At 43.5% G+C, this 57,671-nt stretch carries 53 protein-coding genes, 5 tRNA genes and 1 other annotated feature (1 of these 59 cut by a window edge); of the genes, 12 read left to right on the forward strand and 46 right to left on the reverse strand.

Annotated features, from left to right (window positions below; translation table 11 throughout):
* The 3 genes from PGY05_RS05945 to PGY05_RS05955 form a co-directional block, all read right to left on the reverse strand.
* Positions 1-305, reverse strand: the start of a protein-coding gene (locus PGY05_RS05945; protein ID WP_008373153.1) for a DUF5058 family protein. Its footprint begins 391 nt before the window's first position; 305 of the gene's 696 nt are visible here — the first part of the coding sequence; its start codon is at positions 303-305; its stop codon lies beyond the left edge, outside the window.
* 204 nt (positions 306-509) lie between these two features.
* Positions 510-2,363 (reverse strand): ATP-dependent helicase, encoded by a 1,854-nt coding sequence (locus PGY05_RS05950; protein WP_270475511.1) that lies wholly within the window; start codon positions 2,361-2,363, stop codon positions 510-512.
* On the reverse strand, positions 2,284-4,992 hold the full coding sequence (locus PGY05_RS05955; RefSeq protein ID WP_270475512.1) for a DEAD/DEAH box helicase: 2,709 nt from the start codon (positions 4,990-4,992) through the stop codon (positions 2,284-2,286). Before PGY05_RS05955 ends, PGY05_RS05950 begins: the two co-directional genes overlap by 80 nt.
* A gap of 276 nt (positions 4,993-5,268) precedes the next feature.
* On the opposite strand from PGY05_RS05955, the gene PGY05_RS05960 reads away from it, so the two are divergent.
* The 4 genes from PGY05_RS05960 to PGY05_RS05975 all read left to right on the forward strand — a co-directional run bounded on the left by PGY05_RS05960 (position 5,269) and on the right by PGY05_RS05975 (position 8,775).
* Positions 5,269-6,207, forward strand: a complete 939-nt coding sequence (locus PGY05_RS05960; protein ID WP_270475514.1) for a phosphate ABC transporter substrate-binding protein — start codon at positions 5,269-5,271, stop codon at positions 6,205-6,207.
* A gap of 136 nt (positions 6,208-6,343) precedes the next feature.
* A complete protein-coding gene (gene pstC, locus PGY05_RS05965) occupies positions 6,344-7,219 on the forward strand; it encodes a phosphate ABC transporter permease subunit PstC (RefSeq protein ID WP_008373142.1) in 876 nt (291 codons plus the stop codon).
* Complete coding sequence (locus tag PGY05_RS05970) at positions 7,209-8,042, forward strand: PstA family ABC transporter permease (RefSeq protein ID WP_008373141.1); 834 nt, start codon at positions 7,209-7,211, stop codon at positions 8,040-8,042. The genes pstC and PGY05_RS05970 overlap by 11 nt, the downstream gene beginning before the upstream one ends.
* Position 8,043: 1 nt before the next feature.
* Positions 8,044-8,775 carry a phosphate ABC transporter ATP-binding protein gene (locus tag PGY05_RS05975; protein WP_270475515.1) on the forward strand — a complete coding sequence of 244 codons (732 nt, stop codon included), beginning with the start codon at positions 8,044-8,046 and terminating at the stop codon, positions 8,773-8,775.
* Between the two features lie 83 nt (positions 8,776-8,858).
* On the opposite strand, the gene gatB is transcribed toward PGY05_RS05975, so the two are convergent.
* From gatB to PGY05_RS06005, 6 genes are all read right to left on the reverse strand, one after another.
* Complete coding sequence (gene gatB / locus PGY05_RS05980; RefSeq protein ID WP_117557128.1) at positions 8,859-10,292, reverse strand: Asp-tRNA(Asn)/Glu-tRNA(Gln) amidotransferase subunit GatB; 1,434 nt, start codon at positions 10,290-10,292, stop codon at positions 8,859-8,861.
* Positions 10,293-11,783 (reverse strand): Asp-tRNA(Asn)/Glu-tRNA(Gln) amidotransferase subunit GatA, encoded by a 1,491-nt coding sequence (gene gatA / locus PGY05_RS05985; RefSeq protein WP_117834676.1) that lies wholly within the window; start codon positions 11,781-11,783, stop codon positions 10,293-10,295.
* 14 nt (positions 11,784-11,797) lie between these two features.
* A complete protein-coding gene (gene gatC, locus PGY05_RS05990; RefSeq protein ID WP_008373126.1) occupies positions 11,798-12,091 on the reverse strand; it encodes an Asp-tRNA(Asn)/Glu-tRNA(Gln) amidotransferase subunit GatC in 294 nt (97 codons plus the stop codon).
* A gap of 14 nt (positions 12,092-12,105) precedes the next feature.
* Positions 12,106-13,290 (reverse strand): hypothetical protein, encoded by a 1,185-nt coding sequence (locus PGY05_RS05995; RefSeq protein WP_270475516.1) that lies wholly within the window; start codon positions 13,288-13,290, stop codon positions 12,106-12,108.
* Positions 13,291-13,354: 64 nt separating this feature from the next.
* A complete protein-coding gene (aspS, locus tag PGY05_RS06000) occupies positions 13,355-14,686 on the reverse strand; it encodes an aspartate--tRNA(Asn) ligase (RefSeq protein ID WP_022220804.1) in 1,332 nt (443 codons plus the stop codon).
* 478 nt (positions 14,687-15,164) lie between these two features.
* Positions 15,165-16,433, reverse strand: coding sequence for a chloride channel protein (locus tag PGY05_RS06005; protein ID WP_270475517.1), 1,269 nt, complete (start codon positions 16,431-16,433; stop codon positions 15,165-15,167).
* Between the two features lie 499 nt (positions 16,434-16,932).
* Here PGY05_RS06005 and PGY05_RS06010 point away from each other — a divergent pair, with 499 nt between their 5' ends.
* A complete protein-coding gene (locus tag PGY05_RS06010; protein WP_270475518.1) occupies positions 16,933-17,496 on the forward strand; it encodes a hypothetical protein in 564 nt (187 codons plus the stop codon).
* Positions 17,497-17,581: 85 nt separating this feature from the next.
* Here PGY05_RS06010 and PGY05_RS06015 read toward each other — a convergent pair whose 3' ends face one another.
* From PGY05_RS06015 to eno, 8 genes are all read right to left on the reverse strand, one after another.
* A complete protein-coding gene (locus PGY05_RS06015; RefSeq protein ID WP_055247651.1) occupies positions 17,582-18,547 on the reverse strand; it encodes a carbohydrate kinase family protein in 966 nt (321 codons plus the stop codon).
* 334 nt (positions 18,548-18,881) lie between these two features.
* On the reverse strand, positions 18,882-20,555 hold the full coding sequence (locus PGY05_RS06020; RefSeq protein WP_270475519.1) for a M3 family oligoendopeptidase: 1,674 nt from the start codon (positions 20,553-20,555) through the stop codon (positions 18,882-18,884).
* 215 nt (positions 20,556-20,770) lie between these two features.
* A tRNA-Pro gene (locus tag PGY05_RS06025) sits at positions 20,771-20,844 on the reverse strand.
* Positions 20,845-20,906: 62 nt separating this feature from the next.
* Positions 20,907-20,977, reverse strand: a tRNA-Gln gene (locus PGY05_RS06030).
* Between the two features lie 65 nt (positions 20,978-21,042).
* A tRNA-Pro gene (locus PGY05_RS06035) sits at positions 21,043-21,116 on the reverse strand.
* Positions 21,117-21,169: 53 nt separating this feature from the next.
* Positions 21,170-21,240, reverse strand: a tRNA-Gln gene (locus PGY05_RS06040).
* A 137-nt stretch (positions 21,241-21,377) separates the two neighbouring features.
* On the reverse strand, positions 21,378-21,821 hold the full coding sequence (locus tag PGY05_RS06045; RefSeq protein WP_055156049.1) for a GNAT family N-acetyltransferase: 444 nt from the start codon (positions 21,819-21,821) through the stop codon (positions 21,378-21,380).
* Positions 21,822-21,974: 153 nt separating this feature from the next.
* On the reverse strand, positions 21,975-23,282 hold the full coding sequence (gene eno, locus PGY05_RS06050) for a phosphopyruvate hydratase (RefSeq protein ID WP_175306202.1): 1,308 nt from the start codon (positions 23,280-23,282) through the stop codon (positions 21,975-21,977).
* 217 nt (positions 23,283-23,499) lie between these two features.
* Here eno and PGY05_RS06055 point away from each other — a divergent pair, with 217 nt between their 5' ends.
* Complete coding sequence (locus PGY05_RS06055; RefSeq protein ID WP_055247647.1) at positions 23,500-24,342, forward strand: YitT family protein; 843 nt, start codon at positions 23,500-23,502, stop codon at positions 24,340-24,342.
* A 103-nt stretch (positions 24,343-24,445) separates the two neighbouring features.
* The gene (locus PGY05_RS06060) at positions 24,446-25,159 is read left to right on the forward strand and encodes a GTP pyrophosphokinase (RefSeq protein WP_242854826.1); all 714 of its coding nucleotides are present in this window, start codon (positions 24,446-24,448) and stop codon (positions 25,157-25,159) included.
* A 77-nt stretch (positions 25,160-25,236) separates the two neighbouring features.
* Here PGY05_RS06060 and PGY05_RS06065 read toward each other — a convergent pair whose 3' ends face one another.
* On the reverse strand, positions 25,237-26,238 hold the full coding sequence (locus PGY05_RS06065) for an asparaginase (protein ID WP_270475520.1): 1,002 nt from the start codon (positions 26,236-26,238) through the stop codon (positions 25,237-25,239).
* A gap of 29 nt (positions 26,239-26,267) precedes the next feature.
* A complete protein-coding gene (locus PGY05_RS06070; RefSeq protein WP_008371469.1) occupies positions 26,268-26,804 on the reverse strand; it encodes an HD domain-containing protein in 537 nt (178 codons plus the stop codon).
* A 157-nt stretch (positions 26,805-26,961) separates the two neighbouring features.
* On the opposite strand from PGY05_RS06070, the gene ymfI reads away from it, so the two are divergent.
* Positions 26,962-27,696, forward strand: a complete 735-nt coding sequence (ymfI, locus tag PGY05_RS06075) for an elongation factor P 5-aminopentanone reductase (protein WP_008371467.1) — start codon at positions 26,962-26,964, stop codon at positions 27,694-27,696.
* Between the two features lie 3 nt (positions 27,697-27,699).
* Here the strand turns inward: ymfI and PGY05_RS06080 are convergent, their stop codons facing one another.
* The 9 genes from PGY05_RS06080 to PGY05_RS06120 form a co-directional block, all read right to left on the reverse strand.
* Positions 27,700-28,455: a hypothetical protein gene (locus tag PGY05_RS06080; RefSeq protein ID WP_022220815.1), complete on the reverse strand. Its 756-nt coding sequence runs from the start codon at positions 28,453-28,455 to the stop codon at positions 27,700-27,702.
* Between the two features lie 205 nt (positions 28,456-28,660).
* Positions 28,661-29,413 (reverse strand): exodeoxyribonuclease III, encoded by a 753-nt coding sequence (locus PGY05_RS06085; protein ID WP_022220816.1) that lies wholly within the window; start codon positions 29,411-29,413, stop codon positions 28,661-28,663.
* A gap of 29 nt (positions 29,414-29,442) precedes the next feature.
* Positions 29,443-30,222, reverse strand: a complete 780-nt coding sequence (gene truA, locus PGY05_RS06090; RefSeq protein WP_270475521.1) for a tRNA pseudouridine(38-40) synthase TruA — start codon at positions 30,220-30,222, stop codon at positions 29,443-29,445.
* A 54-nt stretch (positions 30,223-30,276) separates the two neighbouring features.
* Complete coding sequence (locus PGY05_RS06095; RefSeq protein WP_008371460.1) at positions 30,277-31,041, reverse strand: type III pantothenate kinase; 765 nt, start codon at positions 31,039-31,041, stop codon at positions 30,277-30,279.
* A 3-nt stretch (positions 31,042-31,044) separates the two neighbouring features.
* The gene (locus tag PGY05_RS06100; RefSeq protein ID WP_055247641.1) at positions 31,045-31,710 is read right to left on the reverse strand and encodes an ECF transporter S component; all 666 of its coding nucleotides are present in this window, start codon (positions 31,708-31,710) and stop codon (positions 31,045-31,047) included.
* A gap of 56 nt (positions 31,711-31,766) precedes the next feature.
* Positions 31,767-32,966 carry a bifunctional phosphopantothenoylcysteine decarboxylase/phosphopantothenate--cysteine ligase CoaBC gene (coaBC, locus tag PGY05_RS06105; protein ID WP_008371456.1) on the reverse strand — a complete coding sequence of 400 codons (1,200 nt, stop codon included), beginning with the start codon at positions 32,964-32,966 and terminating at the stop codon, positions 31,767-31,769.
* Positions 32,967-32,980: 14 nt separating this feature from the next.
* On the reverse strand, positions 32,981-33,430 hold the full coding sequence (nrdR, locus tag PGY05_RS06110; protein WP_022220817.1) for a transcriptional regulator NrdR: 450 nt from the start codon (positions 33,428-33,430) through the stop codon (positions 32,981-32,983).
* Positions 33,431-33,548: 118 nt separating this feature from the next.
* The gene (locus PGY05_RS06115; RefSeq protein ID WP_055156108.1) at positions 33,549-34,244 is read right to left on the reverse strand and encodes an NUDIX domain-containing protein; all 696 of its coding nucleotides are present in this window, start codon (positions 34,242-34,244) and stop codon (positions 33,549-33,551) included.
* Positions 34,245-34,536: 292 nt separating this feature from the next.
* On the reverse strand, positions 34,537-34,794 hold the full coding sequence (locus PGY05_RS06120; protein WP_055156107.1) for a PRC-barrel domain-containing protein: 258 nt from the start codon (positions 34,792-34,794) through the stop codon (positions 34,537-34,539).
* Between the two features lie 278 nt (positions 34,795-35,072).
* Here PGY05_RS06120 and arcC point away from each other — a divergent pair, with 278 nt between their 5' ends.
* On the forward strand, positions 35,073-36,002 hold the full coding sequence (gene arcC / locus PGY05_RS06125; RefSeq protein WP_022220819.1) for a carbamate kinase: 930 nt from the start codon (positions 35,073-35,075) through the stop codon (positions 36,000-36,002).
* A 648-nt stretch (positions 36,003-36,650) separates the two neighbouring features.
* On the opposite strand, the gene PGY05_RS06130 is transcribed toward arcC, so the two are convergent.
* The 14 genes from PGY05_RS06130 to PGY05_RS06195 all read right to left on the reverse strand — a co-directional run bounded on the left by PGY05_RS06130 (position 36,651) and on the right by PGY05_RS06195 (position 52,066).
* Entirely contained in the window at positions 36,651-37,784 is a 1,134-nt protein-coding gene (locus PGY05_RS06130; protein WP_055262143.1) for a toxic anion resistance protein, read from the reverse strand.
* A gap of 21 nt (positions 37,785-37,805) precedes the next feature.
* On the reverse strand, positions 37,806-39,182 hold the full coding sequence (locus tag PGY05_RS06135; protein ID WP_270475522.1) for a 5-bromo-4-chloroindolyl phosphate hydrolysis family protein: 1,377 nt from the start codon (positions 39,180-39,182) through the stop codon (positions 37,806-37,808).
* Between the two features lie 14 nt (positions 39,183-39,196).
* Positions 39,197-39,748 carry a hypothetical protein gene (locus tag PGY05_RS06140; protein WP_055156041.1) on the reverse strand — a complete coding sequence of 184 codons (552 nt, stop codon included), beginning with the start codon at positions 39,746-39,748 and terminating at the stop codon, positions 39,197-39,199.
* A 217-nt stretch (positions 39,749-39,965) separates the two neighbouring features.
* Complete coding sequence (locus PGY05_RS06145) at positions 39,966-41,930, reverse strand: ABC transporter permease (RefSeq protein ID WP_117557152.1); 1,965 nt, start codon at positions 41,928-41,930, stop codon at positions 39,966-39,968.
* The gene (locus PGY05_RS06150) at positions 41,923-42,690 is read right to left on the reverse strand and encodes an ABC transporter ATP-binding protein (RefSeq protein ID WP_117557250.1); all 768 of its coding nucleotides are present in this window, start codon (positions 42,688-42,690) and stop codon (positions 41,923-41,925) included. Before PGY05_RS06150 ends, PGY05_RS06145 begins: the two co-directional genes overlap by 8 nt.
* Positions 42,691-43,110: 420 nt before the next feature.
* On the reverse strand, positions 43,111-44,133 hold the full coding sequence (locus PGY05_RS06155; RefSeq protein ID WP_270475523.1) for a sensor histidine kinase: 1,023 nt from the start codon (positions 44,131-44,133) through the stop codon (positions 43,111-43,113).
* Positions 44,130-44,801, reverse strand: coding sequence for a response regulator transcription factor (locus PGY05_RS06160; protein WP_008371417.1), 672 nt, complete (start codon positions 44,799-44,801; stop codon positions 44,130-44,132). Before PGY05_RS06160 ends, PGY05_RS06155 begins: the two co-directional genes overlap by 4 nt.
* A 13-nt stretch (positions 44,802-44,814) precedes the next feature.
* Positions 44,815-45,690, reverse strand: coding sequence for a YitT family protein (locus PGY05_RS06165; protein ID WP_117557155.1), 876 nt, complete (start codon positions 45,688-45,690; stop codon positions 44,815-44,817).
* Between the two features lie 253 nt (positions 45,691-45,943).
* Positions 45,944-46,216: a LacI family transcriptional regulator gene (locus PGY05_RS06170; RefSeq protein WP_117557156.1), complete on the reverse strand. Its 273-nt coding sequence runs from the start codon at positions 46,214-46,216 to the stop codon at positions 45,944-45,946.
* Positions 46,217-46,240: 24 nt separating this feature from the next.
* The gene (gene rsmH, locus PGY05_RS06175; RefSeq protein WP_117824261.1) at positions 46,241-47,311 is read right to left on the reverse strand and encodes a 16S rRNA (cytosine(1402)-N(4))-methyltransferase RsmH; all 1,071 of its coding nucleotides are present in this window, start codon (positions 47,309-47,311) and stop codon (positions 46,241-46,243) included.
* A gap of 50 nt (positions 47,312-47,361) precedes the next feature.
* Positions 47,362-47,532 (reverse strand): hypothetical protein, encoded by a 171-nt coding sequence (locus tag PGY05_RS06180; protein ID WP_175305945.1) that lies wholly within the window; start codon positions 47,530-47,532, stop codon positions 47,362-47,364.
* A gap of 178 nt (positions 47,533-47,710) precedes the next feature.
* Positions 47,711-49,465, reverse strand: a complete 1,755-nt coding sequence (locus PGY05_RS06185; protein WP_270475524.1) for a S8 family peptidase — start codon at positions 49,463-49,465, stop codon at positions 47,711-47,713.
* Between the two features lie 67 nt (positions 49,466-49,532).
* On the reverse strand, positions 49,533-50,567 hold the full coding sequence (locus tag PGY05_RS06190) for a bile acid:sodium symporter family protein (protein WP_270475525.1): 1,035 nt from the start codon (positions 50,565-50,567) through the stop codon (positions 49,533-49,535).
* Positions 50,568-50,741: 174 nt separating this feature from the next.
* Positions 50,742-50,987 (reverse strand) — a binding site (T-box leader).
* A gap of 62 nt (positions 50,988-51,049) precedes the next feature.
* Positions 51,050-52,066 carry a glycosyltransferase family 2 protein gene (locus PGY05_RS06195; protein WP_270247565.1) on the reverse strand — a complete coding sequence of 339 codons (1,017 nt, stop codon included), beginning with the start codon at positions 52,064-52,066 and terminating at the stop codon, positions 51,050-51,052.
* 143 nt (positions 52,067-52,209) lie between these two features.
* Here PGY05_RS06195 and PGY05_RS06200 point away from each other — a divergent pair, with 143 nt between their 5' ends.
* Complete coding sequence (locus PGY05_RS06200; RefSeq protein WP_117557208.1) at positions 52,210-53,430, forward strand: 6-phosphofructokinase; 1,221 nt, start codon at positions 52,210-52,212, stop codon at positions 53,428-53,430.
* 250 nt (positions 53,431-53,680) lie between these two features.
* Here PGY05_RS06200 and PGY05_RS06205 read toward each other — a convergent pair whose 3' ends face one another.
* Both PGY05_RS06205 and PGY05_RS06210 read right to left on the reverse strand, forming a co-directional pair.
* Positions 53,681-55,231 carry a hypothetical protein gene (locus PGY05_RS06205; protein WP_117834694.1) on the reverse strand — a complete coding sequence of 517 codons (1,551 nt, stop codon included), beginning with the start codon at positions 55,229-55,231 and terminating at the stop codon, positions 53,681-53,683.
* 268 nt (positions 55,232-55,499) lie between these two features.
* Entirely contained in the window at positions 55,500-55,703 is a 204-nt protein-coding gene (locus PGY05_RS06210; RefSeq protein WP_270475526.1) for a hypothetical protein, read from the reverse strand.
* Between the two features lie 100 nt (positions 55,704-55,803).
* Between PGY05_RS06210 and PGY05_RS06215 the strand changes: the two genes are divergently transcribed.
* Positions 55,804-56,304: a DNA-deoxyinosine glycosylase gene (locus tag PGY05_RS06215; protein ID WP_008369823.1), complete on the forward strand. Its 501-nt coding sequence runs from the start codon at positions 55,804-55,806 to the stop codon at positions 56,302-56,304.
* A 147-nt stretch (positions 56,305-56,451) separates the two neighbouring features.
* A tRNA-Arg gene (locus PGY05_RS06220) sits at positions 56,452-56,525 on the forward strand.
* A gap of 200 nt (positions 56,526-56,725) precedes the next feature.
* Here the strand turns inward: PGY05_RS06220 and PGY05_RS06225 are convergent.
* Together PGY05_RS06225 and PGY05_RS06230 are read right to left on the reverse strand one after the other, a co-directional pair.
* On the reverse strand, positions 56,726-57,016 hold the full coding sequence (locus PGY05_RS06225; RefSeq protein WP_008369822.1) for a DUF2325 domain-containing protein: 291 nt from the start codon (positions 57,014-57,016) through the stop codon (positions 56,726-56,728).
* Between the two features lie 198 nt (positions 57,017-57,214).
* Positions 57,215-57,646: a flavodoxin gene (locus tag PGY05_RS06230; RefSeq protein WP_008369820.1), complete on the reverse strand. Its 432-nt coding sequence runs from the start codon at positions 57,644-57,646 to the stop codon at positions 57,215-57,217.
* Between the last annotated feature and the right edge of the window lie 25 nt (positions 57,647-57,671).

Genomic DNA, 57,671 nt, shown 5'->3' on the forward strand with positions numbered 1-57,671 from the left:
CCAAAACCTGCTGCGATAGATTCAAACATAACGGAACCGATCAGGGAAAGTCTCATCCACGCCATCGGTCCTCCAACAGTGATCAGAAGGGAAAGCATTCCACTTAAGATTACAATAGATGGTCCAATGGAAGTGATCGCGCTGCTCTTGATTGCGTTCTTCATCTGCTTTTCTGTAAGTCCGATCTTCTTTCCTGCCGAATAAGATTTTTTTGCAAAGATCAGGGCCTGTGCGATAACGAGTATTACCGGGATTCCACAGGCGATCCACATCGGTATACTGTTGGCGATTTTCATAGCATCCATATTGCTACCTCCTTAGAAATAAATAAAATATTCATAAAATTTATTGAAATTATAATAAAATTATCGCGATAATTCTATGAATAAATGTTCACTTTTCTTTTAAAAGGCATATAGAGGTGAAAAAAAATTCACTTCCATATGCCCTTTCATGAAAAAATATTTTATTGATAAATTCTTTCAGCAAACAATTTGTATTGCCATTTTCTATAAGCCTTTCAAAACTTCCACTTCGCCAAATGCTTTCAGAAATTGTTTTTTTCCATATCCCGGAAATTCCAGTTCGATCATCATCTCGTCCTCAGAAATAATCTCCCCTTCCCCGTACTTCGGATGTCTGCCTTTTCGCTCTGGCTTCCGTGTTTCTTTCTGTTCTTCTTCCTCCTGCTTTTTCTCCCTGATCAGCTCCCGCGTATCTTTCCGCAGTTTCTGCAGATTCGCTTTCCGCGACTCACTTCCCGGCTTTTCTTCCCAGTCGAGCAGCTCCTCCGGTAGCATCCGCAGATAATTGCTTGGTGTTTCATATGTCCCCGGGATCGTCGGATTTGTATAATAGGAAAGTTCCAGATTCTTCCTTGCACGGGTCAGTCCTACGAAGAACAGACGGCGCTCCTCTTCTTCCTGTTCTATGCTTTTGCAGCGAAGCGGAATCAGTCCCTGATTCATTCCGATGATGAATACATAGTCAAATTCCAGACCTTTTGAGGCGTGCAGTGTCATAAGATGAACTGCGTCTTCTTCCTCCGTCTGTCGTTCTGTATCTGCCGCTTTTTCCATCGTATGTTCGCCTGAAACCGCATTCAGCTTCCCTTCTGCAACATACTCCCGGATCATATGAGGTCTTTCCGGAACCGGATCCTCATCCTCTTTCTGTTTTGCCGGAAGAACATAAGAAAGTTCTGCTCTTTCAAATACTTTTTCCAGAATCTCTGCCTGCTTCTGCACTCGGTAGAAAACCGCAATCTCCCGGTAAGGAAGTCCCTGCTCATGAAGCTCACGGATCCGCTCTGTCAGATACTCTGCCTCGATAAATGGATCATAATGATTCCTTACCAGAATCTTCTCCCCTCTTTCGCCACTTCCCTCAATCTTTCCTCCAAACTGAAGAAAACGGTTCGCCGCTTCCAGGATCACTTCATCGGACCGGTAGTTAACCGGCAGAGTCAGTTCTTTTGCGCCAAATCTGTGCTTAATCAGGAAGAACATATTCGGTCCGGTTCCTCTCCAGCTGTAGATCACCTGATTCGGATCCCCCACCGCAAAAAAGTGGGTCTGTGTGCCTTTTAACGCCTCCAGAAATTTCAGCTGTTTTTCGTCACTGTCCTGTACCTCATCGACAATGATCCACTTAAGATCCAGCACCTCTTCCTGCTCTTTTGCCACCTGCGTTCCTTCTTCCAGAAGATCTGCAAAGGACATTTTATTCTGCTGTCTTTTTGCCTTCTCAAGAAGCGGAAAGATCTGAAACAGATCATCTTTGTATTTTCCCTGTGTTCTTCCTTTCCGATATGCCGCGTAATCCTCTTCCATCCGCTTTTTCAGACGGTTCTGGTATTTGATCTTATAACCGCCTTCTTTTGCGATGGCAAGCACCATTTCCATTTCATCTTCCGGTGTGATAACGGTAAATTCCCGGTTCCATTCTTCCAATTTTGTTCCGTCTTCTGCCTTTTCCGGAAGAAATCTTCGCAGAATCCTTAAGGCAACACTGTGAAAGGTTCCAAATCCCCACAGTTCTTCTTCCGTAAGCTCTGCTTCTTTTCTGGATAGACGTTCTGCGATCTCATCTGCCGCCTTGTTGGTAAAGGTAAGCACTGCCATTTTCTCATACGAAACCTGCTTTTTCTCATGCAGATGCCGCACTTTCTCGATCAGCACTGTTGTCTTTCCGCTCCCTACATTTGCATTTACCAGACATGCCGGGCTTTCATCCAGCACCGCCTCCTGCTGGTAAGGATTTAAAGTTTTTATTTCTTCTATATTATTCATTTCCAAGCTGTTCATCATATCGCCTTTGCAAACGGTCTCTCTTCTTCTGTCGTTCTTTTTTCTCCTGCTCATCCATTTTCGCTTCATACCGTACCCGGATCTGCATATCCGCCGGACAGATCACATGATACCGCAAGGTATTGGTCAGACTTTGGAGGTTATCCGGCTCCATCAGCCATTTTGCATAAAATTCATTTTCCATCGTCAGGATCAGCTTGTGTCCTTCTGTACTGACTTTTTTAATGGTCTTCAGGAACTGCCCGCCTGCCTCGCCATTTTTGACCACGGCATAACAGACCTTCTCCCACTCATCCGGCAGATTGAAAAAAGAAAATTCTTTCCGGATCACAGGCTGTGGCTCTTTGATATTTTTCTTCAGATAAACCGGTGGTTCGCTCTCTTCCAGAAGATTATCAAGTCCCCACAGAACCGTCTTCTTATCCAGATTGTAGTCACCTACGCATGCCGGACAGCCATCCTCACACGGACAGCCGCTGACCATTTTAATCGCACTTTCCAGAATTTCCGGAATCAGATCATAGATCTTCTCCGAATAACCAAGTCCTCCCTCATATTTGTCATAAATGAAGAGGGACACCTTTTCCTCCCGGAACTCATCCGGAATAGTCGCATTGTTGGACATGGTCACATCAATATCATCCCGCTCCGTCATCGTCACCATCATTACCGCATTCTTGATCGCATACTGCATTCCGTCAAAATGATTGTTCAGCACCAGCTCTCCCATCCGATTTGGCAAAAGAAGACTCCGGTAGACTCTGACAACATTCTCCGGCATCGTAAGCCAGGTGCTTTCCGTGCCATAATCCTTCTGAAGCGGCTGTGTCAGCGTCACATAGCCCAGATTCTGATGGTTATGGAACTGCAGTTTCTTGTACATGGCAATGATTTCGTTTACATTGATATCTCCAAAACGGATTTCCGTCCTCTGATACGCGTCCTCCTGAAATACATGCAGGATACGCGTCTCTTCCTGTCCTGCCGGTACCGTATAATAATCCCCTGTAAACGGAATGGCGTAAGCTGTCCGGCTGACCAGATCCATCTTCGTGATCTCATAGGATGCACCATCATGCATATATACAGCACCCGGATGGATCTCATGGTATGCCTGGGATTCGTCCATCTCCGTGATCTCATGTCCGTCCTCCTGCGCGAGCAGCTTGAACCTGGTCTTGTCCATATTACGCAGGCTGTAATCCCCTGCCGGAAATGCAGGTCCCGCCCAGGCAAATCTTCCGGCAAGACTTTTTACTTCTCCGGCGCTTAAAAGCACCGGGATCATTTCTCCAAGATCCGGAAAAAGCGCAATATCATCCAGTGAAAGGGGCATCTCAGCAGCCGCTGCGCGCAGATGTGCAAGCTCGATCAGAAGATTGTCCGGATCCACGATCGCATTTTCACTTTCTCTTGAGAACAGCCATTCCGGATCGATGGCAATGTACTGGTCAAACGGTTCATTTTCCAGGATCAGATAATTGACACAGGCACTGCCGCTTCGTCCGGCACGTCCACTCTGTTGCCAGAAGGACGCCCTTGTCCCCGGATAACCGACGATCACAGTTGCATCCAGCTTTCCGATGTCGATCCCAAGCTCCAGTGCATTCGTCGATACCAGCCCGGTCAGTTCTCCCTCCGTCATCTTCCGCTCAATCTCTTTTCGCTCCAGCGGGGTATAACCGCCACGGTATCCTGCGATCAGATCTGCCGGATTCTTGCCGCCCACCCGCGCCATTCCAAGAAATCCGGCAGCATCTAATTTATCCTTTGCTTCTTTTAGAATAACTTCTACATTTCTTCTGGATCGTCCAAAGGTGATAAAATGATGATCCTCTTCCACCAGCTCCGGTATCAGTCCTGCTGCCACGGTTGACGCCGCAATCCTTCCGTATACTTTGTCATTATTCCCCTTGATCTCCGGCGGCTGGATAATACAGTATTCCTTCTCCGGTGCCGGCGATCCATCCCGGTCAATCAGCGTAAATCCGCTTCCACAGATCTTTTCGGCAAGCTCTACCGGATTGGCGATCGTCGCGGAGCTGCACAGAAAATGCGGATTCGAATGGTAATACCGGCAAATCCGGTGCATTCTCCGGAAAATATTTGCCAGATGTGCTCCGAAAGCACCGCGGTAAAAATGAAGCTCATCGATCACTACATATCGTAAATTTGCAAAAATCGCGTCAAACCCGTAATTGCTGTGATTCGGAAGGAATGCCGAGTTCAGCATCTCCGGATTGGTCAGGATAATATTTGCACTCTTGCGAATCCTTGTCCGCTCGGCAGGTTTGGTATCTCCATCGTACACGCCTGCTGAAACTCTTCCCTCTCCGAAAAATTTCAAAATCGACTGCATCGCGCGGTACTGGTCACTTGCCAGTGCCTTGGTCGGGTAAATAAAAATCGCACGTGTCAGCGGGTCTTCCAGAATTTCCTGCAATACCGGGAGCAGAAAGGCAAGCGTCTTTCCACTTGCCGTCGAAGTCGTAATAACCACATTTTCTCCGGCTCTGACCTTTTCAAACATCTCAACCTGATGTGCATAGAGTCTGGAAATATGGTTGCTTTCCAGATATCCCCGGATTTCTTCCCGGAACTCCTCCGGGTAGTCCCGGTACAACGGCTCCCTTTTCTTCATTTTTCTTGTATAAATGATCAGCTTTTTAATTTCTTCCGTCATGAATTCCTCCATAATTTAAAAAATGTGCACCTATGGCACGCAATACCTTTTATTTCACAGGAAGTTCCCGTAGAATAAAAACCAAACACATATTCGTATGTACAGTATAGCATGGCTTTTCCATTCCTTCCATATATATTTAGTGTATAGATATATTCTATATCATTCATGTAAATTATCTATAAAAAATGTTGTCCATGCAACATACATTTTATTAAAAGAATGTTAAATTCTTATTTTGGATATGTAAATTTTATTCAGGGAGGAATACATACAATGAAAAAGAGATTTTTATCAATCGCTCTTACACTTGCTATGGTATCATCTATGGCAGTAGGATGCGGAAGCAGTAAGTCAGATTCTGCTGACAGCAAAAAAGAAGAGGATGCAAAGACAGAAGCTTCTGCCGATACAGAAAGTAACCAGATCTTATTTAACGGATCTTCTACTTTAGCACCGGTTATCACTTCTATGGCTACTACTTTCTTTGATACTTATGGAACATGGGATGCATATGATTCATCTCTTCCAAAAGAAGATATCGCAATCTACGTTTCAGCAGGCGGATCCGGACAGGGAACCAAAGCCGTTATCGATGGAACTGCAACATTTGGTATGGTTGCAAGAAGCGTAAAGGATGAAGAAAAAGAAGCAATCAAAGATGAAAAAGAATACCAGGTTGGTATCGATGCTCTGACGATCGCAGTAAACCCGGCTAATCCGGTAAATGATGTTCTTGATAACCTTACAACGGAACAGATCGTAGGACTTTTCTCCGGCGAATATGCTACATGGAAAGATCTTGACTCATCTCTTCCTGACGAAGAAGTTGTTGTTATTACACGTGATATCAACGGTGGAGCTCACGAAGTATTCCAGAAGAATATCATGGGTGACACAGAAGTAAAAGCGGATGCGATCCAGGCTTCTTCTATGGGTGAACTTGTTCAGGATATCATTGATAACCAGTACGCAATCGGATATGCTTCATTTGGTGTTGCTAACCAGAATGAAGGAAAAGTAACTCCACTGAAAGTAAACGGTGTTGCTGCAACAAAAGAAAACATTCTTGATGGATCTTACATCATCCAGAGACCACTTCTTCTTGTAGGTTCTGGTGATCCGACAGATGTACAGCAGGCTTTCCTTGATTACGTTCTTGGTGATGAAGGACAGAAAACTGTAGAAGATATGGGATTCATTCCTATGAAATAATCTTCCGATATTGAAGGGGTGTGCAAAGACACACCCCTTTTTCTTGCTATATGTCGCTGGTTAATCCCAGGGGTCAATTTTGATTTGTATCCGGACAGCGCTGTCTGTCCTGCATCATACCTAGAAAGGATTTACTATGTTTAAGAAACTTTCAGATAAATTCAGCAAAGGAATCATTTATCTGGCTGCCTTTCTCGTAACGGCACTGATGGCAGTCATGATGATCCATATTGTGAAGGAAAGTATTCCTGCCATTTCACAGCTTGGAATCAAAATGTTCCTGCCTACCACTGAATGGCGCCCTGTCAGTCAGAAACCGCAGTACGGACTTTTACCTGCGATTGCCGGTACCCTTTATGTCTCAGCGATCGCAGTTGTCCTCGCACTCATCTTCGGCGTTGCCTGTGCCTGCTTTCTGGACTATTACCTTCCGAAAAAGGTGGCATCCTTATTCCTTGCGTTCATCGATCTGGTTGCAGGAATCCCGTCCGTCATCTTCGGATTTATCGGACTTACGGTTCTTGTAAAAGCCTTTGCCACCCACCTCCATATGGCAGCCGGTCAATGTATCCTGGCAGCCGGGATCGTGCTGGGGATCATGCTTTTACCATTCGTTATTTCCACCTGTCATGAATCTTTACAGACTGCACGAAAGACTTACGAGTTCAGTGCGATCACACTTGGATTCTCCAGAGAATTTACCCTGCTGCATTTTATTCTTCCGGCAATCCGGCCGGGAATCATTGCAGGTGCAATGATGGCATTCGGCCGCGCACTTGGCGAGACAATGGCCGTCATGATGGTAATCGGTAATTCCCCGATTTATCCCAAACTCCTTGGACGTGGTCAGACACTTCCTGCCCTCACCGCACTGGAAATGGGAAGTATTGAATACGGAAGCCTTCACCTCTCCGTACTTTACGTTGCAAATGCTGTGCTGCTTGTGATTCTTTTCATCGTACTCGGTATCAGCTATCTTCTGAAAAGGAGGCTTGCCACCCATGAGAACTAAACTGCAGAAATTTTTCACACGCCTGATTCTCAGTATACTCGGACTTTGCGTGATCGTTGTTACACTCTTCCTTTTCCTTTATGTCTTCTGGAAAGGGAAAAAAGTATTTAGTCTGTCCTTCCTTCTGGACAAGCCTGCCGGTGTTCCACTTGGAACTGCAGGCGGTATCTATCCTGCACTGATGGGTTCCATTTACCTTGGCGCACTTTCTGCACTGATCGGCGGTATCCTTGGTATCGGCGCTGCCATTTATCTTGTATTTTACAGCACCGGAAAACGATTTTCCGTCCTTGTAAATATGGCGATCACCGGACTTTCCGGAATCCCTTCGATCCTGTTCGGGCTGGTTGGATATACGCTTCTGATCTACCGTTTTGGACTTAACCGCAGCCTTCTGTGTTCAGCACTGTGTGTTGCAGCAATGATCATTCCTTTTGTTGCAATCCGAGCAGAAAAGATTCTGGAAGAGAAGGGGCGTGAATATATGAAGAACTCCCTAAGTCTCGGACTTTCCCGTGAGTATGCCCTCCGGAAACTGATCCTTCCGGTCTGCTCTGTAGAGCTTCTCGGAACCGTTGCGCTTGGAATGGCATACGGCATGGGTGCCGTTGCACCAATTTTATACACCGGAGCTGTCATGCAGGCAGATGTTCCGCATTCTCTCTCCGATCCGTTCATGTCACTTCCATATCACCTGTATATCCTTGTGAACAACGGATTTTCTCTGGATTATGCTTATGGAACCGCATTTGTACTGATGCTCTTCCTACTCATCATCCAGTTAATATGTAAATTTATCACCTATCTACGAAAGGACAACTGATATGCTGAATATAGAAAATCTAAAATGTGGATTTGGAAAACACGAAATTCTTCACGGAATCAGCCTGACGATCCCGAAAGGACAGATTACAGCCATCGTTGGTCAGTCCGGCTGCGGAAAAACAACTTTTCTGAAAACCCTGAACCGGATGGTAGAAGAAGAAGGCGGCTATCTCTCAGGAACAATTACTTTAGAAGGAACCGACATCAAATCTCTTCCGAAAGAAAAACTCAGAAGGCGTGTTGGCATGGTTTTCCAACAGCCGATCGCTTTCCCGCACAGTATCGAAAAGAATCTGTCTTATGTACTGAAATACCACGGTGTCCGTAATAAGAAAGAGATTGCTGAGAAAATTACAGAGTCTCTGCAGAAAGCAAAACTCTACGATGAGATCAAAGATCAACTGAAAAAATCCGCCCTCAAATTATCCGGCGGTCAAAAGCAGCGTCTTGCTATCGCACGAAGCCTCTGTGCCGGTCCGGAGATCCTGCTCCTTGACGAGCCGTGCTCCGCACTGGATATGAAGAATACAATTGCAATCGAAGAAACACTTTTGGAGTTGAAAGACCAGTATACTTTCGTCATCGTCACACATAATCTGGCTCAGGCAAAGCGAATTGCCGATCAGGTGATCTTCATGGATCATGGAGAAGTACTGGAAGTGACGGAAAAAGAGAAATTCTTTGAAAATCCGGCATCGGAACCGGCGAAAGAGCAGATACAGTATATGTAATAAAAAACGAGCAAATGTCTTTTCACATGACATTTACTCGTTTTTTTTATTTATTCCGCAAAGGATTTCTGTCAGTCTGATTTTTATTTCAGCATTTCTCTGAGCAGTTCATTAACCATACCCGGATTTGCTTTTCCTTTCATTGCCTTCATGATCTGTCCAACCAGTGCGCCAAGTGCTTTTTCTTTTCCACCCTTGAAATCTTCCACTGCCTTTGGATTCTTTGCAATCACTTCTTCCGCAAGTGTGCGGAGTGCACCTTCATCGTTGACGGTCTTCAGTCCGTGATCCTCTACATATTTTTCCGGATCCACATCCTCTGCAAATACCTTTTCAAATACCTCTTTTGCTACAGAACTGTTGATGGTTCCCGCGTCTGCAAGTTCGATCAGTTTTGCAAGGTTCTCCGGTGAAAATTTAATATCTGCCGGCTCCTGTCCGTTTTCATTTAACAGACGCATGGTTTCTACCATCAGCCAGTTGGACACCTTTTTCGGCTTGTTGCAGATTGCACAGGTTGCCTCAAAGAGATCTGCCATCTTCTTCGTTCCGGTAATGAGCTCCGCATCATAACGTGGAATATCATAATCTTTCTCATAACGTGCAAGTTTTTCATTTCTCAGCTCCGGCTGTTGGTCTTTGATCTTCTGGATCCATTCATCACTGATCACGATCGGCACCAGATCCGGTTCCGGGAAATAGCGATAGTCCTGCGCATCCTCTTTGGAACGCATTGCATAAGAATATTCTTTATTATCATCCCATCTTCTGGTTTCCTGAATGACTTTCTTTCCTTCTTCGATGAGTTCGATCTGTCTCTGTCTCTCTCCCTCGATTGCATGTGTAATCGCTTTAAAGGAGTTCAGGTTCTTCATCTCAGTACGTGTTCCAAACTCAGAAGCACCTACTTCACGAACCGAAAGATTGACGTCTGCTCGCATGGATCCTTCCTGAAGCTTACAGTCCGATGCTCCCAGATACTGGCAGATCATACGCAATTTTTCCAGATAAGCAATGACTTCATCTGCCGAACGCATATCCGGCTCCGATACAATCTCGATCAGCGGAACCCCACTTCGGTTATAATCTACTAAAGAGCAGTCCTCCCACTCATCATGGATCAGCTTTCCGGCATCCTCTTCCATATGCATCTCATGGATCCGGACTTTTTTCTTCTGCTCTCCGACTTCAATCTCTACATAGCCGTCTCTCGCAATTGGCAGATAGAGCTGTGAAATCTGATAGTTCTGCGGGTTATCCGGATAGAAATAATTCTTACGGTCGAATTTGCACACCTGTGTGATCTTACAGTTTGTCGCAAGTCCTACTGCCATCGCATATTCTACTACTTTTTTATTTAATACCGGAAGGGAGCCCGGCATACCGGTACATACCGGGCAGGTATGTGTATTCGGTGCGCCCCCGAATGCGGTACTGCATCCACAGAAAATTTTTGTCTTTGTTGCAAGTTCTACGTGAACCTCCAGACCGATTACGGTTTCATACTGCTTTGACATCTATGCTTCCCCCTTTCCGGCTGCTTCTGTTTTGTCGTACATAGATACCCATTTTTTCTCTGTCAGGCACTCATAGGTATAAGCTGCCTGAAAAAGCTTTTTCTCCTGGAAGCAGTCTCCGATGAGCTGCATTCCAACCGGAAGTCCTTTCGCATCCCGTCCAACCGGAATACTGATCCCCGGAAGTCCTGCCAGGTTGACGGAAATCGTATAAATGTCGCCCAGATACATTTTGATCGGATCACTTAAGGAAGCTCCAAGCTTCGGTGCTGTCGTCGGTGCTGCCGGCGCCAGGATCATATCATATTTTGCAAATGCACTGTCAAATGCCTTTTTAATCAGTGCTTTTGTACGGAGTGCTTTCAGATAATAAGCATCATAATATCCGGAACTGAGTACGAAAGACCCAAGCATGATACGGCGCTTTACTTCCGGTCCGAAGCCCTCGGAGCGGGTCTTTTTGTACATCTGGTGAAGCTCTTCATAATCCTTTGTGCGGTATCCGTATTTCACACCGTCAAATCGGGACAGGTTGGAGCTTGCCTCTGCTGATGCGATGACATAATAAGCCGGAATCGCATATTTTACAAGTCCAAGATCAAATTCTTCAATCTCAGCTCCTGCATTTTTCAGAACCTCTGCGGCTTCCAGAATCGGTTTTTTCACTTCTTCGTCCAGACCTTCTCCAAAATAATCTTTTGGAATACCGATCTTCATCCCTTTTACATCGTTTACCAACGCACTCGTAAAATCCGTGTCCTGGCGTTCTACCGAAGTGCTGTCTTTTACATCATGGGATGCGATGGTCTCAAGAACCGTCGCACAGTCGGTTACGTCCCTTGCAACCGGTCCGATCTGGTCAAGAGATGATCCGTAAGCGATCAGTCCATAACGGGATACCGTTCCGTAGGTTGGCTTGATTCCAACGATTCCGCAGTAAGAACTTGGCTGACGGATCGATCCGCCGGTGTCAGATCCAAGAGCATATGGTACTTCCAGAGCCGCAACTGCCGCACAGGAGCCACCGGAAGATCCACCCGGTACATGCTCCAGATTCCACGGATTCTTTGTCTCTCCATAATAAGAAGTCTCAGTCGTGCTTCCCATCGCAAATTCATCCATATTAGTCTTTCCGATCACAACTGCACCTGCTTTTTCCAGGTTCAGAACTGCTTCTGCTGAAAATGTCGGTACAAAATTACTCAGAATTTTTGAACTGCAGGTGGTCGTCACACCTTCCGTACACATGTTATCCTTGATCGCAACCGGTACTCCTGCAAGCGGTCCGCTCAGTGTTCCGTCATCGATCAGCTTCTGCACTTCTTCCGCTCTTTTTAAGGCAGCTTCTTTTTGAAGTGATACAAAACTGTTGACTTCTTTTTCTACTTTATCAATCTGTGCGAAGCAGGCTTCCACTGCTTCTTTTACTGTAACTTCTTTTGCCTGAATCTTTTTTCCAAGTTCAACGGCAGTAAGACCTTTCAAATCCATCTTTCGATTTCCTCCTATGCGAATGTTCTAGGTACTTTGTAGCTCTGTTCTTTCTGCTGCGGCGCATTTGCCAGCATTGCTTCGTGATTGTCTCCATTTGTCACTACATCCTCACGGAATACATTATTTACCGGAAATACATGTGACATCGGTTCAATTCCTTCTGTATCCAGTTCATTCAGGGTATCAATATAATCAAGCATGGTTTCCATATCTTTCTTTGCCTGCTCTTTTTCTTCGTCAGAAAGCTCCAGCTTTGCCAGGATTCCAACGTATTCGATTGTTTCATCCGAAATCTTGTTTGCCATTGTACTCGTCCTTTCTAATAATAATTATCGTAAAAGCTTTCGTACTCCTCCGATTCAATCCACTCACTCGGTGTAAGTTCTACTGTAAGTCCTTCCAGATCAACTTCTGTTCCATCGATCAGGACAATATTTTTCAGCTCCTGTGGAAATCCCGACTCTTCATTACCGATCAGCATTCCCATATAATTTTCGTATCCGGCGCTTACTGTCACGTCATAATCAAAAATTCCAAAACCTTCCACACATTTCACATCATAGACACCTGCAGGTACGTCTTTTCCTACTGTAAATTTATCCGATACGGTTTTCGATTCTGTAAGCGGATTTGCAATTGCTGTCAGATTCATCTGTGCATTCTCTGCTGTCATGTGAAGCTCCAGTGTATCCTCTACTATCACATAACATCCCGGAAATACTTCAAAGTCACTGACTTCTTCTTCCGTATTATCGTAGTCATCACCAAAATTGTACTGCACCCAGATATTATTTTTGCTGTCTGTCAGCTCTACCTGACCACTTCCACTTTTGCAGGTCAGTGTATAGGTTCCCTGCGGAAGATGTACACCGCCTTTATAAATTCCGGCTGTCAGGTCTACTTCATAAAGTTCTCCTTCTTCCGGCATCACTTCCTGCAAATCACTGTATGGATCTTCCTCGGTGTAGCTGTCACTGTCATCATGAGTATAGTCATCAAAATAATGCTGAACTTCATCGCTGATCGTTCCGCCAAGCTCACCTGCAAATGCTGCAATGATCACAAATCCGATCAGAAACTTTCCAAGCTTCCTTTTCTTTTTTACCGGTCTGCTACGTTGTTGCATTGAAGATGATGTATAACTGTAACTCTGGTTTCCTGTCTGGCTGTAGCTTGTGCCTGCGGTATTGTAGCTCGCATTTGCTGCAGAATATCCATTCCCCGCCGGATTTACTTTTCCTGCTGCCGCATTCTTTGACGCCTTTTTTGCAGCTGCTTTCTTTGCATTTTTATCTGCATTCTTCGCCTTACGCACATTTTCCCGAGTCATGGTCTTTCCTTCATACGGCTTTTCCGCTTCCGTATGTATATGTGTCAGCGATTCTTCATGACCGGATTTTCCAAGTGTCACATACTGATCATCATTCTTTGAATTGTCAAGCCCACACTCTGTGCAGATATTTCCGTTTAATTTTCCTCCACATAAGGAACATCTTCGTCTCATTTTGACCTCCCCCGCTGCCTCTTGTCAGCTTCCTTTTTTACCTGCCAGCCAGGGAGCTTCGTCTCTACGGAGTAAGTCTACTTAAATCTCTCGGGAAGAGGGTTGTCTCACGGACGTTATCTTCACCAAGAAGCTGCATTGTCAGACGTTCCATTCCGATTCCAAGACCTCCATGCGGCGGCATACCATGTTTGAATGTATCCAGATAGGTCTCCAGTCCTTCTTCCGTCATTCCCCGCTTTGCAAGCTTTTCCATCAGCATGTCGTAGTCATGGATTCTCTGTCCTCCGGTCGTGATCTCAAGTCCACGGAACAAAAGGTCAAAGCTGAGTGTGAATTTCTCATCCTGTGGATCGTCCATTGCATAGAACGGACGCTTCTTTGACGGATAGTAGGTTACAAATACAAAATCAGAATCCCATTCCTCTTTTGCGTACTGTCCGATCAGATGCTCTTCCTCTGGTTCCAGATCAAATGGATTGCGGATCTTACGTCCGTACTTTTCTGAAACCTTCTGCTTTGCCTCATCAAAACGGATTGCCGGAATTTTAGAGACATCTGGAAGTGTCACGTCCAGGATTTTAAGTTCCTTCGCATAATCCTTTTTCAGAAGCTCCATCGTATACTGAAGGAAGCCCGTTTCCATAGCCATGATATCTTCAAAGCTGTCGATATAACCCATTTCAAAATCCAGACTGGTATATTCGTTCAAATGACGCTTGGTGTTGTGTTTTTCTGCTCTGAATACCGGTCCTGTCTCAAATACTCTGTCAAAAACACCAACCATCATCTGTTTGTACAGCTGTGGACTCTGTTCCAGCACTGCCGGACGATGGAAATAATCCAGTCGGAAGAGGTTAGATCCTCCTTCTGCTCCTTTTGCTCCGATCTTCGGGGTATGAATTTCTGTAAAACCTTCTTTATACAGGAACTCTCTGAATCCTCTTACGATTCCTTCCTGAATTTTAAACTTCGCTCTTTCCCTTACGTTCCGAAGAGAAATGGAACGATAGTTCAGCTTCGCTTCCAGGGAAGTGTTCAGTTTCCACTTTGAAACAGCAAGTGGAAGGCTGTCTTTTGGCATACTGAGTACTTTTATCTCACTCAGACGGATTTCAATTCCGTTCGGTGCCTTCTCTGATTCGGTCAGTTTTCCTGTTACTTCTACTGTAGCGGCTTCTCTTAAATCTTTCAAGTTAAATTTTGTAACGCCTTCTTCGTATACACACTGGACCAGACCTTCCCGTTTTCTCAGAATCACGAAAGCGACTGTTCCCATGTCACGAATTGTATGAACGGCTCCATTTACCTTCACTTCTTCTCCAAGTCTTCCCTCTTCCAGTAATTCACTAAGTTCCAGCGTTTCTTTTTCTTTTACACCTGTCATAAATTCCATGTCACAATCCTCCTAAAATATGTTTTGCTTTTGTCAACTTCGTATTCCGGATTGTTTTTTGATGTACATGGCAATAAAAAAGTCCCGGAATACTTTTTCGTATTCCGGGACGGATAATCTGATGATCCGCGGTACCACCCGCATTGAATCCTTTGGGATTCCTCTCTTACATACGTAACGTGCATGAACCGTATTACCCTACTAAAGCACCTGTGCTTTCCATTCAGATAATCTGCTCCAGAGTGTTCCCTTCACCTCATTCCTCAAACAGCGCTCTCAGTCGGTGACGCCGTATTCCTGTCAAGTTCCAGAAGCAAGAGTCTCTTTCATCGCTTTGCTTTACTAAATTATTTTTAGATACTAGCACACGTTCTTTACTTTTTCAAGTATTTTCTTCTATTTTTTAATTTTTTCTCGTTAATTGTCAGCTTTTTTGCTTTAAAATCATCAATTCACTTTGTTTCTTTTTGTTTTTTGATTATTTCGTATGTTTATCCACGTATTTATTCTCTGTTTTGGAATAAACAATTTTCTGTTCCTTATATAAGCTGTAATATCCGGAAAGCAGATAGCTTACCGCAACCACAATACAGTAAAACGGCATCCCGTTAAATCCAAACAACTCTGCTGCAATCAAAAGAGATGTGATCGGACTGTTTGTAACTGCACAAAAGACACCAACCATTCCACATGCCGCACAGATATCTGTCGGTGCTGCAAGGATCGTAGACATAAAAGAACCAAGTGTCGCCCCGATAAACAGTGACGGTACGATCTCCCCACCCTTGAATCCGGCGCAGAGCGTCAGTGCCGTAAACAGCATTTTCAGAAGGAACATCTGTGGTCCTACCGTCTCTTTAAAGCTTGCCTGGATCACACCTGTTCCAAGCCCCAGATAGGCATCCGTTCTGAGTGCAAAATACAAAATGATCACTCCTGCTGCCCCTGCAACCACACGCACATACGGATTCGGAAACCATTTCTTCAGATAATGTTCCCCATTATGCAGCACAATACAGAACAGTGCTCCGGCAAGCGCACACGCAATTGCCAGAATGATCGCCTTGATCGAATCCACACTGTAAAAATTCGGAACCGATTCTACCAAATACGGCGGAGTAACGGTCCTCACTTTCAGAAGCAGCGCAATCCCCTGTGCGGCAAATGCAGAAAATACACATGGCACCAGCGCGGCATAATACATCACACCAACACTGATCACTTCCATTGGAAATACAACCGCCGCCATCGGTGTCCCGAAAAGTGCTGAAAATGCGGCACTCATACTTGCCAGAATGATGATCTTCTTGTCACTTTCATTCAAATGCAGATATTTCGCACATACATTTCCTACACTTGCTCCAAACTGAAGCGCTGCACCCTCTCGTCCGGAAGATCCTCCAAACAGATGTGTGATCGCTGTCGATATCAGAATCAGTGGTGTCACCCATCCCGGAACCTCTTCCTCATCCGACCGGACTACTGTCAGAACCAGGTTCGTTCCGGAGTTCTTCTCCTGCCCGGTAATTTTGTACAGCCAGACGATCAAAAGACCTCCTAACGGTAGCCCAAGAATGATCATCGGATTTGCCTGTCTAAACGAAGTCACCCATACAATCGCATAGGAAAATCCGCTGGCGATCAGTCCGATGAGACTTCCGATCACCCCGGACAAAACGATCCATTTGAACAATGAACCATACAGATTTTTCCATGCTTCTCTCATTTCTTTTAATTTTTCATTCATCCTTTGTTCCTCGTACTCTTATTTTCTTAAAAAAAGAATGTGCCCTGGCACATTCTCGCGCCGAGCGCGTTGCTGAGCGTAGACCGCTTGCGACATCCTTCATCTTCGCGCGAGTGCACATCTCCGGCACACGGTGCCTTTTATTTAACAGGAAGTTCCTTCAGAATTTCCTGTTAAATAAAAAATGCTGTATACACATCCTTATTCCACTTTTTATTATAGAAAATTTTTCTTTTTTTGACAATTCCAACTGACAAAGATTATTTCTCTTTTTCTAGCTGCATATGATAATCCCGGATCATATCTGCAAGCGCAACTGTCTTCAGGCTGTCCGACAGGCGCAATCAATAAAAATAATATCTGGACGAAAGCCAAATGAGATTTTCTTATAATCCTCAGCAGACATTTTCCTCTCGCTGTCAATTGAAATTTTTATACGAAACTGGTATTCTATAAGAAAAGAAAATCGATCATTTTCATGATCGAAGGAGGTTAAGATATGTCTGAAATTTTAGCTTTCTCAGAATCTGCCGATTCTGATCCAAAGCTTTCTACAGAACCAGTTTCCGAATCCGGAGACATCCATACAGCCACTGATGTACCACCCAAAGAAACTCCAGCTCCGGAACCAGATTCCCCTGAAGCAGAAACCATTTCATCTGAGGAAAAAAAGAATACTTACACGGATTTTTCATCGGAAAATTTCAAATCTTCTGACGATTCCGAAAAAGATCCGTTTACCGGAGAAAAGAAAAGTTTCCACCACCACATTTTCCATACAGCAAAAGAACTGAATTATCTGCGTGAAAAATATATCCTGGGAAAAATTCCGGATGACCAGCTTCTTGAGTATCTGAAGCTTGAAGAAAAGCGTCATGAGCTCCAGGTGCAGGAACGCAACATCCGCGAAAAACGGATTATGAATGCCTTTATGCTGACAGCGATCCTTGCTGCAATTGTGGCTGTAGTATACAGTCTGCATGAGAATCCGACGGTACTCATCAGTATCCTGTATATTGGTGGAATCCTTGCAGGCATCCATGTCTGGAATAAGAAAAAATAAATATTATAACATGCGCATAAGAACCTCTGCCGGACAAGATGTCAAGCAGAGGTTCTTCTCTTCTGTCTTACAACAGGTTCCTTTTTTATACATTCTGGATAAAGTTCTTGATTTCTTCTCTGGTCGGCATAACCCGAAGTGCCCCTTTTCTTGTTGTGATCAGGGATGCTGCCGCATTTGCAAATGTGAGAAGCTCTTTTAAATTTTCTTCAGTCAGCTCTTCCATTCCATGCTCCAGAATATAATTCAGGGAATTGGCACAGAACGTATCTCCGGCGCCGGTCGTCTCGATCGTATGCTCCTGGACAAAGCCCGGAACTTCTACCCGGAGATCTTTATAATATGCACGGCTTCCGTCTTTTCCAAGGGTAATGAGTACCAACGGAATCTGATATTTTTCACGGATCAGTCTTGCTCCCTCATCATAGTCCGTGGTTCCGAACAAAAATTCCACTTCATTATCTGAAATTTTCAGAATGTCACATTTGGAAAGTCCGTATTCAATCTCGGCTTTCGCCTCATCCAGTGATTTCCAGAGTGGCGGGCGGAGGTTCGGGTCAAAGCTTACGATACATCCTGCTTCTTTTGCCACATCAATCGCATATCTGGTTGCTTCTCGCACGCCTTCATGGGTAGAGGAAAGTGTTCCGAAATGGAAAATCTTTGCCCCGCGGATCAGATCTTCGTCCACTTCTTCTTTTTTCAGCATCATATCTGCTCCCGGATTCCGGTAGAAAGAGAAATCTCTGTCACCGTCCGGATAAGTATGTACGAACGCAAGCGTGGTATGTACTTCTTCATCCATTACCAGATTCCGTGTATCAATTCCAACTTCTTCGACTGCAGTTTTCAGCTGTTCTCCGAACATATCTTTTCCGACTTTTCCGATAAATGCGGTCTTTTTCCCAAGCTTTTCAAGCATGGCGAGTACGTTGCATGGTGCGCCTCCCGGATTGGCTTCCAGAAGCGGATTGCCCTGTGCACTTGTTCCATTTTCTGTAAAATCAATTAGCAGTTCGCCTAAGGCGGTTACGTCATAGATCTTTTCCATATTCGATTCCTCTCTTTATAATCCTCTTGGATGCGAAGTTATAGGCTGTGAAGACGAATTACACAAAAGAACTGTTTCAAATTCAGTTGTGCAAACCATTCCGATAAACCTCTTAGGACGAAAATCGTGTTCAGCAGAGGTTTCCACGATTTTTGAGTTTCATCTCCATTGCACAAAATTAGAATTTGAAACAGTTCTTTTGTGTAATTCGTCCATCAAGGTTATCGATAATAATCTTCGATCCCATACTCTTATAAGCAAATTATACCTTGTCCCTCCAGTACATGCAATAAGATTATGTAATCGATATCATGTTTTTTCAGTTTTCTTTCCCTTAAATCAGGTTCAGTTTTTTCAGAACGTTGTAGATAGTTCCCTCTTTAAATGGATCGCTTAGGTTTCCAATTTTCAGGAGTTCGTGGTAGCCTTTGCTTCCGCCCTGGCGGCAGAGGGCGTAGTAATCTTTCCATGCACTTTCCAGGTCTTCCTGCATTTTTCCGTAGTATTCAAGTGCTCCTACACGGGATACGGCGTAATCAATATAGTAGAACGGACACATGAAGAGATGCTGTTTCTGCATCCAGAATCCGCCCTGTCCCAGGAATTCATTGCCATCATAATCTCTCCATGGGAGATAGATTTTTTCCAGTTCGTGCCATACTTTTCTTCTTTCCATTGCATCGGTCAGATTTTCAGCGTATACACGGTGCTGGAATTCATCTACGCATGCCATGTATGGCATTGCTTCCAGCGAATCCCACAGATATGCTTTTTTCTGTTTTTCTGCATTTTCTCCGAAGAACAGATGCATCCACGGCAGTGTGAAATATTCCATCGCCATTGAATGGATCTCATTAATCTCTGCGGTACTGTATGTCTGCGATAATACCGGAATATTGCGTGACGCTGTATATGCTTCAAAGGCATGTCCTGCTTCGTGGGTAAGGACATTGACATCTGCATTGGTTCCATTAAAGTTTGCAAAAATGAACGGTGCCTTATATTCTTCCATAAAGTCACAGTAGCCGCCCTGCTGTTTTCCCTGTCTTCCTTCCAGATCAAACAGACGGTATTCCATCATAAAATCAAAGAACTCTCCTGTCTCTTTGGAAAGCTCATGATACATGGTTCTCGCCTTTTCCAGAAGTTCTTCTTCCGTTCCCTCCGGAACTGCATTTCCATCCGGATAGGTAAGACTTTCGTCATAATATTTTAATTCTTCGATGCCAAGCCTTTCTTTCTGTTCCTCATAAAGTTTCTGACAAAGCGGTACGATATGCTCCCGGATCTGCTTACGGAATATTGCTACATCTTCCGGCGTGTATTCAAATCTTTCCATCTTCTGATACATCATCTCGGCATATCCATTAAATCCAAGGTTCTTTGCCATCTGCTGACGGATTCCGATCAGTTCCGTATAAAGGGAATCCAGTTCATCCGAAATCGCTTTATACAACTCTGCCCACTTTTCAAATGCTTCTTTACGGATGCTTCTGTCGGTATCCTCCATCATCTTTAACAGACCATAGAATCCAAGCTGTTCTCCGTGAAAATCTGTAACCGGTGCCGCTGCAACCTGGAAATACTTCTGAACCAGCTTGTTCTCCTGGATCTGCAGATCGGCATTACACGGATCGGTAAGCCGGACTTTGTTCTCTGCCTGTCTGGAATAAACTTCTCCGAACTCTTTTTCAAGCTCTGTTCTGTAAGAAGACTTCAGATAACTCTCATAGAACTTTTTCATTTCGACATCAATCTGTGGCTCGATCTCGAAAATATATTCCATCTCTTTTCGATAGAATTCATCATTGGTATCCTGGCTGTTGCGGATACTTGCCATGACGCGTGTCGTATTAAAGTGGCTGTTTGCATTCAAGATTGCGACAAATGCCTGATGCGCGCCTTCAAAATCTGCAGCCTCGTTAAAGTTCTTTGTTTCTTTCTGGATGGTCCGGATATACGCTTCCCCATCTGGACGTACATATTTCATCTCTGAAAATTTTTCCATCATCTTTTCCTTCTTTCCAATCTTTTTCCTCTGCCTGTCAGAATCATATTCTTTTCCCCAAAAGCAGCTCTATCCCGATTTTATCACAACTCATCCTGTGATTCCATCATCTTTTCGTACAATGTTACGAAAGAATAAAAATCTCTTCTGACACAGCCGGATTCTTCAATCCACATCTGCATCAAAAGAGATTCTTATCTTCAGACATACAAAAATCGGAGTGACAGGATTTGAACCTGCGGCCTCTACGTCCCGAACGTAGCGCTCTACCAAACTGAGCCACACTCCGATAATAAATATATTGGATATTCCAAACGGAATATCCAACTTAAATTCTTATTCAATTAAAAACTACGGATAGAGGACTCGAACCTCTACTAACAGAGTCAGAGTCTGCTGTGCTGCCATTACACCAATCCGCATCAATCATCTGTTAATCTCTGTCCATCGAAATGAACAAAACATTATAAATTTTCAGAAAACCAAATCGGAGTGACAGGATTTGAACCTGCGACCTCTACGTCCCGAACGTAGCGCTCTACCAAACTGAGCCACACTCCGATAACCGTACTGGACAACTAACTGTCCGGTTAAGTCCTTATTCAATTAAGGAACTACGGATAGAGGACTCGAACCTCTACTAACAGAGTCAGAGTCTGCTGTGCTGCCATTACACCAATCCGCATCATCTGTTTGTTCGCTCTGGTTCTCAACAGCGAACAAACTTATTATAGCAAATCTTTACGGAAATGCAAGCATTTTTTTACATTTTTTTAAAGAAAGTCATTTTAAGTACTTCTTCTTCTTTTTTCTGACATTTTTCTAGCAAAATTCTTTTATCATCTGATCATACTCCAGCCAGTCATAACCCTGTCTCTTATACAGCTTCCAGGCTCTTTCATTCTCCTTTTCCACTTCCAGACGGAATCTTGTCACACCCTCTTCTTTGTGCTCTTCCATATATCTGAAATACTCACTTCCGAGTCCTTTGGAACGATACTCTTCTAATATATAGAGTTCTTCCAGCCAGTACACCATCCCGCCTGCTTCCTGCGAAAAGGTCTTGGCGATCAGTCCATAGCCTGCGATCTTGCCTTCCCATTCCAGGATAAACAGTTCCGCATAGGTATCACTTTTCAGACATTCTTCAAATGTTTTTTCCAGATAAGAATCCGGAACCGGATGATCCACTGCTGGCATCCGGTAAAAATCATGCGCCATTTTTATGTAGATTTCTTTGTCTTCTGCTTTTATTTTTCTGATCATTTTCCAGTTCTCCTTTTAATATCCTCACGAAAAGAGGTCACTCCCTGTTCGCTTAGAAAGTGATCCCTTTTCCCATTCTTATACTCTGCATAATATCATGCACTGCTTTTATTTTCAATACCTCCTGCCCGAAGGCTGGGTTTTCCGGAAATCTTATGAAAATCGTACAAATGGATTCTCATATCTGGCAATATTTCCCAGCTTCTCCTCAATCCTCAAAAGCTGATTATACTTCGCGATCCGTTCTGATCTGCACGGTGCTCCGGTTTTGATCTGTCCCGTGTTAAATGCCACCGCAAGGTCTGCAATAAACGGATCCTCTGTCTCTCCTGACCGGTGGGATACAATTGCCTGATAACCAGCCTTCTGCGCCATCTGGATCGCATCGATGGCTTCCGTCAGAGTCCCGATCTGATTCACCTTGATCAAAATTGCATTAGCGATCTCCTTTAAAATGCCGGCGTTCAGCCGTTTCACATTCGTCACAAACAGGTCATCCCCGACAAGCTGCATATCCAGTCCCAGTCTCGTCGTCAGAAGCTCCCAACCTTCCCAGTCTTCTTCATCAAGCGGATCTTCAATGGAAATAATTGGAAATTCTCCTGCAAGCTCCTCATAGTAATCAATCATCTCTTCCGTCGATCGCGCCACACGATGTCCGTGCATCTTCGCCTCTCCCGGAAATACATACTCTTTTCTCTCTTTATCATACAGCTCACTCGCCGCCGCATCCAGTGCGATCACAATCTGCTCTTTCGGTTTATAACCTGCCTTTTCAATCGCACGCATGATCATGTGTAGTGCTTCTTTCGCATCCGGCAGATTAGGTGCAAATCCACCTTCATCCCCGACTGCGGTCGGATAATCGTACTTTTCCAGAATCGCCCGAAGCATCTTATAGATCTCGGCGCACATCTGAAGTCCTTCTTCAAAGCAGACTGCTCCGACCGGCATGATCATAAATTCCTGGAGATCAATGGAATTATCCGCATGCCGTCCCCCATTTAGGATATTCATCATCGGAACCGGCATCTGCTTTGCATTTACACCGCCAAGATACTGATACAACGGAATCTCCAGCGCATCTGCTGCTGCCCTTGCTGCTGCAAGAGACACTCCAAGCATTGCATTTGCCCCCAGATTGATCTTATTGTCTGTCCCGTCAAGCTCCAGAAGCACCCGGTCGAGCTTCGCCTGCTCCAGCACGTTCATTCCCAGAATTTCCCGGATGATCCGGTCATTCACATGCTCCACGGCGCGTCTGACACCAAGTCCCTGATAGCGGTGTTTTCCGTCTCTTAACTCAATTGCTTCATATTTTCCTGTCGATGCCCCGGAAGGAACCATCGCCCTTCCTGTAAAATGACTCCCTGCAAGTACCTCTACTTCTACAGTCGGGTTCCCGCGCGAGTCCAGAATTTCCCGCGCAATAATATCTGTAACCGGTATATATTGTTCCATAATCCATCCTCCTTTTTTGTCTTTTAGTATGTCCTTTCGGGCGCTGAATCATGCACGAAAATCCCCGTATTTTCGTATCATCGTATACATTACGAAAATGCTCTAAAACGGTTGACTTCATACATTTTCGGCGTTACAATACCAACGGAAATCGGGTGATATTTTTCAGTATTTCATCCGTTTTCTAAAACTTTATGAATCAATCGGGGAATATAAAATGAGAGAAAAAATCGAAAATTTTATTGCAATGAGCGGAGCAACTCTGCTGATCGCAGTAGGGACTTATTTTTTTAAGTTTCCAAACAACTTCACATTTGGCGGAATCACCGGTCTTGCCGTACTGATTGCCAAAACCGGACTTATTTCTGCTGCCGACTTTTCATTCGTTGCCAACATGTCACTTCTGATTCTTGGCGCAGTGATCCTCGGTAAAAAATTCGTTGCAAAGACAGCCTACTGCAGTGTCCTGCTTTCTGTTGCGCTTTCTTTATTTGAACGAATCTTTCCAATGAACCAGCCATTTACCAATCAGCCTATGCTTGAGGTAATGTTTGCGATTGCACTCCCGGCACTCGGTTCTGCAATCCTCTTCAATATCGGATCTTCCAGTGGCGGTACAGATATTATTGCCATGATCCTGAAGAAATTTACAAGTGTTGACATCGGACGTGCACTGGTTTGCTCCGACATTGCGATCACCGTTGCAGGTTTCTTTATCTTCGACGTAAAAACAGGACTTTATTCCTGTTTCGGACTGATCATCCGTTCCTTCCTTGTAGACAGCTTTATTGAAAGTCTGAACCTTTCCAAATATTTCAACGTTGTCTGCAGTAATCCGGAACCGATCTGCGATTATATCGTCCACTCACTCGGTCGAGGCGCCACAATCTGTGAAGCACACGGAGCCTTTACCGGTGAACAGAGATACATTATTTTTACAGCGCTGAACCGTCAGCAGGCAATCAAACTCCGTAACTTTATCAAGGCAAATGATCCTTCTTCCTTTATTCTGATTTCCAACACCAGCGAGATTATCGGAAAAGGATTCCATAGCATTTAAAAGATTGTTATTTTTAAGACATTTTCCGTACTCTGTATGCTATGCACCTTACCCCAGATATGCTATAATAATATAAGCAACCAGAATAAAGAGGAGTAATCATATGGAGACACAACTTAAACTGATTCCGGCTTCTGAGCATCCGACTGCACTGGAATCACAGTGGCTAAATGCGATTAGTCCGGCTGATTTTATCAATAATAATAAGAACTTTGATGTTCTGATGATGAAGTATCGCTGTGCGATCCGCGAGATCCAGACAAAGCTTGAAGTCTTGGATGATGAGTTTTCTGCAGTAAACAAACGCAATCCAATCTCATCTATCAAATCCCGTGTAAAAAGTCCTGCCAGCATCTATGAAAAGCTGCGCAGACGTGATCTGCCATTTACAGAGGATAGTATTGTCAAGAATTTGGACGATGTCGCCGGAATCCGGGTGATCTGCCCGTTTATCAGTGACATTTATACAATTGCCAACCTGCTCACTTCACAGGATGACATTACTGTTCTTAAGATCAAAGACTACATAAAAGCACCAAAGTCAAACGGTTATCGAAGCTATCATATGATCGTTGAGATTCCGGTTTTCTTTACAGAGGGAAAATTTCCAATGCGCGCCGAAATCCAGATCCGCACGATCGGAATGGATTTCTGGGCAAGTGTAGATCATCAGCTTCGTTACAAAAAAACAATCGGTGCTGACAAAGATATCGAGGCTATCGAAGCCGAACTTTTGAAATGTGCACAAACTGTAAGCGAGACTGACTGCCACATGGAAGAAATCAAAGACATGATCGGCGACTTTGAAAAAATCTAACCGGAGAAAATTAAATATTCAAAAAGAGGAAGGTGTTCCATTCATCCGGAACCCTTCCTCTTTTATTTGCACCTGCTTTATCCTCTCTTTGTAAAAAGGATATCGTGATTGATCTGCGTGTAGAATGCTTTCTGCATATTCTGTTCTTTTCTTCCCATCAGCCACATCAGCTTTGTGATCACTGCTTCCAGCGTCATATCATAGGCTTCGATCATATTGAAATCCTGCTTAACTTTTTTCCCAACTTCATAGACCGTCATATTACTTCCCTCATTGGCAACCTGTGTTGTCATCACGACAAATTTACCCTTACCTGACCATTTTTCCATCTCCTGATAGAATTCCTGAACAAGCGTCTGCGGAATACCACCTACGCCAAAGCTTTCAATTACCAGACAGTCATAGTGTTCAAACAGATAGGACAGAATATCCGGCTTCATTCCAGGAATCAGCTTTAATACATATACACTGTCTTTCATATCATAATAAAACTTAACTGCATGACGGCACGGGATCTCCGGAATATACCGGACCAGGATACCATCCTGAATAACTGCAAGATACGGAAAATTGATACTCGAAAATGCATTGTAACTCTTTGCATGCTCTTTCTTTGCACGTGTTCCGACAATTACCTTTCCGTCAAATACAAGGTTGACCCCCTGGGAATCATCATCCGCCGCATAAATAAAGCTGTCCAGCAGATTTGTCTTCGCATCTGTCACATCCATATTGATTGGCTTCTGCGCTCCTGTAACAACAATCGGCTTGGCTGAATTCTGTATCATATAAGAAAGTGCCGCCGCTGTATATGCAAGCGTATCCGTGCCGTGGCAGATTACAAACCCATCATAATATGCATAATTGTCTTCCACTGCTTTTACCATCATTTTCCAGTGTTCCGGTGTTACATTCGTGCTGTCAAGATTACACACCTGCTTTGTCTGAACCTCACATACATTTTTTACAGCCGGAATATAAGATAAAATATCCTCCGGTGTCAGTCCCGGTGCCAGTCCATCCTTTGTCTGACGGGATGCGATCGTCCCACCTGTACCTAACATCAAAATCTTCTTCATCTTTGATTGTCCTCTCTTCTACCTCATTATTATCCAAAATTTTTGTCAATCAGACTACAGTATTCTGCAAATGCTTCCGTCTCTGCAAATGCTTCCCGTAATGCTTCTCTGACGCCTTTATAATACCATCCGATCGTTGCTTTGTCTTTCATTCGGAATCTGTTCCACAATTCCTCTCCACATACAGGATAATCCCGATCAATATCCCGCATATTCGACAGCTTGTCCGCAAGTCCGATCATCTGAACCTCAATTGGTGCTGTCTTAAGCCTTTCTATGGTTGCACTTTTTCTTTCCATCCAGGTCTTGGATTTATCTTCGCTTTCCTGTGATACGATTCCCGCAACTCTTGCTGAAAACATCTCTTTTAACACATTTGCATCCACACCCTCACAGTCCTCGATCGTATCATGCAGGATTGCTGCACTGATGATCTCCTCATCCTGTGTCATCGTGGATACTATCTTTCCTACTTCCATCGGATGTACAATATACGGTCTGTCGGTCCCCTTCCGATACTGACCTTCATGTACCTTGGTGGCAAAATCAATGGCTTTCTGTACCATGTTTTTCCTCCTCGCATCTGTATGACATTTTTTCAATATTTATCATAACACCAGCGTCTTTAAATCACAAGAAAATCAGTGTATAATATTGTCTGATTATGTAGAAAAAAAATAACTGTAAAGTAATTCTTATAAATAGCAAAAGGAGTTTTTATAAATGAACAGAAAACAGATTCTTGTCACCGGCGCTTCCCGTGGAATCGGAAAAGCCTGCGCTATCCACTTTGCAAAAGAGGGATGGCATGTATTTTTAAACTGCCGCAAATCCATCAGTGAATTGCAGGCTACTGCTGATTTTATCACAAAGGAAACCTCCGGTTCCTGCGAAATCCTCCCAGGAGATGTAGGTGTTCCATCCGAAGTCGGACGTATCTTTGACCAGATTGAAATGTCCGGCTCCGGTCTTGACGTACTCATCAACAATGCCGGAATCGCATGGATGGGACTTCTGACGGATATGAGCATTGAAGAATGGAACCGAATGATTTCCACTAATCTTTCTTCCGCATTTTACTGCTGCCGCGCAGCACTTCCTTACATGATCCATCAGAAAGCGGGACGTATCATCAATATTTCTTCGATGTGGGGAACTGTCGGTGCTTCCTGTGAAGTCGCTTATTCTGCCACCAAATCCGGTCTGAACGGTCTTACCCGCGCACTTGCAAAAGAACTTGCGCCAAGCAATATCCAGGTCAATGCGATCGCCTGTGGTGTCATCGATACCGTAATGAACGATCTTCTGGATGCGGAAGAAAAAGCTGCCCTCGCAGAAGAAATCCCTGCCGGACGTTTCGGGACACCAGAAGAAGTCGCGCTTCTCGCATGGCAGCTTGCAAATGCCCCTGCCTATCTTACCGGGCAGATACTGGGTATGGACGGAGGATATATCTAACTCCTACTCCCAGATCTTGTCCCACTTCGCGTAAAGTGTAATACTGGATGCCGGGTATCTTTCGGATTCCCGGTTTTCCAGAAGCTTTGTCTGCTCCGTATATTTCTCATTCAGCTCATCTTCAAGGGTCCCATACTGCTCCTGTTTTGCAAGCTCTGCCAGTTCTTTTTCCTGCACAACTCCAGCATCAGTCCACGCATACCATCCTTCAAATCGATATCCGTCTTTCACTGCCGTTGGCATACATCCTTCACTTAACCGAAGGCTCTGCCCATACACAGTATAGTCTGCCGCAAATTTTCTTTTGTTCTTTCCTTTATTCTGCCCGGCTTCAAGCTCTTCACCATTTCCCCTTGTCGCAAACAGCCTTCTTCCGCCTGCTGTTGCCGTACCGTAATTCTCGATCTCACCACCTGCAGCGTCATAATAAATAACCGTATAAGGTGCCCAGACATATGCCGTACCAAACTTTTCTGTCTCTGGCCCTGTCCCATTTCTGTCAAACCGGAATCCGTAATGGTATTCTTTTCCTTCATAAAAATAAGTGAAAAATCCTGGTATTCCTGCCGGGATCCCAACCTCCTGATTTACCGACTTGTGAAAATCAAACCGGATCAGCTCTGCTCCATCTGGTGTCTCCCCATCATCTGCGTAAACCGATATTCCTGCACTATTGCACGCCCAGACAATCACTCCACCAAACATCACCAGCAGCAAATACCGAACTATCATCGTCCAGATACTTCCAATCCGTTCCATACATGTCCCTCCTCATCCCAAAAGCTAAATTACCCATGTATATTTATATGCAGGCAGAATTTTATATATTCCCTCAAACAGAATCATCCACTATCCCTGAACGAAAAATTTCAAAAAAATAAACTGATCAGATTCCATCGCACAAAAGTGAATCTGATCAGTTTATTTTTTTACAATTTGATGTCGCAGCTTATCGATCTCACCCCTACTTAAAATCCAGTTCCACCGGACAGTGGTCAGACCCAAATACATTTGTCAGAATCTTCGCATCTTCCAACCTGCTTTCCAGTGCTTTTGATGTACAGAAGTAATCGATACGCCAACCTGCATTCTTTTCTCTTGCCTTAAACCGGTAGGACCACCAGGAGTAAATTCCTTCTTTATCCGGATAGAAATAGCGGTAAGTATCAATGAATCCCGCATCCAGAAGTGCTGAGAATTTTGCTCGCTCTTCATCTGTAAATCCGGCATTCTTCCGGTTGGTCTTTGGATTCTTCAGATCAATTTCTTTGTGTGCCACATTCAAATCTCCACAGAAGATCACCGGTTTTGTCTCTTCCAGCTTCTTAAGATAAGCAAGAAACGCATCTTCCCAGGTCATACGGTAGTCAAGTCTTGCCAGTTCGCTCTGGGAGTTCGGTGTATACACGGTAATAAAATAAAAATCCTCAAATTCCAGTGTAATCACGCGTCCTTCCTGATCATGTTCTTCTATCCCAAGTCCGTAAGTAACCGATAACGGCTCTTTCTTTGTAAAAATTGCAGTCCCTGAGTATCCTTTTTTCACGGCCGAGTTCCAGTACTGGTGATATTCCGGCAGATCAAGTACAAGCTGCCCTTCCTGCATCTTTGTCTCCTGCAGACAGAAAATATCCGCATCTGCCTCTTTAAAAAAATCCATAAATCCTTTCTGCACACATGCACGGATTCCATTTACATTCCATGAAATAAACTTCATCTCTTCTCTTTCCTCCATTTCTTTGGTTTTTATTTTTCGCCGATCTTCTGTACCGCTTTTTTAAGCTCCGCTTCTGTATAAAAAACACGGTCTAAAAACAGTCCCTTCGCCGGTGCCGGAAAACCAGATTTCTTCCGGTCTTTCGCTTTCAGAATCTCCGGTATCTCTTCCGCTTTTATTTTCCCGATTCCCACATCCAGAAGCGTTCCGGTAAGTATCCGGACCATATGATATAAAAATCCATCTCCGATCCACGATAACGTAAGTGTATCCTTTTCATACACGATCCCGACCGCATAAATCGTCCGTACCGTATCTTTGTCCTCTTTCAAATCCGTAAAGGCGGAAAAATCGTGGGTTCCCATCAGATACTCTGCTGCTTTTTCCATCGCAGCGATATCGACCGGATGTGGAAAATGAAACCGGTATTTCCGATGAAATACTTCCATCTTGTCACGCAGATCGATCTGATACTCATAGCATTTCCCGACCGCACTCTTTCTTGCATGAAAATCCCGTTTTTCTCTGCTGATATCCAGCACTCTGATATCTTCCGGGAGAAGTGCATTTAACTGCTTCTTAAAACTGTCCATATCAATTTCTTGTCCCAGATACAGACTGCACTCCTGCCCTAACGCATGTACACCACTATCCGTTCTTCCTGAACCACTGACCACCGTCTTTTTCCCTGCAATTTCTGAAATCCGTCGTTCCAGAATTCCCTGTACAGTAAGTTCCGTATTCTCCTGTCTCTGCCATCCACGATACGCCGTTCCATCATAGGCAACTGTTATCCGGTAAGTATTCATCCTTTTATAAAAGGGGCGAAAACTTTATAAGTCCTCGTCCCTGTCACCTTTCTGTTATCTGTTTTTCCGGTAAATGATCAGGAGTCCTTTCAGGAGCAGATCGTCATCCAGTATGACCTCTCTCTTGCAGTACGGAACAATCTTCTTGGAAAGTCCACCTGTTGCGATTGCAGTCATCGGCTGTCCAATCGCTTCCTCAATCCGGTCAATAATTCCATCGATCGCCGCTGCACTGGAATAGAGAACACCACTCTTCATACATTCAATCGTATTCTTTCCGACAATCCGCTTCGGTGCTTCCAGACCGATTCCCTGAAGCTGAGATGCATTTTCCGTCAGGGCGTTCAGTGAAATATTCACTCCCGGATAGATCATGCCTCCGATATAATTTTTCTTTTCATCGATCACACTGACTGTTGTCGCCGTTCCCAGATCGAAAATCATCATCGGTGCTTTGTATTCTGCAATTCCGGCAACTGCATTTGCCACCAGATCACTTCCGAGCTGTGCCGGATTATCCATCAGGATATTGAGTCCGTTCTTCACGCCAGGTCCGATGACCAGTGTCTCTTTTTTCAGAATCTTTTCTGCCGCCTCTTTTACGACATATGTAATCTGCGGAACTACCGAGCTGATGATCGCTCCTTCCAGCTTCTCCGGTTTGATTCCGTGAATATCCAGAACCATCTTGATATCAATCGCATATTCCAGTTCCATCTTTGTCTTGATCGTGGAAAGTCTTTCGATAAAATAGGTTTTGTTGTCATCCACACATCCAAGTACAATATTTGTATTTCCTATATCAATCGCAAGTATCATTTTTTACACTCCTAATCTTTCCTGTACCCCTTTTTTCATCAGTGTTTTCCCAAGTACCAGCGTGATCACCGCCGCTACGATCGCCTCCGGAATCCCATTGATTCCGATAATGCTCAGAATAAATCCATATACCGCCTTTACGGTAATACCATTGGCTGCCGCATAATCATTTCTGAAAAATACAAAAATAAGATTCATGACAAGAAGCGTATTGGTCAGTGCTCCGGAAAGTCCTGCCGCAATCAGTCCAACAGAGGATACTCCATTGTTCTTTGAAAGCTTCTTAACCAGACGGTAAACATAAAACGGTACTACACCGATCAAAATACGTGGCACAAAACAGATGATCAGACTTCCGATCCCTCCACTGTATTCACCCAAACTGTAAAATGGGGTAAATACGAATGATGTCAATGTCGGATTTATCGTATTATTGATAAAACTTGTAAGACCAAACACGCCTCCAAGCGCTGCGCCCTTCTTCGGTCCAAGCATCAGAGATCCCATGATCACCGGGATATGGATGATCGTCGCCCTTGTAAATCCCAATGGGATATATCCGATAAACGGGGTGAATGCCAGCACTACAATAAGTGCTGCAAAGATTGCCATCTGTACGAGTCCTTTTGTTTTGGACATGGATGTAGTACGTTCATTGCCTTGATTCATTTTTCTTTTCCTCCTGTTACTATTCTCTTTACGAGATACAATACATTTTGGCTTTTTTATTTATTCATACACTCCAGAATCTTGTCAAGAATACAAGCTGCTGTCTCTTCCTTGCTGATCATTGGAAGTGCAGTCTCATCTTCCTTCGTGATCAGCGTCATCTGATTTGTATCGCCCTGAAATCCTGCTCCGGCAACTTTAAGATTATTTGCCGCGATCATATCCAGCTTCTTCTTTTCAAGCTTCTTTCTGGAATTTTCAACCATATTCTCGGTTTCCATCGAAAATCCACACAGAAACTGTCCGTCTTTTCTGTGCTCTCCGAGATATTTCAGAATATCGTCTGTCTTTTCCAGTTCCAGACTCATCTCACTGTCCGATTTTTTCACCTTTTCATCCGCAATATGCTTTGGCCGGTAATCTGCAACCGCTGCTGCTTTACACACAATGTCTGCATCTGCTGCCTCTTCCTTTACCGCCTCGAACATTTCCTTTGCAGTCGTGACCGGAACAATCTTCACAAACATCGGCTTTTTGATCTCTGTCGGTCCGGTGACAAGCGTAACATCCGCTCCTCTTGCCACAGCAACGCGTGCAAGAGCATATCCCATCTTACCGGATGAGTGATTCGTAATGTAGCGCACCGGGTCGATTGCTTCTCTTGTCGGTCCTGCTGTGACAAGAATTTTCTTTCCGGTCAGATCTTTCTCATAAGCAGTATCCCGGTAAATATATTCATACAAAGTCTCCGCTTCCGGCATCTTCCCGGCTCCGTTATCTCCGCATGCCAGATGTCCACTTGCCGGCTGGATCACTTCATATCCATAATGCTCCAGAAGTTTTAAATTATCCTGTACGACCGGATTCTCATACATTCTTGTATTCATCGCCGGTGCAAGGATCTTCTTACATTCGGCACATGCCATCACAGTCGTAGTCAGCATATCATCTGCAATCCCGTGTGCCAGCTTGCCGATCACATTTGCCGTGGCAGGTGCGATCATCACAATATCTGCCCATTTTGCCAGTGTCACATGCTCCACACTGTACTCAAAATTGCGGTCAAATGTATCGATCAGGCACTTATGCTGTGTCAGCGTCTCAAATACCAGCGGATTGATAAAATTCGTTGCATTCTGTGTCATCACAACTTTCACATCGTATCCTGTCTTTACCAGCATACTTGCCAGTGTTGCAATCTTGTACGCCGCGATACCGCCGGTCACGCAGAGCAATACTGTCTTTTTCCGTTCCATTTGTCTTTCCCCTTTTATTCTAATATTTTCTTCAGTTCATCCATGAAGGTATTCACGTCTTTAAATTCCCTGTATACCGATGCAAAACGTACATAAGCAACCGGATCCAGCTTTTTCAGACTTTCCATAACAATCTCACCGATCTGGCTGCTCGGAATTTCTTTCTCTTCCCGGCTGAAAATCGCTGTCTCGATCGAGTCGATCGTTGCCTGAATATCTGCTGCCGCTACCGGACGTTTATAGCACGCCCGGAGTACTCCGCCTTCCAGCTTAGTACGGTCATACTGCTCCCGGTTGTTGTCCTTCTTGATCACGATCAGCGGTATGGTTTCCACCTTCTCATAGGTTGTAAAACGCTTGTTGCACGCATCACAGGATCTTCTCCTTCTGATCGTCGTTCCGTCATCTGCCGGTCTTGAGTCGATGACTCTTGTATCAATGTTACCACAATATGGGCACTTCATCTTTTTTCCTCCTGCCTGGTTCTTGATTGATTCTACTGCCGAATCACGCACATTTTTAATGTCTATAGTATAAATCCTGTATACAGGGTTGTCAACAAATTCACACTTTATCAAAAGGCTATATAAGCCGGCTTTCCACCAGCTTCCATGCCTGTACGATCAGTGCCGCATGGTCACAGGCGATCCGGTCCGATTCTTTTACCTTATAATAAGTCTCTCTTACCAGTCCACTTCTTTCCTTTTTTTCAACGATCGCCGAAATTGTAAGCTCTGCTTCTTTATTTTCCAATGCCAGTCGATAAATGGTTCTCTTCCAATCTCCATCCTCCTTCACCGATTCTGTCTGACAATGAAGCTGCATCCACTTTGCATCCGCCGCATCGTCACCAGCCTGCACCTTTACCTGCCCTTCATCCACAACCGAAAGATATGCCGATGTAATAATCCGTGCCCTCGGATCACGGGTCACATTCCCATAGACTGCAAACTGCTCCATCGGAAGATCCGCCACGCCGGTCTCTTCGGTCAATTCTCTTCTTGCCGTATCTTCCAGATTCTCATGAAGTTCAATAAACCCACCCGGCAGCGCCCACCAGCCAATGCTCGGATGATTCCGCCTTTTAACCATCAGAACTTTCCATTCTCCGTCCACTACCTTTCTTTTGCAGGAGAATATAACTGCATCCGTTGTCACACAAGGATTCTTATATTTATAAGGATCGTACTCTTCCAGAAATTCTTCCAGCGTCTGTCCCTTTTCATTTTCGTTTCCGTTTCCCCGGAATGGCTCGATTTCTTTAAAAAATGCTGTCATTTTTCTTCTCTCCTTTGTCTTTTTACTTGTTCTCATTTATTTCACTGAGCAGTCTGTACTCTTCTTCCTCTTTTACTATTCTTATGATACCAGGGTCAAAAGGTCAGAAAGCCGATGCAAGCTTGCTTGCAAGAGGATTTTTGATCTCTTGCCCCGCCAAAAACATGAGTAAGTAGCCATTTTTCAAAGAAAAATGAGCGGATTACGAATGTTTTTGAGGAGTGCGAGAGTGCAAAGCACGTAGCAATCTGGTATCAAAGGGGGCAAAATACCTTTTGACCCCAACATCTTCTTATTTACACGGCTTCAGACATTTGTCCTCTTTAATTTCCACAAGAATAATATCCTCTCCAATCCTGCGAATACATTCAAACGGAATAATATACTCCGCATCATACCCAAGAAATCCACAGATTCTTCCCGGTCCCGGTACGATCAATGCTTCCACACACCCTGAACAGATATTGATCTGCAGATCTGCAACAAACCCGAGCCGCTTGCAGTCACATATGTTGATGACCTCACGTTCTTTTAATCCGCAAAATCGAATCCGTTCCTCTTTCATACTGCACCATCCATCGGACTTCTTATTATATTATATGAACATCTCCCCTTGTTGTCAGCATGTTTTCTAAAAATCCCCGTCCTTGTGCCATTTAGCTTCTGCCCACCAATAATTCCTTTTTATACTGTGCATTTTTGCCAACTAATGATTGCAATTTCCATAAAAAAATACTATAATTTTTATATATTTTTTATCGCTGTTGTCTGCGTTATATGTTTTTCATACGCAGACAATTCAAATTCTGAGAAACAGAGGGATGTAATATGAAGAAAAAAGTTGTTGTTGCATTAGGACACCGCGCACTCGGAACCACACTTCCGGAGCAGAAGGTTGCCGTTAAAAAAACTGCAGTTTCCATTGCAGATCTTGTTGAAGAAGGATACCAGGTAGTAATCACACACAGTAATGGACCTCAGGTTGGTATGATCCATACTGCTATGAACGAATTCAGCACCAATCATCCGGATTATACCGCTTCTCCGATGTCAGTCTGCTCTGCTATGTCGCAGGGTTACATCGGATACGACCTGCAGAATGCGATTCGCGAAGAACTGATCGGACGCGGCATCTATCGCAGCGTATGCACCGTTATCACACAGGTAACTGTTGATCCATATGACGAAGCATTCTATACACCAACCAAGATTGTCGGACGTATCATGAACGCAGAAGACGCTGCCGCTGAACGTAAAAAGGGCAATTATGTAGTAGAAGTTCCTGGTCAGGGCTTCCGCCGTGTCGTTGCTTCTCCAAACCCAGTTGATATCGTAGAAGTTGATGCCATCCGCACCCTTACCGATGCAGGACATATTGTAATCGCCTGCGGTGGTGGCGGAATCCCGGTACTCCAGCAGAACAATCACCTCAAAGGTGCCAGCGGAGTCATCGAAAAAGACCTTACTGCCGGCAAGCTTGCTGAACAGATTGATGCTGATGAACTCATCATCCTGACCAGTGTAGAAAAGGTATGCTTAAACCACGGAAAAGAAGATGAAGAAGAACTCGATACTATCTCCGTAGAACAGGCTAAGCAGTACATGGATGAAGGACACTTCGGAATCTACAATATGCTTCCAAAATTCCAGGCATCCGTAGGATTCATAGAAAAGAAAGAGGGAAGAAGTGCTCTGATTACTTCTTTTGATACTCTGAAAGATGCTCTGAAGGGTAAAACCGGAACTGTTATTGAATAAATGTACAAAAGGAACGACATAAAGGGCTCCGTTTTCTGTGGGTAGAAATGGTGAAGAGTCCGTAGAGAAAAAATGCACCAGTAATTTGGATACCGGGCTGATTCGCGGAATAATCCTGATGATTATTCCACTCAGCAGCCCTCTGGATTTCGTGCTTGTAGCACGAAACCAGATCCGAATTACTGGTGCCTTTTTTCTAACGGACTCTAGCACCGTTTCTAATCACAGAAAACGGAGTCCTTTATGTCTATGTCTTGATAACTTTTAATTTCAGAAACATTCACACAAGCACTTTATTCCTACTATCTACTATTCCATTCACTCGCACCCACCCCATAACGGGGGCAGCCTCCAGGCGTCCCCCCGTGGAATACAGCAAGGCAGGGACAAGTAGATTCTGTTTTTTTATGTTAGAAAGCGGCGATTAGAGTCCGTTGTAAAAAGGCAGCCGGTAATTTGGATCTGGTTTCGTGTTTCATACACGAAATCCAGAGGACTGCTGAGCCGAATAATCATCAAGATTATTCAGCGAATCAGTCCGGTATCCAAAATTACCGGCTACCTTTTTACCTACGGACTCTTCGCCGCTTTCTCCTCATAAAAAAACAGAATCTACTTGTTCCGGCCTGTATGTCATCCACCAAACGCTTACCCCTGAACCTGTAACAGCTTCGCTTTCAGTTCAGCTTCGATGCGCTGCATTTCCACCTCTGCCTGCTGACGTTTCTGGCGGCCTTCCTGTTGGATCTGCATGACTTCATCGAAGGTTGCAATCAGCGATTCATTGGTTGCTTTTAAGGTTTCAATATCTACGATTCCACGCTCGGATTCTTTGGCAGTCTCTACAGTAGCAATCTTCAGCTTTTCTGCGTTCTTGCGCAGGAGTTCATTGGTCATATCGTTGACCTCTCTCTGGGCTGCGGCTGCCTGTGCGGAATGTTCTACACCAAGGGCGAGTACCATCTGGCTTTTCCAGAGTGGGATCGTATTGACGAGTGTAGACTGGATTTTTTCTGCCATCATTGTGTCGTTTCCCTGTACCAGACGGATCTGTGGTGCGGTCTGCATGGCGATTGTCTTGGTCAGTTCCAGATCATGCAGCTTTTTCTCAAAACGTTCACATCTGGAATCCAGATCTTTTGCTGCCTGTGCATCCTCGGCAAGTCCACTTGCCATCGCTTTATTCTTCAGTTCCTGTAGCTCACCGTTTCTTGTCTCGGCAAGCTTCTGCTTTCCGGCAAGCACATACATGGCCAATTCTTTATAATATGTCAGGTTCACTTCATACATCTTGTCCAGAAGCGCAATGTCTTTCATAAGCTGCACTTCGTGAGATTCCAGTGCTTTGACAATATTGTTTACATTGGTTTCTGCTTTTGCATATTTGGCTTTCATTGCCTGGATCTTGTTTCCGCCTTTTTTGAAGATTCCGAGGAATCCTTTTTCCTCTTCCTCATCAAATCCTTTCAGTTCTGTCACCACATCACTTAACAGTGTGCCAACCTCTCCAAGATCTTTTGTTTTTACATTTTCCAGTGCTTTTTCTGAAAAATCTGCGATCTTCTTCTGGGTTCCGGCTCCGTACTGAAGAATCATGTTCGAATTGGCGAGATCAATTTTTTCTGCAAATGCACTGACCATATTCTTTTCTTCCGGTGTCAGGACGATCTCCGGTGTTTCCGGTTCTGCCTCCTGATAAATCTGCGGAGTCTCTTTTTTTTCTTCCTGGAACGGATCCAGCGTCAACTCCGGTGTCACATTAAATTCTTCAAAATCGTTCATACTCTTCTTCCTCCTGCGACTTTATTTTTTCATTCCGTCCTCTTTCAGACCTTCCTGTGCAAGCATGGTATTCAATACGGAAATATCCGATGAGACATCCCACATGGTATCCTGAAACAGGTCATCCAAAAGCTTCTCAAACGCCGTATTTAAAGTATCGAGCGTTGCCTCAATCTCACGTTTTGCAGTCTGGATATTTTCTCCATCAACCGGCTGTCTGTCAAGCTGTTCATATGCTTCCAGAAGCTTGATCGTCGTCGGAAGATAATATTCCATCAGCTTACGGATATCCGAAACTGACTGTGGATTTTCTTCCACCCGGTCGAAGATCCGGTCTACCAGCATCTCCATCCGGCTGATCTTTGCGGAAATCTCTTCTCCCGGAATGGCTTCATTACACTCGTGGATCTTTCTGATAAAAGCATCCCCCTGGTCAATAATCTTCTGCACCTCCGGTGCCAGCTTTTCATTCTTTGCTTCTTTTTCTTTTGTATTTTTCTGTGTCTTCTCTTCTTTCTTTACCGGCTCTTCCGCTTTCGACTGCTGTCTGCGGTTTTCGATCTGTAAATATTCTTCATAAGCACGGTTTGACAAGATCAGGCATTTCTTCTCACCATCCATGTGCCCCTGACGGAACCAGCCTTTAGAAATCATTCTTTCCAGATCCTTTGTCACAAATTTTATGGATTTTCCGGAATTGCTTCCGATCTCCGAAATATTGCAATACTCTCTGCCTGCAATCCTGCGGCTGTAGTTCTTGAATCTTCCAACCTGTTTCAGAAGCTTAATGCCCCATCCTGTGATCATGCCACTTGCTGCCGTAAACAGTCCAAATACCGCACGCATGATCCATAAAGCCCCCGGACTTTCCGGCAAAGAAGCAATACAAGATGCAAGGAACAGAATCAGAAATATAAGTGCTATGCTTCCGCCTACTGCGATCATGACAATTCCGCCTGCCTTTGTTCCCGTCGTCGATCCATACAAGACAGGTGACTGCTGTGCATTGCTGTATCCATACCGGCTGCTGCCCTGTGATTCCGCCTTATAGTCCTGCATATCCGGATTCCATGCTCTTCCATTTCCATCCGTTCCGCTCCACCTGTAAGTTCCAAACGGAGGTACACCTCCTCCAGGCGTTCTTCCCCATCTGTCAGTTCCGCCCATCTGTCCATATCTTCCACGCGGTCCTCCCGGACCTCTTCCCATATTTCTCGTTGCCTGATCAAACGCATTTCCAAAAGAACGCATGCCCTGTTCCGCGCCATTTACCGCACCATTCACTGCCCGGTTGATCGTATCTGTGATCGTCTGGTTCAGCTTCCGGTAATCCTGCGAGTCTACAGCATCCTGCACGGTTCGTCTGATCTCTTCTCCAAATCTTTCCCAATCCTGCATTTTCAGCTTCTCCTTTATTTTGAAAACTTGATCCTGTCATCAATCCCGTGCGAAAGAACATAATCAAAAACGGTCTTTGGCACCAGATCATCCCACTTTTCATCTGCCAGGATCCTCTGCCGGATCTGGGAACCTGATACCCCTTTTTCCTCTTTAGTCCTTCTCCAGAGAACTTCCACCGGAATTCCAAGCTTCTCAAAACGCTTCTCATTGTTCGCAGTCCATTCATCACAGATACTCATAAAGCAGACCGCACCCTCCGGCAGATACTGCCCCAGATATTCCACTCTGTCAATCGGAAATGGGATGATCTCAAACTCTTCTCTCGGCACTCCGAAACTGAGCAACGTATCACGAAGCATCTCATAACGCTCAATATAAGTCAGAGGATTAGCGCTCCGTCTTACCCGGTAATTGTCTTCCTCACCCCCTGATACGTGCAGATCATCCGACATAGTGATTCCTATATAAAGCCTTTTGCAGCGCATCTTTGCCGCCAGAATATATTCCACATGTTTGAGATGCAGAATCTGAAATCTTCCATATACCAGCCCTTTTTCTATCATTTATACATCCCTTGCTTTCTGTAATTTTATCTTTTCAATGATGTTGAGGTCAAAAGGTATTTTAACCCTTTTGATACCAGATTGCTACGTGCTTTGCACTCTCGCAATCCTTTTCAATTAGTCTATCTGTATTCTACTACAGAACGGTCGTTCTTAGCAAGAAATACCTCTGTATACGACAAAAAGATGACTTTCGTCACCTTTTTGTCTTTTTCTTCTATTCAACGATTTTATAATATTCTTTTGCTGTTATCACAAATACGATCACATAAAAGACGGCAAAGATTCCCACTGTACCGGCAGTGCATCCGAAGAACAGCTTTGTATTTTTCAGATAAAATATGGCTAAAAGCTTTGTGATCACCGGAAATGCAACTGCAATATGGATGATTGCCATCGCAAGCGGCAGGAAGAATACCATCAGGATCTGGCTGCGTATCGAACTTTTGACCTCGCGTTTGCTCATTCCTACCTTCTGCATGATCTGATAGCGTTCTCTGTCATCAAAGCCTTCGGAAATCTGTTTGTAATAAATGATCAGCACCGTTGCCATCAGGAACAGGCTTCCAAGATACATTCCAATAAAAAACACACCGCCATACAGACCAAAGAAAGTCTCTTTTTCAAGATATCTTCCCTGTACGCCAGTATGTTCAAATTCACTTTCTGCCTGTGCTTTCAGCTCTTTGACAGCTTTCAGCTTCTGATCTTCGCTGCCCCTTAAATTGAATGACTCCCTCCATTTTACCGGTTTGTCCTCTGCCTCGAGCTGGTATTTTTCCAGATAATCTTTCATAAACTCTTTTTCATCACTGACGATCATATAATATACATTTTCTGTATTAGAATCACTCTTCTTTCCAAAAGGTGCAGTATCCAGTTCCTTCTTGACCATCCATGTTTCCTCATCAATCCTGATCTTATCCTTTCCGTAATTTTCCCCATTTGTAAAAAGAATAGCTTCCTTATCCCCAAGCTCCATCCTTTCGCCGGTCAGCTGATTATAATCTGCCAACCTAATCACATCAAAAAACACTATATCAGATGATGAATTATCCTTTATCATAGCAGAAGTATATTCTTCTCCGTTTTTTATCTTAACAAGCTCTGCCATATGCCAGCTCTTCTCATCTGTGATCTCTACCTGATTATCCCGGCAGATCTTTTCCACCATGTCATGCAGCTTCTTATTTTCCACATCATCAGATACCGAATTTGTGATATACACTTCCTGCGGATACCTTGTTCTTAAGACATCCTCCTTTCCAATGTACAAAGATACGGTAGACGAAATGATCACCAGAACCATAGTACTGAGTACACAGATATTTGACAGCCCGACTGCATTCTGCTTCATTCGGTAAAGCATGCCGGATACGGATGTAAAATGCTTTGTTTTATAATAGAAATTTTTGTTTTTCCGAAGCAGCTTTAAAAAAGCAATACTTCCTGCTGTAAAAAGCGCATAGGTTCCGATAATGACACAGATTACTGCGACAAAGAAAAGTTGAAGCGCCTTAAGTGGTTCTTTTGTCGTAATCGCAATGTAATAACCGATTCCAAGGAAAATGATTCCAGCCATAGTCAGGAACCATTTGGTTTTTGGCTCGCGCTCGCCCTGACTTCCCGCATGCAGAAGATCGATTGGATTGGCAAGCCGGATCTGCAAAAGATTATAGATCAGAGTCAATGCAAAGATCAGTGTGAAAAAGAGAACGGTATTTCCGGCAATCTCCCATGACATCCGAAATGCCAGTTTATCGTCATAATGAATCATTCTTTTCAAAAGTGCATACATCAGCTTTGCAAGCGCAGTTCCGAAAAAGATTCCACCCAGGATACTGACCGCACCGGTTACAACCGTCTCGATCACCAGCATTTTCGCAAGCTGCGGTTTCCCCATTCCGAGAATATGATACACTCCGATTTCTCTTTTCCTTCTTTTGATCAGAAAACTGTTGGTGTAAAACAGAAAGATCAGTGCAAATGTTTCTATTACATGAACACTCAGACTTAAAATAATCTGTAATGCTTCCTGGTTCATTGGCGAATTTGCCGCCAGATTCGCCATCATATAATACATCATCACCGTTAAAATGGCAGTCAGTACATAGGGAATATATGTCTTCCGGTTATTTTTCAGATTGGAAATGGCAAGCTTTGTATAAATCGATCTATTCACGGTGCTCACCTCCTGTAGTGAGAACCGTCAAGGTGTCGGTGATCTTCTGGTACATCTCGTCACTGGTCAGATTGCCACGGTAAAGCTGATGAAAAACTTCCCCATCCTTGATGAAGAGGACTCTCTTTGCCGTGCTCGCTGCTTTGACACTGTGCGTTACCATGACAATCGTCTGCCCGTTATCGTTGATCGCATTAAAGAGTCCCAGAAGCTCATCCGTCGATCTGGAATCAAGCGCACCGCTCGGTTCATCGGCAAGGATCAGCTGCGGTTGTGTGATCAGAGCACGTGCAATGGCTGCTCTCTGCTTCTGTCCGCCGGATACTTCATATGGATATTTGTTCAGAAGCTTACTGATTCCCAGCTGCTCTGCGATCGGCGCGATCCGACTCTCCATTTCCGTGTATTTCTTTCCAGACAAAACCAGCGGAAGGAAAATATTATCCTTCAGGGTTAGTGTATCCAAAAGGTTGAAATCCTGAAAGACGAATCCAAGATTCTGCCGCCGGAATGCTGCCATCTCTTTTTCCCGGATCTTGCCGAGATCATTCCCTTTTAAGTAAACCTTTCCACCGGTCGGCTTATCAAGTGCTGCCAGAATATTCAGAAGTGTAGTTTTGCCACTTCCGCTTTCTCCCATAATTGCTACATATTCGCCTGCTTCTACGGAAAAGCTGACGTTATGCAGCGCCTCTACCTGATTTCCTCCGAAACGGGTTGTGTATATCTTTTTTACGTTCTTTACGTCAAGTAATGCCATGATTTTTATGACCTGCCCTTCTTTTTTATTTGATAAAGTCATTATAAAAAAGTAAGGGATTTCTTTCCATCGAAGTAAATGACAATTTGTGTGGGGTTTCTTACATTTTTGTAAGGATCGGGTTGGAAAAGACTCATTTGGTGAAAGAGACGCCGCCAGAAAAAATAAATATTCCAAATTCCTTTGTGCAAACCATTCCGATGAATCACTTAGGACAGGAATCATGTTCGGCAATGGCCTCCATGATTCCTGTGTTTCATCTCCATTGCACAAACATGGAATTTTCCATATTTATTTTTTCTGGCGGCTGTTTTGTTCAAATGGATAAACTTTTTGCAACTGATAGATCCTTACCCAAAAGTAAATCATAGTTCTGTTCCGTTGTTGGAAGTTTTTTCGTTTTTGTACCGATAGACTCCATTACTCTATTCGTCTGGATTCACGGTCAAAATTTAAGTATACTTTTGTTCCTTCTTCTGGTTTTGATTCAATCCAGATAGTATGATGGAGACGATCTATGATTGTCTTACAGAGATATAATCCTATTCCAGTGGATTTTTTATTCGCTCTTCCATTGTAGCCGGTAAAGCCTTTTTCGAAGATTCTTGGGAGATCCTCTTCTGCAATGCCGATTCCGTTATCGGAGATCACCAGAGTTTTTTCTTCTGTGTAGATTGATATTTCTCCGCCTCTTGCGTATTTAACTGCATTGGAGAGAATTTGTTCGATGACGAAGGTCAGCCACTTTTCATCGGTCAGGATCTTCTGATCCTGGATTTCAAGGTGAAGTCTTGTCCTGGTCATGATGAACATCTGGGAATATTTGCGGACTGCCTGGCGGACGATTTCTTCCAGGCTGCAGATCCGGAAGGCGTAATCGGAGGTTGCGGAACCCATTCTGAGATAGGTGAGTACCATATCCACATATTGTTCAATCCGGAACACCTCCATTTTCATGCTTCGGGTAAGTTCCTGTGCTTTCGGGCTTTCCTGTACTTCTTCCAGTTCTTCCCCGCTCTGGATCAGGACACCGAGTGCTGCAATTGGAGTCTTGATCTGATGAACCCACATGCTGTAATAATCAGACAGCTCCTGTTTTTCAATCTGCACAGAGGATTCCAGCTCTTTTTTCTCTTCGTAAAGCTGCCGGATCAATTCCTGGTACATTTCGCTTTCCCGGCTTTCTGCCTCCGGAAATCCTCCTGCCTCTGTCCGGATTTTTCCCTGATTTTCTTCCAGTATTCTTTGTCTTTTTTCATATCGTATGAAAACAAGTGTAAACCAGATCACATTCCATAAAATCACCAGAAGGAACGCATATCCTGCAATCTCCACCGGAATTTCATAGATCCAGAAGATGACTGCAAAGAGAATGCCCGAAACAAGAACCGCTATTCTCTCCGGTCTTTTTTCTTTCCAAAATGCCCTTAAAATCTCTGTCATACCAGCATGTACCCGATTCCTTTCTTTGTCCGGATCACATCATGCATTCCGGCTTCCTCCAGCTTTTTCCGAAGTCTCGCCACATTTACTGTAAGTGTATTATCATCGATGAATTCGTCACTTTCCCAGAGTCTGGTCATGATCGCATCTCTGGTCACAAATTTTCCTGCGCTCTCAAAAAACATCTGACAGATCTTGAACTCATTCTTGGTGAGTTCAATCTTCTGCCCGGCTATTGTAAGTGATGCATCTCCCAAATTCAGCAGCATTTCTCCATGCTCAATGATATTTGCCGTTCCCTGAAGTGCATATGCTCTTCTAAGCACCGCCTGCACCTTTGCTGTCACTACATTCAGATCAAACGGCTTCTCGATAAACTCATCTCCGCCCATGTTCATTGCCATCACGATATTCATGTTATCATTCATCGATGACAGAAAGATGATCGGCACATTGGACAGTTTCCGGATCTCCTGGCACCAGTAGAATCCATTGTAAAACGGAAGCCCGATATCCAGGATTACAAGCTGTGGATCTGTCTTTTTAAATTCTTCCATTACATTTTTGAAATCACGTACACATACTGTCTTATAATTCCACTTTTTCAAATGCGATGCCAGCCGCTCTGCGATCGTGTTATCGTCTTCAACAATCAGTATTTTATACATTTATTCCTGACTCCTAAACTCTCTTCTGGAAGTTCCCGTACACCTTAACCCCTTCATCTACCGTAGTAAATGCTTCCGGATCCAGTAAATACACCATGTTCAGGATATCTTCTACTTCAAATTTATTCACGATCGTCACCAGAACATAATTGTCTTCACTCGTAAATGCACCTTCACCATTCCACTGCGTAACACCACGTCCGGTTTCTTTCATGATTGCCTCTGCGATTCCCTTCTTCTTCGTGAAAATCAGCATTCTCACATTGATGTTCTGAAAATGCATCCTGTCCAGAGTTACCGTGTAGAAGAACAGGTAGACAACCGAATAAATCACCGTTGAGATATCAAAAACTAAAAGATAAATGGCATACAGTATCAGATTGAAGATGGTTCCCAGTTTTCCAACGGACATTCCCGCATATTTTTTCGCCATCCAGATACCGATAACCTCTATTCCACCACCGCTTCCTTTTGCCGTTAGCATGATTCCAATTCCGGCTCCGGTTACAACACCACCGATGATGATTCCAATAACCGGATCAGCAATCACTGCTGTTGCCGGAGTTGGTACGATTGAAGTAAATAAACTGATTCCTACCGTTCCAAGGATTGTATTTATAAAAAATGTCTTTCCGATTTTAAACCATGCAATAAATAAAATCGGAATGTTGAGCAGTAAATAAATGATACCATACAGGTTCAGACCTGCAATTTCCTTAATCCCGATCTGTCCTGCTCCATAACTTAACAGCTGTGCAAGACCAACTGCTCCCCCGCTGTATAAATTCATAGGGATAATAAATACATTCAGACCAACTGCGTAGATCAGACAGCCCACTATGATCCAGGCAACCTGCATTCCCCTCTTCTGTGGCAAAAAATTGTTCATACTTTTTCTTTCCTCCTTGCTTCCGTTTTGATACCAGATATTTCATAACTTTTCCATACAGTATATCACGCCGGCATCTGAATTTGTAGACTAAAGTACAAATCGGCTTATAATTTTCTGTTATATATTTTAATCATTTTTCAAATAACAAAAGATGCCGCTCTGTTATCTGTTTTGATAACTTTGCAGCATCTTTCTACTCTTCTTTTTTTATCCAACGTGACGCTCAAATCTCTTAAATCCAAGAATATTTTCAATCCGATCCATTGCATCCTTTTTTACTGATATACTCAGCGACTTCCTTCATAGCCTGATAATTATCAATCTGCACACTTCCCATATTACCACTCTTTTCAATCTTACGGTCAATAAATACAACTGGGATTGATAAATCTGCAAGTAGCTTGTTACTGGTCGCATAATCCGAACTGACATAAATGATCCCATCTACCATTCTGGATTTTAACACATTCAAAAACTTTTCTTCCTGCACCGCATTATGATCCTTGATTTTTGTTTTGTCAATATTCTAATCAGCCTACACTTACTTTTACTCCGCCTTCACAGCCCAGCGCATCTTCGTAGATCTTGCACGCCCATTCTGTGCACACTCTTCTGCCGAAGGTCGGACTACATCTTTGGCATATTCGGAATAAACTCCCTCGCGATATCCTGCTTTTAAAGCTTTCTTCACCAGTTTGTCTTCTCCTGAATGGAACGTCAGGATCGCTACTCTTCCCCCCGGTTTCAAAGCGCCCGGCAGTTTTTCCATAAATTCATAGAGTACTTCAAATTCATGATTCACGTCAATTCGAAGTGCCTGGAAAGTCCGCTGACAGGTCTTCCTGATGATATCTTTTTTCTCCTTATTTTCCGGAAGGAAAGACAAGGTCTGTTCGATCACCTGACGTAGCTTTGTCGTAGTATCAATCCGGTGTCCTTTCCGGATTTCTTCGGTGATTGCCTTTGCCAGTTCTTCACAATACGGCTCATCCGAATTTTCATATAACATCCCGGCAAGTTCTTCTCTTGAAATTGTATCCAGTCTCTCGGCTGCACTGATCCCTTTTTCCTGATTCAGTCGCAGATCCAGAGGTCCGTCCACTTTGAAAGAAAATCCTCTCTTCGGGTTGTCAATCTGCATGGAAGACACACCCAGATCAGCCAAAATAAAATCAAATCCCCCAACTTCTTTTGCAATCTCATCGATAGTACAAAAGTTCTGAAGACGGATTGTTAAAATATCCTCCCCAAATCCCTGTTCTTCCAGACGTTTTTTTGTCTTTGCAGATTCTTCCGGATCTACATCTGTCGCGTAAATGTGCCCCTTTCCTTCCAGACATTTCAGCATTGCTTTTGTATGTCCGCCATAGCCAAGCGTTGCATCAAATCCCACCTCTCCCGGCTGGATCTTCAAGAAGTCAAGAATTTCCTGCACCATGATCGAAATGTGCATTCCGGCAGGTGTATTTCCTTTCTGAATGACATGTGCAATCATGTCCTGATATTTCTCCGGCTGTAATTCTTTGTATTTTTCTTCAAATTTTCGTGGATATTTTCCCTTGTACCTTGTGCGGCGCTTGTGAACACCTTGTTCAATGTTCTTTTCCTGTTCTGACATACATTGTCTCCTTACTTGTTAATTTATTTTTGGTTTTTTCGAATCTCTGGTCAACTCCATCGATTTTGTTGACTCATTGCCATTTTCTCAACGTTTTCCATATTTTTCTTAATATTATTTTGTTCGACTGTAACTTGAACAGCTGCTACTTTTAACTGACCATCCATTTTGCCTTCTTTCTTCAAAATATTAATTTGTTTAAACTCACTATACTCTATCACTCTATCAGCGTAAAGCATTTTTTACAAATCGCCCTATTTTTGTGCATATACAGTTTTGAGTTGTGCATGTTGCATAATTTTTCTTTTTTACCTATTGACTGAACAAATTTAAGGTTAACAACTGAATAAAGATATGTTTTCAGATTGTTTTTCGAGGTGTTATTATAAATATAACATTTTAATCTGGCAGGCTTCTCTCCAAACAGAGTCGTCCATATCCCACCTCACGGTTCGGATACTTTCCAAATCCCGGCAACTCTCTCGCCCCGCGCCGGAGATACGCCTTCACTTTCTCCCCATACAAAAACGGATCATTTCCTCTTACGATCCCCCATTCCATCAAAAGTGCCGATGCTCCTGTCACAAACGGCGTTGCGAAAGAAGTTCCACTCACCACTTTCACCCCTCCGCCAACTGCTGTCGTCCTTACGTTCACTCCCGGTGCCACAAGATCCGGTTTCGTCCTTTCATCCTGCCAGGTATATCCTCTTCCTGAAAAAGATGCATAGGAAAAAGTAAGCGCATCATACGCCCCCACCGATATCACTTTATCTGCAGTCGAAGGAATCGTTAAGGTCACTTCTTCATCCGGATACAAAAATCCTGTCCCCCGGTTCAATACATTCTCACTTGGCAACCACAGATCATACTGCCCTTCCACAACCCTTGTCGGATTCAAAATGATCTGCCAGACTCCCGACGTAATATAATCTGTCACCGGAATCATATCAATATAAATCTCCTGCGCGACATTATACGGGCTCGGTTTTCCATAATATAATAAAATCTCCGTTTCCCCGATCCGGAATCTCTGCGAACCGAGAACAGATTGTATTGGACCGATCCGCGTCCCCGCAGGAGATACAAATGAAATTTCCACTTCGTCCGTATACGCTTTCCAGATCTGAATATTCAATGTTGGTTCATCTGCCTGTACTGCGAGCTGTATTCTTTCTTCTTTTCTTTTCTGCAGCACTCCAGAAGTATGCCCGGCACTTGCTGCTTCATTTCCGGTCCCTACACAGATCACACTCTTCCAGAAATTCGACAGATCATCAATATACCGTTCTACCAGACTCCTGCCGTCATGAGAACCATATGTATTTCCAAAACTTAGATTGATCGCCACCGGCATCCGAAATTCCAGTGCTTTCCTCACCACATAATCCATCGCCTGCATCAGTTCTGTCGTCCGTGGAAATCCGTCTGGCATAGGCGATCCCATTTTTACCACAATCAGCTCACTCTCCGGTGCCACACCGGCATACAGATTTCCGCTTCCTCGCCCATTTCCGGCAGCAATCCCTGCAACTGCAGTCCCATGACCGGATATATCCTGACTTGGTACCATTCTTCTCCTTTCCTCTGACGAGTCAGCCTCAAGTGCCCTGTTAATCTGCTCCTCGGTAAATTCCACTCCCATCCAATAACCTTTTGGTGGATTCTTCTCTTCATCCGCATTCGGTCTTAATGACTGATCCCACATCACCCGTATTCTCGTCGTTCCATCTGCATTCCGAAAATCTTCATTCGCATAATCAATCCCCGAATCAATTATCGCCACAAGTACACCCTGTCCACGCATATCAAGAAAGCGGGTATCCTGCACCTCATTGATACAGGATACCCGCTTCCCATTTGCTATTTGAAAAAATAAACGTTTCGGTTTCTCTATATATTCTACCTCAGGAATATCTGAAAGTAAATCAATCCTGGACTGGCTGATCCGAATGATCGCGTACTCATTCTGAAGTTCAACCACCTGGATTGCCAAGGCTCTTACCTGATCCAGATTGCCCGAATATTTAATAATCAATTCCCATTCCCTGTCAATCGGATGATACCCGACATCCAGGTTCAATGATTTTTCTCTTTCTTGTTCTGTCGCTCCAAGTGCCAGATTTAAAAGATTTTCCAGTTTCTGATCTTCCATATCTTCTTACGCCCTGTAAGTTATTCCTGATATTTTATGACGACCATTCCGAAATTATTTCTGTATTTTATGCTACATTTTCTGCAGCCTGCTTTTTATTTGCAGGCTTTTCTGCTTTTCTCTTATCATATGCTGCAAATAATCCTGCGAGAAGTGTTCCTGAAATAGAATGCCATGTACAGGATACAGCACAGATAATTGCGGATTCCGGTGCAACCGCAAACTGTGCCGTTGTGGTTGCAAGGTTGGTAGCAAGTCCGGCGTTCTGCATTCCAACTTCGATGGAGATTGTTCTCTTCTTTGCAGTATTCATACCAGTCAGTCTTCCTGCGCCGTATCCCAGCAGATATCCAAGTCCATTATGAAGAAATACTGCCACAAAAATTACAACTCCTGATTCAAAGAATTTGTCTCCCTGCGAAGAAACCACTCCGCCAACTACACATGCAAGTCCAAGTACTGCAACTCCAGGCATCACTTTCTGAAGCTCTGTAAATGTTTTTTTCTTTCCAAACAGATAATTCAGTAAAAATCCAAAAGCTACCGGAACAATAACGGTCTCAACAATAGATACAAACATCGGAAGTCCTTTGATCGTAATATGCGTTCCGCTTGCAAGAAGTGAAACCATAAGCGGTGTCATAACCGGTGAAATGATTGTGGATACCGTAGTCATTCCTACGGAAAATGCCACATCTCCGCCACACAGATAAGACATGATATTGGAGGATACACCACCCGGACAACAGCCTACAAGGATCAGACCAAGTGCAATTCCATCCGGAAGCTGAAGTACTTTCGTCAGTGCAAATGCAAGAAATGGCATGATCAGATACTGCGCGATTGCGCCGATACAGATATCAAAAGGTCTCTGTGCCAGAATCTTAAAATCTTCGGTTGTCAGTGTCAGTCCCATGCTGAACATGATGATTCCGATGATGATCGACTGACAAGTGAACTTGTTGGATACCGGATCAACGAACAATGGGTTATTTACCCATCCCATCATTGCCGGTACAAAGAATGTGACTACTGCAATAGCGATTACCACCAATGATGTATAGTCTGATAAAAATTTGCTTGCTTTTTGTAATGCTTTCATTACAGTTTCCTCCTTTTTCTTTTCGTCCACGCAAAACTGTTCTTCTAATCTTCCGATAACAAAATTCACAGGATTTTTTTGTATACACAGCAACAAAAAGGAATGTGCCTATTTTTTCATAGGAAGTTCCTTCGGAATTTCCTATGAAAAAAGTCCCTTTCCAGAATCAATCTGAAAAGGGACGAATAAAATCCGCGTTACCACCCTAATTCCACAGATAATAATCTGCGGCACTTCACATACCAACATATGCTATCCATATAACGGTGGATCCCGGCAAAGTCTACTTGCAGATACTTTTTCTGCTTTGGACCCGCTTCTTAGAGAGGATATCCTTATCCGGTTATTACCTGTTCACACCATCCACAGGCTCTCTGAAAATAATGGCGGATACGACTTTGTTCTCATCAACGAATTTTGGTGAACCATATTTACTTTAACAGTTATTATAGTCTTCTCTTCGGAAATGTCAAGAACGAATTTTAATTAAATCCGACAATTCTTCTCGCCACAATGTACGCCAGAGACGAAATCTTTCTTCCTGATCTGCCCGGAAGATTCATGGTCTGTCCAAGGATTCCGTATCGGATCTTCCAATAAGTTCCGTAGTGATTCTTCTTCAGATACTGCCACAGCTCCCGTTTCTTTTCCAGATTCTCTGCATTTTTGGAACGAATCAGAAGAATCGAAGACACCGTCATCATAATTGCAAGATAATTAGTCATATAGGTCCGCAGTTTTTTATTAGAAATCTTGCGCATATCATACATATCAATCATGCTCTTTGTGACAAAGATCTGCTGATCCACACGACTGATCATCACCTTTTCATTGACAGACTGATCTTCTCTTCCAATGTAATAACGATAAAAATCCACATCCATGTAATACATCTTACGCACATGCGGAAGTGGATAGTAAACATAAATATTGTCCACATAGAACGTATGCTTCGGCAGTTTGAGCTGACATAATTTCAGGAAATCTGTCCGGTAAATAACAGAATGCATCAGAATATACTGTCCCAGATGAAAATGTTTCACATCATTCCAGCCAAAAATCTCTTCCTGTGGAAGCACATTCTTGTACTCAATCACTTTCTTGTGCTCCATTCCTTCTTTTTCGTATACATAATTGGCAAGCAGCATATCCACCTGCTTTTCTTCCTCTTCAAACTTTTTCAGAACATCCAGAATCTTGTACAGTGCTTCTTCATCTACCCAGTCATCACTGTCCACAACTTTAAAATATTTTCCCTCTGCGTGGTCAAGACCTGCATTGACCGCATCTCCGTGCCCACCATTTTCCTTATCAACTGCACGGACGATCGTTGGATACTTTTCTTCATACTCATGTGCAATCTTTGAAGTATCATCCTTTGATCCGTCATTAACTATGATGATCTCTACATCTTCTCCACCTTTTAAAATAGATTCCACTGCCCTGTCCATATAAGCTGCCGAGTTATAACACGGAATCGCAAACGATATATATTTCATGTGTATTCTCCTTCTCAATTTAAAGCTCACGTTCCTAGTATAGCCTATTTTTTTTTGTTTTCCAACTGATATTGTAAATTTCACATTTTTCGGCTATAGTTAAAGCTATATGATTACTATGAATAAAGAGGAGGATTTCAACTATGAATCACAATTTACTGGTCGGACAATCAGGTGGTCCTACTGCTGTAATCAACGGAAGTCTCTATGGTGTTGTCTCAGAAGGTCTGGCAAATCCGGAGATTGATAATGTCATCGGTATGGTCAACGGTATCGAAGGTTTTCTTGCCGATCACACAATAGACATGGCACCTTTAAAAGAAAATGGTGAACTGGAACGTATCCGCACCACACCGGGTTCATATCTTGGTTCCTGCCGTTATAAATTACCGGAAGATCTTTCCGATCCGGTTTATCCTGAACTTTTCCAGAAATTTACCGAAAAAGAAATCAGCTATTTCTTCTATATTGGCGGAAATGATTCTATGGATACCGTAAGTAAATTATCCCGCTACGCAGCAACAGTCGGAAGTAATATCCGCATCATCGGAGTTCCGAAAACCATCGACAACGATCTGGTTCTGACCGATCATACCCCGGGCTACGGAAGTGCTGCCAAATATGTTGCTTCTACAGTACGCGAAATTGCAATTGATGCCTCTGTCTATGATAATAAACCATCTGTCACCATCGTCGAGATCATGGGACGCCATGCCGGATGGCTGACCGCCGCAAGCGTTCTTGCCCGCAAATTTAAAGGCGATAATCCGGTTCTTATTTATCTTCCGGAAGTTGCTTTCTCCCCGGATGCATTTATCGAAAAGGTAAAAGAAAAGCTTACTAAAACTTCTAATCTCGTTGTCTGCATTTCCGAAGGAATCAACGATGGTAACGGAACCTTTGTCTGCGAGCTTGCAAGTGATGTCGGCACAGATACTTTCGGTCATAAAATGCTAACCGGCTCCGGAAAGTATCTTGAAAATCTTGTAAAAGAAAAACTTGGTATCAAAGTACGCTCTGTGGAGCTCAATGTCTGCCAGAGATGCTCTTCCTCCTGTTTATCTGCCACAGATCTGGACGAAGCCGCTGCTTCCGGCCGTTTTGCTGTAAGTGCCGCTTTAGATGGTGAAACAGGAAAGATGATCAATTTTATCCGTAAGAGTGATGACCCATACATCCTTGAATTCGGAACTGCAGACGTGAACGAAATCTGTAATAAAGAAAAAGCTGTTCCTGAAGAATGGATCACAAAAGACGGTTCCGACATCGGAGATGAATTCATCGCTTATGCCCGCCCACTGATCCAGGGAAGTGTAGAAGTACCTATGAAAGATGGGCTTCCATACTTCGCATTCCGCAAATAGTCTTGTTCACAATTTGTTCATTTATCTTTCAAAAAACCTTCATTTGTTAAACACTCTTTCTTCACAAGTGTTTTATATACTAGAATCATCAAATGAAGAACATAAAAGATAAAAGATTTCAAACAAATCATTTAATAAGACGTGCAGAAGTTAATAATAGAATAACTTTTTCATAATACATGCCGGGGGCTTTTAAGTCACCCGGCATCCTCCCTTTTATGGGACTTTTTCAAAAATTTCTTTCAGCGTTTTATTCTCCAACCCGGATATTTTCTCCATCGATCACAATTTTATATTTTCCCTGAAGCTGTTTAAACGCTTCTGATTCTGCAAGCTCAGGAACTGCCTGGATTGCCTTTTTTACTGCTTCTGCACATAATTCTCTTTCCATTTCCGGATTCTCACAATAACGCTCCAGATAGTTCATCCACAACCTTTCTGAATCCGGTAATACTTCAACCGCCTCTCTGCTGATCTCCCACACTTTCTCATATTCCTGCGCTTCTTCATAAATCAACTGCAGCTTTTCATAAATCTCTTCTAATTCTTCTTCATTCGATTCTAATTTTCTGATCTGTTCATATTGTTCAGCTGCTTTTAAATTCTCACCAAGTTTAAAATAGCTTTCTGCAAGATATTTTCTGACCTCACACTCCTTTTCTCCATTTGTATCCCACCGGTACCACGCCTGTCTTCTAATCATCTCCTCACCAATTCTCTTTGTCAGCCTGTGCCATTTTTCACTCTCTTCCAGAACACTTACCTTCAATAGCGGGTATTGGTACAAATACACTTTCATCTGTATTTTTTCTGCACGTTTCTCCAATTCATCTAATATTTTTTTTACTGCATCTTCTGCGTTTAATCCATCCTCCTGCTGTATACTCCCTTCTTCCAGACTCGCTATGACTACCCGATATGCATCGGAAAACTCTGTCTCCTGCATTTCCTTATCGAGACTATCCAGGCTGTTCACATAATCTTCCCACGCTACATAATAAATAAGTCCCATTTCCAGATAAGGACTGTCCCCATTTTGTTCCACAACCTCTTTTGTCTCCTTTTTCTCCTTTACTCCTTCCTGAACTCCCGCCTCTGGCTGATCCTGATCCGCTGCAATCGCTTTTGTTTCCGGCTTTTTCACTGTCCCTCCGATGATTGCTGCACTCATGATACAAACCGCCAGAATTGCAAGCAAAATCTTTTTTGCCGAAACATTATCCCTCGGTCTTTCCATTTCCCTTTCCAGAAAACCAATTTCTTTTTGCATATTTTTCAATACTTTTATGGCATTTTTCCCACTGCTATAACACTTTCCAAGCATTCTTTTCCAGACTCGCTCTTCTTTCCGTGTAAATGCCTTTGGATCCAGACATTTTTCTGCTGTAAATTCCATTATCTTTGCCAGACCATACAGATCATCCGACCGTTCTGTCTTCTGCGAAAGAACCCTTTCTTTCCTTACAAAAAGCATACGAAGCTTTTTCTTCTTCATCTGCTTTAAAAGTTCCTCGTTTTCCGGTTCATTGATATCCAGAAGACAAAGCATTCCGTCTCCGGTTATGATCACTGCATATGGGTTCACATATCCATACGCCGCATCCTCATTTCCACAACGATAATACTGTTCCAGCTGTTTTGAAAGCTGTCTGATCCATTCAAATACTGTTTCTTTTTCCACCCGGATCCCCTGTTTGATATACTCCATCAAAGAACAGCCTTTTGCATAGTCATTTACCATATAACTCCAGCCATTCTGATCCACAAAACGGAGTACCGCATAGTCTCTTCTTTCTTCCATCCTGTTCCTCCCTGTGTCTGTTCATTCATATTAACTTGTCCTGAAAATGCCACATCGAATCATGTGTCTGATATCATATACTTTTCTTGTGATCTGTTTCAAAGCAGAGAATGTCACCCGGCGTATCTTCAGAGTATTTCATTATACCGGATGCAATTTCCTATAAAATAAAATTAGAATCGAATTAGAGTGACTTCACTATACACTGACATCTGCCACTTTACAAGCAGAACTTTTTTCAATAATTCACAAACTTTTTGTTCCAAAATCAGTCACTGATCTTTTTATTTTCTATAATCCTCTGACAGTCACAAGGATTCCCTGTCTTGTGCATTCTGCCAGACTGGTTACTGTTCACAGTACCTGTGACCAGCAACGCATCTCGCCATTTTAAATCGCCTTTGGCGATGGGCGAGATGCCATTCAAGATAAAACGTGCATCCTCCGTGCCAATCAGCGTAGTGATTGACACGGGAGTGAACAGGAACCCGGACTGTACTTTTTCCTACTTGATTTTCACTCCCGTATCGCTTATCCTTTTATTGAATATATTTATGAAAGAAGGCATACCTATGGCTCAATCTTCACATGTACTTCACGAAATCCATCCTGTATTTAACACAGACTCCCGCATTCTGATCCTTGGGAGCTTCCCTTCTGTAAAATCACGGGAAAGTCAGTTTTTCTACGGGCATCCAAGAAACCGTTTCTGGGATCTTCTTGCCACACTTACAGGTGAACCTCTTCCTGCCGGCATAGAAGAGAAAAAATCACTGCTCCTTGCACACCACATTGCCGTCTGGGATGTGATCGCCTCTTGTGATATCGAAGGCTCCAGTGACAGCAGTATCCACAATGTCGTTCCCAATGACCTTTCAGAGATTCTTCAGACGGCATCCATCCGACAAATTTTCACCAACGGTGGCACTGCATACCGCTTATATAAAAAATACTGTTTTCCACAAACTCAGCAAAAAGCAATCTGTCTGCCATCCACAAGTCCGGCAAATGCAGCCTGGTCAAAGAAACGCCTGCTTACCAAATGGAATCAGATCTGTCCTTATCTCGAATAAGAACCAGCAAACCGGCTTTCATCGCCCCGTTCAAAAATGAGGTCAAGATTTTTTGAACTTTTTTCATTTTAACACTTGACATATTGTTTTTTCTGATGTATACTTGATTTTGTTGTTGAGCAACACAGTTCAACACACGATATAAATGTGCGTTTAGCTCAGCTGGATAGAGCGTTTGGCTACGGACCAAAAGGTCGGGGGTTCGAATCCTCTAACGCACGCTGTAAGAGGTCTTTCGTGAGAAAGACCTCTTTTTTATATTTGCCCAGCTTGGCACATATAAAAAGTGCCCAGATAATTTTCATACCAGGACACATTCATTTCATTTCTTTTCGCTTTTCCACTCTGCATTCTATCCAAGTGCCACATCCAACGTCGTTCCAATAAAAGGGATCATGATCCCGGTAAATAAATTCATGCTTTAAACTGCTGCTCCTGCTTCCTGTGTTAAAATTTCTGTCAGAGCCGCACCACTGCTTGTATGACTGCGAACCACCTTCGCATTGCTTCTTTTTGCCTCATCAAGCGCGGTTTTTACCATCTTGTGCGATACTGTATTTGTAAAAAGTACAAACAGGTCAGGCTGTCCAAGCTGCTTATTCAGATCGGCAGACATATGCGTAAATACTTTAGCTTTACATTTAAACTGTTTGCATATTTTTTTATACTGACAGACCATTCTGTCATGACCTCCTACAATTACAACGCTCATTCTTATCCATCTCCTTAATTCATTCTAATAACGATTGTGATTTTTTTGTATGCCGCCCCGCAGAAACGGAGCGGCTCTTTTTTGATGATTATTTAGCTTTTAATTTTTGATTTTTATTTGTTTTTGATTCGATTATAATTTTATTTGATTATTTAGCTTTTTCGGTTTTCTGTTTTATTTAAAAGGTGTTCGTATCTCTTATAAGCCAGCCACCTCCCTGCCGAGTGACTCACACTCATCTATTGCATCTGCTCCCGGTGTTCCGTGGCAGATAAGTCCTTCTCCGCCGACGATCTGTGCGCCAGCCTGTTCCATTCTTTCAGCCCATGTACGCATCCATTCGCCGTCTCCCCAGTCATAGGATCCAAACAGGGCAACCTTTTTTCCTGATGCAAATCCTTCCAGTTCAGATACAAACGGTTCTACCGTTCCGTCTTCCAGTTCTTCAGCTCCCATTGCAGGGCATCCAAGTACCCAGACAGCCTGATCTTTTAAATCAGCAGGCGAAATAGTTTCCATCGGTACTACATCAGCACTTTTCCCTGCTGCTGTAATTCCTGCTCCAATTGCCTGTGCCATTGCTTCTGTATTTCCTGTTCCGCTCCAATATGCTACACAAATATCACTCATTTTTAAATTCTTCCTTTCTTTTTTC

This window comes from Coprococcus sp. AF51-11b1 (assembly GCF_027682785.1).
GTDB classification, from domain to species: Bacteria; Bacillota; Clostridia; order Lachnospirales; family Lachnospiraceae; genus Allocoprococcus; species Allocoprococcus comes.

Excerpts from the sequence above, each read along its gene's own strand:
- PGY05_RS05950 (WP_270475511.1), bottom strand. The coding sequence starts at position 2,363 with ATGAGCAGGAGAAAAAAGAACGACAGAAGAAGAGAGACCGTTTGCAAA.
- PGY05_RS05955 (WP_270475512.1), bottom strand. The coding sequence starts at position 4,992 with ATGACGGAAGAAATTAAAAAGCTGATCATTTATACAAGAAAAATGAAG.
- PGY05_RS05960 (WP_270475514.1), top strand. The coding sequence starts at position 5,269 with ATGAAAAAGAGATTTTTATCAATCGCTCTTACACTTGCTATGGTATCA.
- pstC (WP_008373142.1), top strand. The coding sequence starts at position 6,344 with ATGTTTAAGAAACTTTCAGATAAATTCAGCAAAGGAATCATTTATCTG.
- PGY05_RS05970 (WP_008373141.1), top strand. The coding sequence starts at position 7,209 with ATGAGAACTAAACTGCAGAAATTTTTCACACGCCTGATTCTCAGTATA.
- PGY05_RS05975 (WP_270475515.1), top strand. The coding sequence starts at position 8,044 with ATGCTGAATATAGAAAATCTAAAATGTGGATTTGGAAAACACGAAATT.
- gatB (WP_117557128.1), bottom strand. The coding sequence starts at position 10,292 with ATGTCAAAGCAGTATGAAACCGTAATCGGTCTGGAGGTTCACGTAGAA.
- gatA (WP_117834676.1), bottom strand. The coding sequence starts at position 11,783 with ATGGATTTGAAAGGTCTTACTGCCGTTGAACTTGGAAAAAAGATTCAG.
- gatC (WP_008373126.1), bottom strand. The coding sequence starts at position 12,091 with ATGGCAAACAAGATTTCGGATGAAACAATCGAATACGTTGGAATCCTG.
- PGY05_RS05995 (WP_270475516.1), bottom strand. The coding sequence starts at position 13,290 with ATGAGACGAAGATGTTCCTTATGTGGAGGAAAATTAAACGGAAATATC.
- aspS (WP_022220804.1), bottom strand. The coding sequence starts at position 14,686 with ATGGAATTTATGACAGGTGTAAAAGAAAAAGAAACGCTGGAACTTAGT.
- PGY05_RS06005 (WP_270475517.1), bottom strand. The coding sequence starts at position 16,433 with ATGAATGAAAAATTAAAAGAAATGAGAGAAGCATGGAAAAATCTGTAT.
- PGY05_RS06010 (WP_270475518.1), top strand. The coding sequence starts at position 16,933 with ATGTCTGAAATTTTAGCTTTCTCAGAATCTGCCGATTCTGATCCAAAG.
- PGY05_RS06015 (WP_055247651.1), bottom strand. The coding sequence starts at position 18,547 with ATGGAAAAGATCTATGACGTAACCGCCTTAGGCGAACTGCTAATTGAT.
- PGY05_RS06020 (WP_270475519.1), bottom strand. The coding sequence starts at position 20,555 with ATGGAAAAATTTTCAGAGATGAAATATGTACGTCCAGATGGGGAAGCG.
- PGY05_RS06045 (WP_055156049.1), bottom strand. The coding sequence starts at position 21,821 with ATGATCAGAAAAATAAAAGCAGAAGACAAAGAAATCTACATAAAAATG.
- eno (WP_175306202.1), bottom strand. The coding sequence starts at position 23,282 with ATGGAACAATATATACCGGTTACAGATATTATTGCGCGGGAAATTCTG.
- PGY05_RS06055 (WP_055247647.1), top strand. The coding sequence starts at position 23,500 with ATGAGAGAAAAAATCGAAAATTTTATTGCAATGAGCGGAGCAACTCTG.
- PGY05_RS06060 (WP_242854826.1), top strand. The coding sequence starts at position 24,446 with ATGGAGACACAACTTAAACTGATTCCGGCTTCTGAGCATCCGACTGCA.
- PGY05_RS06065 (WP_270475520.1), bottom strand. The coding sequence starts at position 26,238 with ATGAAGAAGATTTTGATGTTAGGTACAGGTGGGACGATCGCATCCCGT.
- PGY05_RS06070 (WP_008371469.1), bottom strand. The coding sequence starts at position 26,804 with ATGGTACAGAAAGCCATTGATTTTGCCACCAAGGTACATGAAGGTCAG.
- ymfI (WP_008371467.1), top strand. The coding sequence starts at position 26,962 with ATGAACAGAAAACAGATTCTTGTCACCGGCGCTTCCCGTGGAATCGGA.
- PGY05_RS06080 (WP_022220815.1), bottom strand. The coding sequence starts at position 28,455 with ATGGAACGGATTGGAAGTATCTGGACGATGATAGTTCGGTATTTGCTG.
- PGY05_RS06085 (WP_022220816.1), bottom strand. The coding sequence starts at position 29,413 with ATGAAGTTTATTTCATGGAATGTAAATGGAATCCGTGCATGTGTGCAG.
- truA (WP_270475521.1), bottom strand. The coding sequence starts at position 30,222 with ATGAATACTTACCGGATAACAGTTGCCTATGATGGAACGGCGTATCGT.
- PGY05_RS06095 (WP_008371460.1), bottom strand. The coding sequence starts at position 31,041 with ATGATACTTGCGATTGATATAGGAAATACAAATATTGTACTTGGATGT.
- PGY05_RS06100 (WP_055247641.1), bottom strand. The coding sequence starts at position 31,710 with ATGAATCAAGGCAATGAACGTACTACATCCATGTCCAAAACAAAAGGA.
- coaBC (WP_008371456.1), bottom strand. The coding sequence starts at position 32,966 with ATGGAACGGAAAAAGACAGTATTGCTCTGCGTGACCGGCGGTATCGCG.
- nrdR (WP_022220817.1), bottom strand. The coding sequence starts at position 33,430 with ATGAAGTGCCCATATTGTGGTAACATTGATACAAGAGTCATCGACTCA.
- PGY05_RS06115 (WP_055156108.1), bottom strand. The coding sequence starts at position 34,244 with ATGACAGCATTTTTTAAAGAAATCGAGCCATTCCGGGGAAACGGAAAC.
- arcC (WP_022220819.1), top strand. The coding sequence starts at position 35,073 with ATGAAGAAAAAAGTTGTTGTTGCATTAGGACACCGCGCACTCGGAACC.
- PGY05_RS06130 (WP_055262143.1), bottom strand. The coding sequence starts at position 37,784 with ATGAACGATTTTGAAGAATTTAATGTGACACCGGAGTTGACGCTGGAT.
- PGY05_RS06135 (WP_270475522.1), bottom strand. The coding sequence starts at position 39,182 with ATGCAGGATTGGGAAAGATTTGGAGAAGAGATCAGACGAACCGTGCAG.
- PGY05_RS06140 (WP_055156041.1), bottom strand. The coding sequence starts at position 39,748 with ATGATAGAAAAAGGGCTGGTATATGGAAGATTTCAGATTCTGCATCTC.
- PGY05_RS06150 (WP_117557250.1), bottom strand. The coding sequence starts at position 42,690 with ATGGCATTACTTGACGTAAAGAACGTAAAAAAGATATACACAACCCGT.
- PGY05_RS06155 (WP_270475523.1), bottom strand. The coding sequence starts at position 44,133 with ATGACAGAGATTTTAAGGGCATTTTGGAAAGAAAAAAGACCGGAGAGA.
- PGY05_RS06160 (WP_008371417.1), bottom strand. The coding sequence starts at position 44,801 with ATGTATAAAATACTGATTGTTGAAGACGATAACACGATCGCAGAGCGG.
- PGY05_RS06165 (WP_117557155.1), bottom strand. The coding sequence starts at position 45,690 with ATGAACAATTTTTTGCCACAGAAGAGGGGAATGCAGGTTGCCTGGATC.
- rsmH (WP_117824261.1), bottom strand. The coding sequence starts at position 47,311 with ATGTCAGAACAGGAAAAGAACATTGAACAAGGTGTTCACAAGCGCCGC.
- PGY05_RS06185 (WP_270475524.1), bottom strand. The coding sequence starts at position 49,465 with ATGGAAGATCAGAAACTGGAAAATCTTTTAAATCTGGCACTTGGAGCG.
- PGY05_RS06190 (WP_270475525.1), bottom strand. The coding sequence starts at position 50,567 with ATGAAAGCATTACAAAAAGCAAGCAAATTTTTATCAGACTATACATCA.
- PGY05_RS06195 (WP_270247565.1), bottom strand. The coding sequence starts at position 52,066 with ATGAAATATATATCGTTTGCGATTCCGTGTTATAACTCGGCAGCTTAT.
- PGY05_RS06200 (WP_117557208.1), top strand. The coding sequence starts at position 52,210 with ATGAATCACAATTTACTGGTCGGACAATCAGGTGGTCCTACTGCTGTA.
- PGY05_RS06205 (WP_117834694.1), bottom strand. The coding sequence starts at position 55,231 with ATGGAAGAAAGAAGAGACTATGCGGTACTCCGTTTTGTGGATCAGAAT.
- PGY05_RS06215 (WP_008369823.1), top strand. The coding sequence starts at position 55,804 with ATGGCTCAATCTTCACATGTACTTCACGAAATCCATCCTGTATTTAAC.
- PGY05_RS06225 (WP_008369822.1), bottom strand. The coding sequence starts at position 57,016 with ATGAGCGTTGTAATTGTAGGAGGTCATGACAGAATGGTCTGTCAGTAT.
- PGY05_RS06230 (WP_008369820.1), bottom strand. The coding sequence starts at position 57,646 with ATGAGTGATATTTGTGTAGCATATTGGAGCGGAACAGGAAATACAGAA.